Here is a 55,497-nt window from a genome sequence, read left to right on the forward strand (position 1 = left end):
GCCACCGCCGCCGAACAGCGCCGAGAGCGCGATTCGCTGGGCATGCCCGGTGTCCTGGTACTCATCCAGCAGCACCACCCGGTACCGGTTCCGCAGCTCCTCACCCACCTGTGGGAAGGCCACCGCCAGCCGCGCGGCCGACGCCATTTGCATGCCGAAGTCCATCGCCTTCGCGGCGTGCATCCGCTCGTGCAGCGCGTCGAGCAGCGGCACCAGCTCGGCGCGCTCGGTCTGGGTGGCCAGCAGCCGCAGCAGCCACTGGCTGGGCCCCCGGTCGCGCTGGTAGGGGCCGGCCGGCAGCGCGTGGATCAGCCGTTCCAGCTCAACGTGGGTGTCGCGGAGCTGGTCGGTGTCGACGAGGTGCTCGGCCAGCTGTCCCCACAACCGCAGCACCATCGAGGTGACCGCGGCCGGTGTCTTGTCGGTGCGCAGCTCCCCGCGGTACCCGCTGACGACGTCGAAGGCCAGCTGCCACAGCTCGGTCTCGCCAAGCAGCCGGGTGTCCGGCTCGACCGGCAGCAGCAGGCCGTGGTCGCGCAGCAGCGAGCCGGCGAAGGCGTGGTAGGTGCTGACCGTCGGGCTGCCTTCCGGGTCGAGGGTCGCGCCGAGGCCGATGCCGGCCAGCCGGGCCAGCCGGGAGCGGACCCGGCGCAGCAGCTGGCCGGAGGCCTTGCGGGTGAACGTCAACCCGAGCACCTGGCCGGGTGCGGCGTAGCCGTTGGCGACCAGCCACACCACCCGCGCCGCCATCGTCTCGGTCTTACCGGCGCCGGCCCCCGCGATGACGACCAGCGGCCCCGGCGGCGCGGCGATGACGGCGGCCTGCTCGTCGGTGGGCGGGAAAAGGCCCAGCGCACAAGCCAATTCGGCCGGGGTGTAGCGCGGGCTCACGACGCCGCCCCGTCGACGTGGGCGGGGCAGCACCGCCGGATCGGGCAGTGCGTGCAGCCGTCGTTGCGCCGGGCGATGAACTGCGGCCCAGCCGTCGCGTCGGCGGCCCGCCGGACCAGGTCGCGCCATTCGTCGCGGGCCGCCGCGGTCAGCGGATCCTGCTCGCGCACAGTGGCGCCGCCGGCCCCCGTCTTGCCGACGTAGACCAGCCGCGCGCCGCCCGGCTCTTCGCCCGCGTCGATCATGCCCTCGGCCACCGCCAGCTGATACATCGCCAGCTGCGCGTGTTGTTGGGCGTCGTCCTTGCTGACGGGCGACTTGCCGGTCTTGATGTCGACGATCACCAGCCGGCCGGCCGCGTCGCGCTCCAGCCGGTCGACCTGCCCGCGCAGCCGGATCTCGCCGCCGTCAGCGCGCGGCTGCGTCAGGGTCCCGTCGAGGCCCACCTCGACGCCGACCTCGGTCAGCTCGCCGCGGGTCTGCGCCCGCCACGCGACGAACGCTTCGACCATGGCGCGGTGGCGGGCCAGCTCGTTGGCCGAATGCCACCGCGCCTCGAATGGCAGGTGTTGCCACGCGCGGTCCAGCTCGGCGAGCAGTTCCGATTCCGTTTTGGCCGGTTCGGCGATCAGCGCGTGCAGCACCGAGCCGATGGTGGAGCGCAGGTCCCGCGCGTCGGTTCCGCCGTGCCGCTCGGCCAGCCAACGCAGCGGGCAGTCGCTGAGCGTCTGCAGGGTCGACGGCGTCAGCGTGACAGGGTCGGCGGCGGCGCGTAACGGTTCGGTGGTGCTGACCGGGATAAGGCCGTGCCAGCCGGCCGGGTCGGCGCCGGGCACGCCGGCTTTGGCCAGCCGAGCCAATTGCGTTGCCGCGCAACGGCGCGCGGCATCGTCCACGGCTCCGTCGGGCGCGCACACGACGCCACGCAGCCGGCCGACCAGCGCCGCCGCGGACAACACTCGGGGCGCCGAGACCGGTTGTGCCGCAACGGGATCCCCGTCGGACCACTGCGCGATTTCGGAGAAGAACGCCGAGGGCAGCGCGGCGTCCCCGTCCGTCCCGTCCGTGTCGCTGTCCACCGCCGTCACCAGCAGCCGGCGGCGCGCCCGGCCCATGGCCGCCACCAGCAGCCTGCGCTCCTCGGCCAGCAGCGGAGCGCGCACCGAGGCGTCCCCGGTGACGCCGTCGAGCGCGTCGAGCAGCCGTTGCGTGTTCAGCACGCCGCCGCGCGGAACGGTGTTGGGCCACAACCCTTCCTGCAGGCCGGCGATGATCACGAAATCCCATTCGTGTCCCAGCGCGGCGTGGGCGCTGAGCACCCTGACCTGCTCCGCCTGCGACACCGGCTCGGGGTTGGCGCCGGGCAGCTGCAGCGCGGCGACGTGCTCGACGAGCCCGCGCAGCGACGCGCCGGGCGTGCGGGACACGTACTGGTCGGTGACGTCGAACAAGGCGGTGACGGCCTCGAGGTCCCTGGTGGCCTGGGCGCCGGCGGGGCCGCCGCGCTCGCTGGCCGACAGCCAGCGGCGCTGCAGGCCGGACCGATGCCAGGCGGCCCAGAGGGTGTAGCGCGGGTCTTGGCCCTCGCCGTGGCAGCGCGCGGCCGCGTCCAGGACGGCCCGCACCCGACCCAGCGCGCGGGCGTGCGGCCCGGGCAGGGGCGCGTCGGCCTGCAGGGCCGCGACGAGAAGGTCGCCGAGGTCGTCAGGCGCACGATCGGCGTTGGCGCGCCGCAGGGTTCGGCGCAGTTGCCGCAGCGACACCGGGTCGACGCGGCCGATGGGTCCGGCCAGCAACGCCAACGCCTGCTCACCGTTGAGCCCGTCCGCGGTGGCCGCCAGCGCCGTGAGCAGCGCACGCGCCGCCGGCTCGTCCGACAGCGGTCCGCTTGACGCGGGGGCGGCCACGGGGACGCCGGCGGCGGCCAGGGCGCGCGGCAACCGCGCCCCGGCGCGGGGCACCGACCGCACGATGACGGCCATCTGCGACCACGGAATCCCGTCGATCAGGTGGGCACGCCGCAACGCGTCGGCGATCAGGGCCGCCTCCGCATGCGCCGACGCGGCCAGTCGGGCGGTGACGGATCCCTCGTCGGGCCCGACGCCCTCGATGCACCTGCCCGCGCCGCCGCCGGGCAACCGGCGCGCGATGCCGCTGACGGCGCGTGCGACGGCGGGCGCGCAGCGATGGGATGCCGCGAGCGTCACCGACGGTGAATCGTCGGTCAACAGCCCCGACGCCTCGCCGCCCCGGAAGCCGAACACCGCCTGGTTGGGATCACCGGCGACCAACGTCACCTCGGTGCCGGCGGCCAGCACCCGAACCAGGCGGGCGGCCTGCGGGTCGAGCTGCTGGGCGTCGTCGATCAGCAGGACGCGCACCCGGGCACGTTCGGCCGCCAGCAATTCCGGGTCGACGGCAAACGCCTCCAACGCGGCCCCGACCAACTCGGCGGCGCCGAGCGCCGGCGAGGTCGCCTGCGGCGCCGCCGTCCCGACCGCCGCGCGCAGTAGCATCACCTGCTCGTACTGCCGCGCGAATTGGCCCGCGGCGGCCCATTCGCCACGCCCGCGCAGACGTCCCAGCCGCTCCAATTCCTGCGGGTCGACGCCCCGTTCGGCGCAGCGCGCCAACAGGTTTCGCAGCTCGGTGGCGAAGCCGGCGGTGGCCAGCGCGGGCCGCAGGTGGGACGGCCACGCGCTCGCCGCCCGGGGCCCGTCTTCGAGGTCGCCGGCCAGCAGTTCGCGGATGATGGCGTCCTGTTCGGCGCTGGTGAGCAGCCGCGGCGGCGGATCGCCGGCGCGCTCGGCGGCCCGGCGCAACACCGCGTACGCGTAGCTGTGCACGGTGCGGACCAGCGGCTCGCGCACCGCGGCACGGCCCGCGGCATTACTTGATCGCAGCAGCGCCGTCGTCAACGCGCTGCGCGCCCGCGGCCCCATCCGCCCGGAACCGGTAAGCAGCAGAACCGATTCCGGATCGACACCCGCGCCGATCTGGGCGATCGCGGCGTCGACCAACAGGCTGCTCTTGCCGGTGCCGGGCCCGCCCAGGACACGCACCCGTCCGCGCAGGCCGGGCGCCAGCACAGCGCGGGCCTCGTCGTCCCAGGTGTATGACATGGCTGCATGCAATCACGAGGGTCTGACAGCTTCCGGGATACTGGACCCGAGAAACCGAAACGCGAGGAGGGGATGGATGAGCAACGGTCCCGATGACGTGGTGCCCGAGGCGGACGCGGCCGAACAGCGCCTGCCCCTCGACCCGGAGGAGGAGGCCGGCCTGGACACGGCCTACCTCGACGCCGCCGCAGATCGCGATGCCAACGAGGCGGACGTCATCGAGCAGGCGTACATCGTCCCGGTCGACGACGACTGGGACGACTCCGCCGGGTGACCGCCGACCTGCACGTCCACCGTTACGGCCCGGGTGGTCCGGTGCGGATGCTTGCCCTGCACGGGCTGACCGGTTACGGCGGGCGCTGGCAACATCTGGCCGGCTATCTGCCCGAAATCGCAATCGCCGCACCGGATTTGCTCGGCCACGGTCGATCGTCCTGGGCGGCGCCGTGGACCATCGACGCCAACGTCTCGGCGCTTGCAGCGTTGCTCGACGACGCAGCCGCCTCTAAAGGAGGGGCGCCGGTGCTGGTGGTCGGGCACTCGTTCGGCGGGGCACTGGCGCTGCAATTGGCCGCGGCTCACCCGGACCGGGTGGCGGCGCTGCTGCTGCTCGACCCGGCGGTCGGGCTGGACGGTGGCTGGATGCGCGACATCGCGGAGGCGATGTTCTCCTCCCCCGACTACCGCGGCGCCAGGGAGGCCCGCATGGAGAAGTCCGTCGGGTCCTGGTCGGACGTGGACCCCGCCTGGCTCGACACCGAGATCGACGAGCACCTGATCGAGCTGCCCAACGGGCGTTACGGCTGGCGCGTCAGCATGCCGGCCATGATGTCGTACTGGAGCGAGCTGGCCCGGGAGGCCGCGCTGCCGCGGGTCGGAACGGCGACGACGCTCGTGCGGGCCAAGCAGACGTCGCCACCGTACGTCAGCGACGAGTTGATCGAAGGACTGCACGGGCGTCTCGGCCCCGATTTTCGGTTGCTGGATTTCGACTGCGATCACATGGTGTCGCATTCCCGGCCCACCGAGGTCGCGGCGTTGATCCGCGAGCTGCTGAAAGACCACTGACCGTGGCGCCGGTGACCGACGAGCAGGTCGAGCGGGTGCGTGCGCTGGTCGCGGCGATCCCCTCCGGGCGGGTCGCCACCTACGGCGACATCGCCTCTGTCGCAGGGCTTTCCAGCCCCCGTATCGTCGGGTGGGTGATGCGGACCGACTCCTCGGACCTGCCCTGGCACCGGGTGATCACCGCGTCCGGGCGCCCCGCGCGGCACCTGACCACCCGACAGCTGGAGCTGCTGCGCGCCGAAGGTGTGCTGGCCGTCGACGGCAAGATCGCGCTGGCCGAGGTCCGCTACGAGTTCCCGCGCGGGAGTTAGCGGCGACTGGGCCGTCCAGTGTGCATTCACGGCTTTGAGTGTGAGTCCACGGTGCAGATTTCGCGGATCTACCGCCGCCCACATGCACTCAAAGCCGTGGGTTCACACTCAAGCGTGTGACTAAGGCTAGAGCACCAGCCGGACCAGGGCCGCCGTGCGGGCCAGGCCCGGGAACGCCTCGGCCGTCGACCGCGGGTGCAGCGCATGCACCGCCAAGCGAAACATCAAGGCCCGCAACAACATCTGCGGCCACTCGGGCAGCGCGTTCCAGCGTTCGATGAGCCCGTCGTCGGCCTCGCCCCAGGACAGCGCGTCGACAACGACGACACCCGCCGCCCACGAGGCGGGCCGCCAGTAAGGGGTGATGTCGGTGATGCCCGGCGCCGCGGTTCCGATGAAAAGCACTGTGCCGTAAAGGTCTCCGTGGACCAGCTGGTTGGGACTCTTGGTCGGCTTGCGCAGCGTGGCGAGCTGGTTGATGAGCTCGACCGACTTCTCGGCGTCCGACGACGGCGGTGCCGTGCGCGCGCCCGGCGGCACCGACGCGAGCGGCCGTTCTTCCCACGCGGCCCGGTCGGCGGCGATGAAGACGTCGACGTCGCCCCACGGCGCGGTCGGGCCCTGGGTCAGGAAGCGGGGGCGTTCCAGCTTGCCGGTCGCCTCGTGCAGGCGCACCGCCGCCGAGACGACCTCGTCATGCCGCGGCTCGGGCGTCCCCGCAACGAAGGTGTCGGCCCGCCACCCGGACACCACGTAGCGCCCGTCGGTGGAGCGAACCGGCCGGGCCAGCCGGACGCCGTCGACGAACAATGTCTCGCGCACCCGGGCCGACCAGGCCGCGCGGGCGTGGTCGGCGACGATCGACAGCACGACCTCGCCGCACCGCCAGCCGCCTTCCCAGCTTGCCCCCAGCGGGATTGGCTTCACGCCCGTCAAACCAAACGCCGCCAGCACATGCTCCGGCGGTGGCTCGACTGTCACACCGGTAGCGTAATGGAGCCGATCGGCGGTATCGGGTCAGTACATCACCATGTCGGGCTGCATCTGTTGGGCCCACGCCACGATGCCGCCCTGTAAATGCACCGCGTCCGAGAATCCGGCTTTCTTCACCGCGGCCAGCGCCTCGGCCGAGCGCACGCCGGTCTTGCAGTACAGCACGGCCTTGCGGTCGTGAGGCAGCTGCGCCAGGCCCTCACCGGAGCTGATCAGCGACTTCGGGATCAGCTGGGCGCCGTCGATGTGGTTGATGTCCCACTCCACCGGCTCGCGAACGTCGATCAGGGCCAACTTGGTGCCGGAGTCCAGCAACGCGCGCAACTCTTGCGGGGTGATGGCCGATCCGCCGGCGGTGACGTCCGCGGGCGCCCCGCCGCAGAACTCCTCGTAATCGGCGAGCCCGGTGATCCCGGGCGCCGTCGGGTCCTTGCGGATGCGGATCGTGCGGTAGCTCATCTCCAGCGCGTCGTAGATCATCAGCCGGCCCAGCAGCGACTCGCCGATCCCGGTGATCAGCTTGATCGCCTCGGTGCCCATCACCGACGCGATGGACGCGCAGATGATGCCCAGCACCCCGCCCTCGGCGCAGGACGGGACCAGCCCGGGCGGCGGCGGCTCCGGATAGAGGTCGCGGTAGTTCAGGCCCCTGCCGTCGGGGGCGTCCTCCCAGAACACCGACACCTGGCCCTCAAAGCGATAGATCGACCCCCACACGTGTGGCTTGCCGGCCAGCACCGCCGCGTCGTTGACCAGATACCGGGTGGCGAAGTTGTCGGCGCCGTCCAGGATCAGGTCGTACTGGCGGAACAGGTCGACCGCGTTGCGCGGCTCCAGCCGGAACTCGTGCAACCGCACGTCGACCAACGGGTTGATGGCGGCGATCGATTCGCGCGCCGACTGGGCCTTCGACCGCCCGACGTCGGCGACGCCGTGGATGATCTGGCGCTGCAGGTTGGACTCGTCCACGACGTCGAAGTCGACGATGCCGATGGTGCCCACGCCCGCCGCGGCCAGGTAGAGCAACGCGGGAGCGCCGAGCCCGCCGGCGCCGATCACCAGCACCCGGGCGTTCTTCAGCCGCTTCTGACCGTCGACGCCCAGGTCGGGAATGATCAAGTGGCGGCTGTAGCGGGCCACCTCGTCGCGGCTCAACTGGGCTGCGGGCTCGACCAGCGGCGGCAGTGACGTCTCGGATGTCGACACCGGACAACTCCTCGGTAGCTTCTCTTTTCCATCACAGCAGTTGGGCCAAGCAACGGCAAACAAGCACGGTCGCTTCCCGGCCGGACTCCCGCGAACGCCGCGCTGGCGTGACGCTCGAGGCCGAGGGTCACGCTGGCGTGACGCTCGAGGCCCGAGTCAGGCGATCGGATACGGCCAGGGGTTGAACCGGCAGGTCTTCCCGTCGGCCTTGACGAAATCGGGGTCGAACTTGGCGGCGTCGTCGTTCGACGTGGAGAACGTCTGCTGCATCATCACCGGCGCCAGGCCGCCCTGCTGCTCGCAGGGCTCGTGACGCACGTACCCGATGGCGTGACCGACCTCGTGGTTGATCACGTACTGCCGATACGAGCCGACGTCGCCCTCGAAGGGCACGGCGCCGCGCACCCAGCGGGCCTCATTGATGAAGACCCGCGCCTGCCGGTCGGGTCCGTAAACCGGGTTGTAGCAGGACGTCTCCAGCCGGAATTCGTAGCCGCACCCGCCGCGCACCGTGACCGGGGACACCAGCGAGATCCGGAAGTCGGGCTTGCCGTTATCTATCCGGACGAAGGCGAACTGCGGGTTGTGCGTCCAGCCCTTGGGATTGCCGAGCGTCTGGTCGACCATCTCGGCGAAGGCCTCGTCGCCGCCGAACATCGTTGGGTCGATGCCGTTTTCGACCTCGACGGTGTACTTGAACACCTTGGCGGTGCCCTGGCCCACCTGGGGCATCGTGCCGGGCACGACATGCCAGGTCTTGTCCCCCGCCTCGGTGAACGGCCCGCCGTCCGGCAACGTCCCGGCGGGCAGGTTGGCGTCGAAGGCGGCGAGCCCGCGGGGTGGCGCGTCGATGATCGACGTGCCCACCGCGCCGATGTCCGGTGTGCCCTGGATTGATTGCGCGGCCGTCGGTTTCGGCGCGCTGGTTCCGGTGACGGTCTGATAGATCACCAACCCGGTGAGCACCGTCAAAACGGGCAACGCGTACGCCCGCCAGCCGTAGGTGGAGACGAACCGTCCCAGCCACGTTTGCTTACGCCATTGGCGCGGCCGCTCGCGGTCGGCGCGGGTCCGTCCGACCCCCGGACCGATCGGGTCACGAAGCGCGCGAAGTGGTTCTCGCCACTCGTCGCGCACCATGGGAACCCGACCGGTGCCGCGCACGGGCCGCTGGGACGTCATTGCCCCAGGATTGCACAGCTGGCACGGTGGCCGCCCTTGGCGCGCCCGAATGCGGCGCGCGACACCGCGTCTGCCAGCGGCGACGGCGGCGATGACGATCGCGAACGCAGCATGGGTAGTAATGTCTTTGCGACGAGCCGCGAGCGGCGGCGACAACCAGATGAGGACTCGATGAGCGATCTCGCCAAGCCGGCGGCACGACGCGCCGTCAAACCGACCGACCGTAGTCGGCCGGGCGATGGCGTCGTGGCCGCCAACCGGCGGGGCAACCGCTTGCCGCGCGACGAGCGGCGGGGCCAACTGCTGATCGTCGCCAGCGACGTCTTCGTCAACCGCGGCTATCACGCGGCCGGCATGGACGAAATCGCGGATCGGGCCGGTGTCAGCAAACCGGTTCTGTACCAACACTTTTCGAGCAAACTCGAGCTGTACCTGGCGGTGCTGCACCGGCACGTCGACAACCTGGTCTCCGGTGTGCAGCAGGCCTTGAGCACCACCACGGACAACCGGCGACGGTTGCACGCGGCCGTGCAGGCGTTCTTCGACTTCATCGAGCACGACAGCCAGGGCTACCGGCTGATCTTCGAGAACGACTACGTCACCGAGCCCGAGGTCGCCGCGCAGGTGCGGGTCGCCACCGAATCCTGCACCGACGCCGTGTTCGATCTGATCAGCGCCGATTCGGGCCTCGACCCCCACCGCGCCCGGATGATCGCGGTGGGGCTGGTCGGCATCAGCGTCGACTGCGCCCGGTACTGGCTGGACTCCGACCGCCCGATCTCCAAGGCCGACGCCGTCGACGGCACCGTGCAGTTCGCCTGGGGCGGGCTGTCACACGTGCCGCTTACTCGCCCTTAGCGCCCTTTCCCGCGTGCTTGCCGGCCGTCTCGGCCCCGATCCCGAACCCGACCCGGCGGGCGTCCGCGACACCGATTTCGACGTAGGCGATCTTGGAGCTCTGAATCAGGAAGCGTCGGCCCCGCTCGTCGTTCAGGCTGAGCAGGCCCGAGCTGTCGCGCAGCGCGCCCGCCACGAGCTCTTCGACTTCGGCTTGCGTCTGCGTACTGGACAGGACCAGCTCCCGCGGACTGTCCGTGATACCGATCTTGACCTCCACGGTGGCCCCTTCCGTTCGTATCAATGGCGTTGAAGTCGTCAGACGTGTCAGCAGCAGGCTAGTGGACGCGCCTTCACCGCATGTCTCCCCGGCCCCCCGGTTCGCGGTAAGCGAACCGCGGCCCGACCGAAGATAACGATTCGCTCCCAGCTCGGCCAACATGGCGTTCGTCGACCAGTCGCCCATAGTCACATCGGTAACATCGGCACCATCAGAAACATGCTCACCGATCGTCTCGGCCCGGTTTACGACTACCCCGACGACGACTACGACGGAGCCGACACCGAGGACCTGGGCGGCTACGGCGACCTCGCCTGGCCGGCCGACACCCGCTGGCGCCCCGCCGCCGCGATCCTGGGTGCGGTGGTGGCCCTGGGCGCCGTCGCGACCGCCGTCATCATCAACAGCGGCGACAGCGCGTCGACGAAGGCGACCGTCGGGGCGCCGCAGCCCCGGACTTTGACCTCCGCGCCGCCCGCACCCAGAACTCCGGTCGCCCAGCCCAGCCCGTCGCCGACCACATTGCCGCCCGAGACGGTGACCACCCTGGCCCCACCGCCGAGCGCGTCCACCACCACGCTGCCGACGCCGACGCCGACCGCGGCGCCGCCCCCGACGGACGCACCGCCGCCGGTCGTGCTGAACCCGCGCACCGTGATCTACAGCGTCACCGGCACGAAACAGCTGCTTGACCTGGTCAACGTGGTGTACACCGACGCCCGCGGCTACCCGCAAACGGAGTTCAACGTGTCGCTTCCTTGGTCGAAGGTGGTCGTTTTGAACCCGGGTGTGACGACGGAGTCGGTGGTCGCGACCAGCTTCATGGGCCGGCTCAATTGCGCGATCGTCAACGCCGCCGGTCAGCCGGTGGTGTCGTCGGCCAACAACGGCGTGATGGCGACCTGCACCCGCTAGATCAGCTCAGGCCGAGTTCGCGCATCCGCCGGTCGTGCGTCTGCTGCAGGCGGTCGAAGAACGCGCTGAGCTGACCCAGGCCGCCGGGGCCGGACACCACCAGGTCGACGAGCTCGTCGTGCTCGGCCAGCACGTACTGGGCCTGGGTGATCGCCTCTCCGAAGAGCCGGCGGGACCACAGCGCCAGCCGGCTGCGTTGCTTGCCGCTGGACGTCACCGCGGCCCGCACCTCGGCGACGACGAACTGCGAGTGCCCGGTTTCCGACAGCGCCGCCCGCACCACGTCGGCGATCTCGTCGGGCAGCCCGTCGGCGATCTCCAGGTACAGGTCGGCGGCCAGCGCGTCGCCTACGTAGGTCTTCACCAGCGCTTCCAGCCAGGTGCTGGGCATGGTCAATCGGTGGTAGTTCTCCAGCGCCGAGACGTACTTCGCCATCGCCGACACCACGTCGACCCCGCGGCGTTCCAACGCGTCGCGCAGCAGCTCGTAGTGCTGCATCTCGGCGGCGGCCATGCTCGCCATCGAGATCCGTCCCCGCAGGTCGGGGGCCATCCGCGCCTCGTCGGTGAGCCGGTAGAAGGCGGCGACCTCGCCGTAGGCCAGCACCGCGAACAACTCGTTGACGCCAGGGTGATCCGCCGACAGCCGGGAGGCGGGCGAATCGTCCACCTGATCGGCTTCCAGGTCGGCTCCGGAGGGCCCGGAAAGGGGCGGGGTCATGGCAACACTCTAGTCGGCGGGTTTAGCACCAAATGGGCGCCAGCTTTCGACCAGCTATCATGGACGCAGGTATTGGCTGAATTTTTATCGCCGCCAGTATCTGCGAAATGTGCGTGCACAGCTGGCCCAGGATCTTCGGGCCGCGACTCGGCGACGTATTCGTAGTCGGAACTCGTGCGCGCGTGACCGCGACAGAGAACACCGACACAACAGGCGAATAACGTCACCGAAAGGCTTTCACCCGCGTATGACCGCACCCACCAGCACAACTGAACTCACCTTTGCCAAACTCGGCGTCCGCGACGAAATCGTCCGCGCACTGTCGGAAAAGTGCATCGAGAGCCCGTTTGCCATCCAAGAACTGACCCTGCCGCTGGCCCTCGCCGGCGACGACGTGATCGGCCAGGCCCGCACCGGCATGGGCAAGACCCTCGCGTTCGGCGTGCCGCTGCTGCAGCGCATCACCGCCGGCGTCGGCGTCCGGCCGCTCAACGGCACGCCCCGCGCGCTGGTCGTGGTGCCCACCCGCGAGCTCTGCCTGCAGGTGACCGAGGACCTCGCGGCCGCCGCGAAATACCTGACCGCAGACGACGACCGCCGGCTCTCCGTGGTGTCGATCTACGGGGGACGGGCCTACGAGCCGCAAATCGAGGCGCTGCAGACCGGCGCCGACGTTGTGGTCGGCACCCCCGGCCGGCTGCTCGACTTGGCCCAGCAGGGCCACCTGCAGCTGGGCGGGCTGTCCATGCTGGTGCTCGACGAGGCCGACGAGATGCTCGACCTGGGCTTCCTGCCCGACATCGAGCGCATCCTGCGGCAAATCCCCGAAGACCGGCAATCGATGCTCTTCTCGGCGACCATGCCGGGCCCGATCATCACGCTGGCCCGCACGTTCATGAACCAGCCGACCCACATCCGCGCGGAGGCGCCGCACTCGGCGGCCACGCACGACACCACCGAGCAGTTCGTCTACCGGGCCCACGCGCTGGACAAGGTGGAGCTGGTCAGCCGTGTGCTGCAGGCCGAGAGCCGCGGCGCGACGATGATCTTCACCCGCACCAAGCGCACCGCGCAGAAGGTCGCCGACGAACTGGCCGAGCGAGGGTTCAAGGTCGGCGCCGTGCACGGCGACCTGGGCCAGATCGCGCGGGAGAAGGCGCTCAAGGCGTTCCGCACCGGCGACATCGACGTGCTCGTCGCCACCGACGTGGCCGCCCGCGGCATCGACATCGACGACGTCACCCACGTCATCAACTACCAGATCCCCGAGGACGAACAGGCCTACGTGCACCGGATCGGCCGCACCGGGCGCGCCGGCAAGACCGGGGTCGCCGTCACCCTGGTGGACTGGGACGAGCTGCCCCGCTGGACGATGATCGACAAAGCCCTGGGTCTGGAGACCCCGGACCCCGCCGAGACCTACTCCAGCTCGCCGCACCTCTACGACGAGCTGGGCATCCCAACCGAGGCGGGCGGCACGGTCGGCTCGCCCCGCAAGTCACCGGTCAAGCGCCGCGAGACCGAACGCGACGGCCGCCAGGGGTCGGAAAAGGCGGAGAAGTCCGGCCGCTCGCGCTCCGGCGCGCGGCGACGGCGCACCCGCGGCGGTCAGCCCGTCACGGCACACCCCGCCGCCACCAACGGCGAAGCCCCGGCGGAGACGACGTCCGGCGCGCCCACCGGCACCTCCGGGAGCAGCCGGCGCCGCCGCCGGCGCCGCAAGCCCGCCGACACCCCAAGCACCGCAGCCGCCGCAGCCAACTGAGGCCCGCGCCGCCGCATGGTCAAACCGGAGCGCCGCACGAGGGGCGACATGTTGGCCGCGGCGGCGATCGTGATCGTCGTCGCCCTCGTGGCGGCGCTGATCTGGTGGACCAGCGACGCACGGGCGACCGTCAGCCGCCCCGCCGCCACCCCGGCGCCGGCCCCGACGCCCGCCCGCGAAGTCCCGGCCACCCTGAAGCAGCTGTGGACCGCGCGAAGCCCCGGCACCACCGCGCCCGTCGTGGTCAGCGGGACGATCGCCACCGCGGACGGCCGCGAGGTCGACGGGCGCGACCCGGGCACGGGCCAGTCCCGCTGGAGCTACGCGCGCGACACGGACCTGTGCGGGCTGTCCTGGGTCTACCACTACGCCGTCGCCGTTTATAAGGACGACCGCGGGTGCGGGCAGGTCAGCACGCTCGACGGCGCCACGGGCCGGCGCGGCGCCGCGCGCAGCGGCTACGCCGACCCGAGCGTGCGCCTTTCCTCCGACGGCACCACGGTGTTGTCGACCGGCGACACCCGGCTCGAGCTGTGGCGCTCCGACATGGTCCGAATGCTGGCCTACGGCGAGACCGACGCCCGGGTGAAGCCGTCGGCGCGCGGGCTGCACTCGGGGTGCCGGCTGATCTCGGCGGCGGCCAGCTCGTCGGCAGTGTCGGTGCTAGAGAGCTGCGCCCAGCAGGCCGACCTGCGGCTGGTCCTGCTGCGCCCCGGCAAGGAAGACGACGAACCCCAGCAACATGTCGTGGCAGAACCCGGGATCGGGGCGAATTCGGGCGCCCGGGTGCTGACCGTCTGGGAGAACAACACCGCGGTGTACCTGCCGTCCCCGCAACCCAGGGTCGAGGTCGTCGACGACACCGGCACGACCGTGGCGAGCACGCTGCTGGCCAAGCCGCCGACGAAATCGGCGGCGGTGTCGCAGACGGGCAACCTGGTCACCTGGTGGACCGGCGATTCGTTGATGGTGTTCGAGGCGAGCAACCTGACCCTGCGCTACACGATCGCCGCGGGCGAGACGACCGCGCCGCTGGGCCCGGGCGTCATGATGGCCGGCCGGCTGCTGGTGCCGGTCACCGGGGCGATCGGCGTCTACGACCCGCTCAGCGGCGCGAACGAGCGCTACATCCCGGTGAATCGCGCGCCCAGCGCCGCCGCGGTCGTCCCGGCCGCTTCGGGATCGCGGGTGTTCGAGCAGCGCGGCGACACCGTGGTGGCGCTGGGCTGAGCCCGGCCGTCGCGTGTGAATCCTGGGCGGCGACACGCCGAGCGGCCGCGCCGTCAGCTCACACGGAAAGCCGTCAGCTCACACGGAAAGCCGTCAAATCTCGACGGCGAACGTCGGCAGCGGCTTGCCGGTCTTCCAGTGCTTGAGCAACGCCTTCGCCAACTCGGCGTAGGCCACCGCGCCCTTGTTCTTGCGCCCCGCCATCACCGACGACCCCGAGGCGCTCGCCTCGGCGAACCGCACCGTGCGCGGGATCGGCGGGGCGAGCACCGGCATTTCGTAGCGGTCGGCGACGTCGAGCAACACGTCGCGGGTGTGGGTGGTGCGGGAGTCGTACAGCGTCGGCAAAGCGCCCAGCAGCCGCAGGTCCGGGTTGGTGATCTGCTGGACGTCGGCGACCGTGCGCAGGAATTGACCGACGCCGCGGTGCGCCAGCGTCTCGCACTGCAGCGGCACGATGACCTCGTCGGCCGCCGTCAGCCCGTTGAGGGTGAGCACGCCCAGCGACGGCGGGCAGTCGATGACGACCACGTCGAACTGGTCGGCGAGCTTGGCCAGCGCGCGTTTGAGCGCGTATTCGCGGCCGGCCCGCATCAGCAGCATCGCCTCGGCGCCCGCGAGGTCAATGTTGGCCGGCAGCAGCGTCATTCCCTCCATCGTGGTGACCAGCGCGGCGCTCGGTTCGACCTCACCGAGCAGGACCTCGTGCACCGACACCGGCAGCTTGTCGGGGTCCTGGCCGAGCGAGAAGGTCAGGCAACCCTGCGGATCCAGGTCCACGAGCAGCACCCGCCGGCCCTCGTCCGCCATCGCCGCCCCAATCGAGGCGACCGTGGTCGTCTTGGCGACCCCGCCCTTCTGGTTGGCCACCGCCAATACCCGGGTCTTACTCATGAGCGCGGCTCCTCCTCATCGCTTCGTCCCCCGCAAGCGGGAGGTACCCCCACTGCATCGTCACCGCGCGGTCACGAGCGCCCGCCCCTCCTTGTTGCCACGGTCACAGTGCCCATCCTGGCATGTTCGGTCGCCATGCGCTCTAAGCAACAACTCCAGAGGGCCACTGGCATTTCCGTCCGGCAGAATCGGTCGGCATGGGCATCTACAACCACCGGCTGGTGCTGCTCCGCCACGGCGAGACCCCCTGGTCCAAATCCGGCCAGCACACGGGTCGCACCGACCTCGAGCTCACCGATCACGGCCGGGTCCAGGCCGAGCTCGCCGGCCGCGTTCTCAGCGAACTGAACCTCACCGACCCGCTGGTGGTCAGCAGCCCGCGCATCCGCGCGCTGACCACCGCCAAGTTGGCGGGCCTCACCGTCGATGAGGTGTCCCCCATGCTCGCCGAATGGGACTACGGCGACTACGAGGGGTTGACGACCAAGCAGATCCGGGAACTCGACCCCGATTGGCTGGTGTGGACGCACGGATGCCCGGGCGGCGAGAGCGTGGCGCAGGTCAGCGACCGCGCGGACAAGGCCGTCGAATTTGCGTTGGGGCACATGGGGACGCGTGACGTGGTGTTCGTCGGCCACAGCCACTTCTCCCGCTCGGTGATCACGCGCTGGGTGGAGTTGCCGCTCGTCGAGGGCAGCCGGTTCTGGATGCTCGCCGGGTCGATCGCCGTGTGCGGGTTCGAGCACGGAGTGCGACAGCTCATGGCGCTCGGGCTGACCGGCCAGCCGCAGGCGATCGCACCCGGGTGAGCGCCGAACCGCCGTTCGCGCTGTGCGGGCCCCGGGGGACGCTGGTCGCCGAGGGGGTGCGCGCCAGCTACAGCGACGTGACCGCTGCCCAGCAGGCGCTGCGCTCCGGATCCGCCCCAATAGTGTTGGGCGCGTTGCCTTTCGACGTGAGCCGGCCCGCGGCCCTGCTGGCGCCGGGCGCCGTGCGTTCCACCGACGAGCCGCCCGACTGGCCGGCGGGCCCGTTGCCGCCGGTGCGCGTCGCCGCCGCGGTGCCGCCGCCGGCCGACTACCGCGCGCGGATCATTCGCGCCCGCGAGGAGCTGACGGCAGAGGCCAACCCGCTGCACAAGGTGGTGCTGGCCCGCGCCCTGCAACTGGTCGCCGACGCGCCGCTGGATGCCCGCGTGATCCTGCGCCGCCTGGTCACCGCCGACCCGGCCGCCTATGGCTACCTCGTGGACCTGAGTGCCGCCGGCGACGACTACGCGGGCGTGGCGCTGGTGGGCGCCAGCCCCGAACTTCTGGTCGCGCGCACCGGCGATCGCGTGGTGTGCCAGCCGTTCGCCGGTTCGGCCCCGCGGGCCGCCGACCCGGAAGCCGACGCGGCCAACGGAGCCGCGCTGGCCCGTTCCGCCAAGGACCGGCACGAACATCGTCTGGTGATCGACACCATGCGGGCGGCGCTGGAACCGCTGTGCGACGAGCTGATCATCGCCGAAGACCCCCAGTTGAGCCGCACCGCGGCGGTCTGGCACCTGTGCACCCCGATCAGTGGCCGCCTGCGCGACAAGTCAACCACCGCAATCGATCTGGCGCTGGCGCTGCACCCGACCCCGGCGGTCGGCGGCGTTCCGACGAAGGCCGCGACCGAGCTCATCGCCGAGCTGGAGGGTGACCGCGGCTTCTACGCCGGCGCCGTGGGCTGGTGCGACGCCGGCGGCGACGGCTCCTGGGTGGTGTCGCTGCGCTGCGCGCAGCTGTCGGCCGACCGCCGCACCGCGCTCGCGCGCGCCGGTGGGGGAATCGTCGCCGAATCCGACCCCGACGCCGAAGTCGCCGAAACCACAACGAAATTCGCCACCATTTTGAACGCGCTGGGAGCCGGGCAATGACGGAAAACATCCGCCGTGCCATCCCGGCGGACGCCGGCGATATTACCGACATGATTCACGCGCTCGCCGAATTCGAACGTGCCCCGGAGCAATGTACCGTCACCGAAACGCAAATTTCGACAGCGCTTTTCGGCAATTCACCCATCGTGCACGGGCACGTGGCCGAGGTCGACGGCGAGGTCGCGGCGATGGCGTTGTGGTTCATGAACTTCTCCACCTGGGACGGGGTGGCGGGCATCTACCTCGAAGACCTGTTCGTGCGGCCCGGTTTTCGCCGCCGCGGTCTGGCCCGCAAGCTCCTGTCGGCGCTGGCCCGCGAGTGCCTCGACAACGGGTACACCCGGTTGTCGTGGGCGGTGCTGAACTGGAACGTCGACGCGATCGCGCTGTACGACGGCGTCGGCGCCGCGCCGCAGCGCGAGTGGACCACCTACCGGCTGTCCGGCCCGCCGTTGGCCGAGCTGGCGGGGCGGCCCTGATCGCGGCCGGCGGCCCAGCGCACGGCCGCCGGCGTGAAGAGCAAGACCAACACGCTCAGCGCCACGACGCCCAGCGGAACGCCGAACGCCGGCCGGTGCGAGCCGACCGCCAGGTACCACGCCACCGGTAGCAACAACAGTTGCGTGAAAACGCCCACCCCGCGGCCCCAGCGCTTGCCGAGCACCAGCGCGCGCCCCGCGGCAAGCACCACGGCGCCGACGAGGAGAAACCACACCGCCGTGCCCAGCCCGTTGACCACGCGTTGGTCGGCCCCCGCGATTCCCCGAACCACCAGCACCGCCGCCATGAGCAGCGCCGCCACACCCTCTACCGCGACGATCACCCCCGCCGCGCGGACGGTGGACGGGACGCGCGGGTTCACAGCGCCAGCGTAGTCACGGGCCATTACCGCACAGCGCGGCCATAACGGCCCCGCCTAAGCTCGTGGATCATGCGCGCCGTGCTGATCGTGAATCCCACAGCCACGTCCACCACCGCAGCCGGTCGCGACCTTCTCGCGCACGCGCTCAAGAGCCGCCTGCACCTGACCGTCGAACACACCAGTCACCGGGGTCACGGCACCGAACTCGCGCACAAGGCGGTCGAGGACGGGGTCGACCTGGTCGTCGTGCACGGCGGCGACGGCACGGTGAGCGGCGTGGTGAACGGCCTGCTGGGCCGCCCCGGCACGGCGCCCTCGGGGCACGTGCCCGCCCTCGCGGTGGTGCCCGGCGGGTCGGCGAACGTGCTGGCCCGCTCGCTGGGCATTTCGCCCGACCCGGTCGCCGCGACCAACCAGCTCATCCAGCTGCTCGACGACTACCGCCGTCATCAGACCTGGCGTCGCATCAGCCTGATCGACTGCGGCGAGCAGTGGGCCGTGATCAACGCCGGGATGGGCGTCGACGCGGAGGTGGTGGCCGCGGTGGAAAGGCAGCGCGACAAGGGTGTCAAGGTCACCCCGTTGCGCTATTGGCGCGTGGCGATCCCCGTCACCTTGGCTTTTCGCCGTCGCGAGCCGATCCTGACGGTGGAGCTGGCCGGCCGCGAGCCCGTCAGCGGCGTGCACTTCGCGTGGGTGTCCAACACCAGCCCGTGGACCTACAGCAACAGCCGCCCGCTGGTCACCAACCCCGGCTGCAGCTTCGAGTCGGGCCTCGGGGTGTTCGCGCTCACCGAGATGAAGGTGTTCCCCACGCTGCGGCTGGTCAGCCAGCTGCTGGGCAACGGCCCGAAGGGCGAACCGAAACAGCTCATCCGCGACGACAACGCCAGCTGCCTGCGGGTGACCTCGACCGGCGGCCCGGTGGCGAGCCAGTTCGACGGGGATTACCTCGGCCTGCGCCAGACCATGACTTTCAGGACGGTCCCGGATGCGCTGCCGGTGGTCGCGCCGCCCGGAAAAAACCACCTCTGAGCTGCGGAGACCTGCCAACCGGACGAAAATCACAGGGGAAATCGCGCGGCAGTGTAGTACAACGGACTAAGGGCTCGAATAAGAAGTCTGTGAAGTGAGATAGCCCACGAGCTACGCACGACTATTGACATCTGTAGAGCCTGTGAAACGATCGAAAGGTTGCATGCAGAAATTCATGTAGGGGCGCGGACCCTTTTCTTGTGCACGCTTTAACAGCCGAAGAAAAAGACCGTGCGCCTTGCTGCGCACTCAGTGAGGAGTAACAACTTATGGATTGGCGCCACAAGGCGGTCTGTCGCGACGAGGACCCGGAGCTGTTCTTCCCGGTAGGGAACAGCGGCCCGGCGCTCGCACAGATCGCTGACGCGAAACTGGTCTGCAATCGGTGCCAGGTGACCACGGAATGCTTGTCGTGGGCCCTGAACACCGGCCAGGACTCGGGCGTCTGGGGGGGCATGAGCGAAGATGAGCGGCGCGCACTCAAGCGTCGCAACGCCCGGACGAAGGCACGCAGCGGAGTCTGACGCAGTCTGCATACGGTGCGGCCCCGACGATTGTCGGGGCCGCACCGTTGTGTAGGCGTCCGTCTATATCAACAGTCTTGTTCGCCGCCCGATCGGCACCCGCAGCACCACATCGGTGCCGCGGGCCGGGGCGTGCCGCATCCCTAGCGTGCCGTCCAGCTCCGCCGACACCAGGGTCCGCACGATCTGCAGGCCCAGGCTGTCGGAGTTGTCCAGGCTGAACCCGTCGGGCAGTCCCCGGCCGTCGTCGTGCACGACAACGTCGAGCCAGCGCGCCGAGCGCTCGGCGCGAATGGTGACGGACCCTTCCTGGGCGGCCGGGTCGAAGGCGTGCTCGATCGCGTTCTGGACGAGCTCTGTGATCACCATGATCAGGGCCGTCGCGCGGTCGGAGTCCAGCACGCCCAGGTCGCCGACCCGGTTGATGCGGATCGGCCGGTCCACCGACGCCACGTCGTTCATGATCGGCAGGATCCGGTCGATGACCTCGTCCAGGTTCACCTGCTCGTCCACCGACATCGACAGCGCGTCGTGCACCAGGGCGATCGACGACACCCGGCGCACCGACTCGATGAGCGCCTCCCGCCCCTCGGCGTTGGCGGTCCGCCGGGCCTGCAGGCGCAGCAGCGCGGCCACCGTCTGCAGGTTGTTCTTCACCCGGTGGTGGATCTCGCGGATGGTGGCGTCCTTGGAGATCAGGGCCCGGTCGCGGCGCTTGACCTCGGTGATGTCGCGGATCAGCACCGCGGCACCGGCGCTGGCGCCGTGCACCACCAGCGGCAGCGTCCGCAGCAACACCGTGGCTCCCCCGGCGTCGATCTCCATCCGCATGCTCCGCCCGCCGGCGAGCAGGTCGAGCACGTGCTCGGCCAGCTCCTGCGCCTCGAACGGGTCGGAGATCAGCGGCCGCGTCACCTTGACCAGGTTGCGGCCCTCCAACTCGGCCGTCAGCCCCATCCGGTGGTACGCCGACAGCGCGTTGGGGCTGGCATAGGCGACGACGCCGTCGACGTCGAGGCGGATGAAGCCGTCGCCGGCCCGGGGGGTCGAGCGCGACATGACCACGTCGCCGACGTCGGGGAAGGTGCCCTCGGCGAGCATGTGCATGAGGTCCGTGGCGCACTCCTGGTAGGCGGTCTCCAGCTGGCCGGACGCGCGGACGGCGGCTTCCGCGGTTTGGTGCCGGGTCAGCACCGCGACCACGTTGCCGCCGTAGCGCACGGGGGACGCCTCGACGTGCGGGCCGGGCAGCTCCGACGAATGTTGTTGGCCCGCAGGGTGTTCCTGCACGACGACGGCGCCGGTGTCGAAAGCCTCGGCGACGAGCGACAGCCGGTCGGCGGGGACGACGCTGCCCACGGCGTCGGTGAGCAGCACCGTGGGCGCGGTGTTCGGGCGGCACTGCGCCACGCATACCAGCACGCCGTCGTCGCGGCGAACCCACATCAGGTAGTCGGCGAACGACAGGTCGGCCAGCAGCTGCCACTCCCCCACCACCGCGTGCAGGTGGTCCACCGCGTTGCCCGGCAGCATCGTGTGTTCGGCGAGCAGATCACCGAGCGTGGACATCCATCACCCCCGCGTCGATTCCCGGCGGCAGATACGAACGGCCCAACGGCTAGCTGATGACGGCGATAAGGTCGCCCGCCTGAATGACGTCGCCCACCGACACGCTCACCTTGCTGACGGTGCCGTCGACTTCGGCCAAAACCGGGATCTCCATCTTCATCGACTCCAGCAGCACCACCGTGTCGCCCTTGCCGATCTGGTCACCCTCGCTGACAACGACCTCGAGCACGCTGGCCACGATCTCGGCGCGAACATCCTCCGCCATCTTCACCCCACTCATCCTGGCCGTTGGTGCATGCCGACTGCTGGTCTGTCGAGCTCATGTATATCGAACCACAGGACCGGCCGGGACCGCGGCACGCGGGGCGTGAGACAATGTGAGGCAAGCTAACGGGTGCGCGGCGCCCGACCAATCACGGAGGTTCGAAGAGATGGCCAAGCGTGGCCGGAAGAAGCGCGACCGCAAGTACAGCAAGGCCAACCACGGCAAGCGGCCCAACTCCTGACGGAGTAGCTACTCCACGCCGCGGATGATGGTGGTCCGGCGGATTTCCAGCCGGAGGCGTTCCTTGAGGCCCTCGGGGGCCTTCTCGCCCGTGCACTTGGTCGCGATCAGCGCCTTGAGCCGCTCCTCGATGCCGTAATGCTGGAAGCATCCGGGGCACGCCTCGAGGTGCTGGCGCAGCCGCTCCTTCGCCTCGGGCGTGCACTCGCCGTCGAGCAGAGTCCATACCTCGGCGATCACTTCGGCGCAGCCCAGGCCGTGGGAATGGCTGTCATCGGCGCGGGGCTCGGCAGGGCCGGCAGACTCGCTCATGACGGCACCTCCTCGTGCGCATGTTGGCCGCGGTTGAATCCGCGCTCCTTGGCCACGTCGGCCAAGAGACCGCGCAGCTGACGTCTGCCGCGGTGCAGCCGAGACATTACCGTCCCGATCGGCGTGTCCATGATCTCGGCGATTTCCTTGTACGGGAAACCCTCGACGTCGGCGTAGTAGACCGCCATCCGGAACTCCTCCGGCAACGCCTGCAGCGCCTCTTTGATCTCGTTGTCGGGCAGCGCCTCGAGCGCCTCGACCTCCGCCGAACGCAGGCCGGTCGAGGAGTGCTCGGCGTTGGACGCCAACTGCCAGTCGGTGATCTCCTCGGTCGGGTACTCGGCGGGCTGGCGCTGCCGCTTGCGGTAGCTGTTGATGTAGGTGTTGGTCAGGATCCGGTACAGCCAGGCCTTGAGGTTGGTGCCGGCCCGGAACGAGCGGAATCCCGCGTAGGCCTTCACCATCGTTTCCTGCAGCAGGTCCTCGGCGTCGGCGGGGTTGCGCGTCATGCGCAGCGCACCACCGTAGAGCTGGTCCAGCAGCGGAATCGCGTCGCGCTCGAATCGCGCCGTGAGTTCCTCGTCCGTCTCCTGCGGCGGTGCCGGTTCGGCAGCCCCCGGAGTCGCCTCGCCGTCGGTATCGGCCATCTTCAGTAACACGGTCCCTTCTGCAGCGATGTCGCCGGCCGGCACCCAGAAAGCCGCCGAGCTCGCAAGCGACCGGGTCAACTGCTCGTCCCGCTGGGCAGCGCCCATTAGGCACGTCGCGGTTGGCACCAGACTGCTCCTCCCAATCTAAAGGCTGCCCCTGACAGTGTCCGTTCAGGTCTGTCTGGCGGCTGCATCTGCATCAGAAACCGACTGTTTTAACAGCATGGGGCAGCCGGCTATTTCCCGGGCGGAATCGGGGGCGGTTCGGGCGTGGCGTTAATGTGACGCCATGTCCCTGAACGGCAAGACCATGTTCATCTCCGGTGCCAGTCGTGGAATCGGCCTGGCGATCGCCAAACGCGCCGCGCAGGACGGCGCCAATATCGCGCTGATCGCCAAGACCGCCGAGCCGCACCCCAAACTGCCGGGCACGGTATATACGGCCGCCAAGGAGCTCGAGGACGCGGGCGGGCAGGCCCTGCCGATCGTCGGGGACGTCCGCGACCCGGATTCGGTCGAGGCGGCGGTGGCCAAGACCGTCGAGCAGTTCGGCGGCATCGACATCTGTGTGAACAACGCGTCGGCGATCAACCTGGGCTCGATCACTGAGGTGCCGATGAAGCGGTTCGACCTGATGAACGGCATCCAGGTGCGCGGCACGTACGCCGTCTCGCAGGCCTGCCTGGCGCACATGAAAGGCCGGGAGAACCCGCACATCCTGACGCTGTCGCCGCCGGTGCTGCTCGGCAAGGAGTGGTTGAAGCCGACCGCCTACATGATGGCCAAGTTCGGCATGACGCTGTGCGCGCTGGGCATCGCCGAGGAGATGCGCGAGGCGGGCATCGCGTCGAACACGCTGTGGCCGCGCACGCTGGTCGCGACGGCCGCGGTGCAGAACCTGCTCGGCGGCGACGAGGCGATGGGCCGGGCGCGCAAGCCCGAAGTGTATTCCGACGCGGCCTACGTGATCCTCAACAAGCCCGCCCGCGAGTACACCGGCCACATGCTGCTGTGCGAGGACGTGCTGGTGGAATCCGGCGTCAAGGATCTGTCGGTCTACGACTGCATTCCCGGCTCCAAGCTCGGCGTCGACTTCTGGGTCGACGGCGTCAACCCGCCGGGGTACACGGGGCCCTAGTCGTGATCGCAAGCGCGGCGGAGCCGGGCGCAGCGGGTCACGACCATCAGAAGACCGTGGCCGCCGCCGCCACACCGGGCATCGCGGCGCTCGTCAAAGCCGGTGTGCCGCACGAGGTCGTCAAGTTCGATCACGATCCGCGGGAATCGTCGTTCGGCGTGGAGGCGGTCCAGGCGCTGGGCCGCGCCGGCGTGGTGCCGGAGCAGATTTACAAGACGCTGATCATCTCCGTGCCCGACGGGCTGGCCGTCGCGATGGTGCCCGCGGCGTCCAGATTGTCGCTCAAGGCCGCCGCCGCGGCGCTGGGGGTGGCCAGGGCCGAGATGGCCGAACCCGGTGCCGCCCAACGGGCTACGGGATACATCGTCGGCGCGGTGTCGCCGTTCGGGCAGCGCAAGCGCCTGCCCACGGTCGTCGACGCCGGCGCGCTCGCCTTCGACCGGGTGTACTGCAGCGCCGGCCGTCGCGGCTGGGACGTCGCGGTGGCGCCTTCCGACCTGATCCGGCTGACTGACGCGGTCACCGCGGACATCCAGGCCTAGGCGCGTTCCGGCTCCGCGAACGTAACCGCACCGCGAAAATCCGCGCCAAATTTCGCAGCCAGGTTACGCTCGCGCACCAAAGGTGTTCGGGCGCTAGGCGCGTGCCCCCGGTTCGTCGAGGAACTTCTCGATGACGGGCGCGAGTTCGACCGCGTTGTGCACGACGTCGATGTGCCCGCCGGAATGCAGGTGCAGCCGCGAGTGCGGCAGCAACGCGTTCATGATGCGGGCGTTGACCACCGGGATGATCGGGTCGTCGGTGCCGGCCACGATCAGCGTCTCCTGCCGCAGCGCGGGCAGGGCGAACAGGCTGGTCCACACCGAGCCGGCGAGCAGCTGGTGCAGGTAGCCGACCTTGGATCCGGCGTGCAGCTGCCGCACAAACAGCCGCGCCACGTCTTCACCGTGAGCGCGGACGGTACCGCCGTAGAGCTCACTGGCGATGGCGGCGGCATAGTCGGGATCCGAGAACCTGCGCGGCGTGGCCATTTTCGCCAGCACCGACGGGCGGGCCGGCACCATCAAGACGCCGGTGCCGGTCGCCACCAGCACCATCCGCCGGCAGCGGCGCGGGTTCTGGAACGCGAACTGCTGGGCGAGCGCGCCGCCCCAGGACAGCCCCAAAACGTCCACCACGCCGACGCCCAGCTTCGTCAGCACGCGGCCCAACACCCAGGCCAGGTAGGGAAAGCCGTACGGGAGCAGGGACGTCGGCGATCCCCCGGTCCCGGGCACGTCGAACCTGATGACCGTGCACTCCAACCGCTCCACCAGCGGATCGAGCACCTCGAGGCTGGCCCCGATGCCGTTGCACAGCACCAGCGGTACGCCCGTCCCTTGCCGCACGTTGACCCGGATCCGCTGGCCGCCCGCGGTGACGTAGCGCTGTTCGCCGATCGTGCTGGGCGTTATCACGCGGAGGCGCCTTTGCGGTGCGCTGCGCTTCACTCACTTCTCCATCACGTAGCCGCCGGGGGCCGGCCCGAGCGGCGGGAGGCCTTCTGCCCCAAGGGTTGTCGGTGCGTCGACCTGCGGGCCGCTGCGCTCGGCGAGCCAGCCGGCGTAGTCCGGCCACCAGGAGTCGCTGGCCTTCTGCGACGACTCCAGCCACTGCTTCGGGTCTTCGGCATCGACGGGACCGGTCCGGAAGGACGCCTTGGGGTTGCCGGGCGGGTTGACCAACGCGGCGATGTGGCCGCTGGTCGACAGCACAAAGCGGTTGTCCTTGCTGCCCAGCAGCCGCGCGCTGCGATAGGTGGCCTGCCACGGGCAGATGTGGTCGGCGATGCCCCCGACGACGTACGCGTCGGCGGTGACGTTCCCCAGGTCGACCGGGCTGCCCAGCATGGTGAGCGCGCCCGGGGTGACCAGGGCGTTGCGCTGCGCCATCAGGATCATGTCGCGGTGCAACGCGGCGGTCATCCGGGTGGTGTCGGCGTTCCAGAACAAGACGTCGAAAGCCGCCGGCTTGCGGCCCTGCACATAGTTGTTCACCCAGTAGCGCCAGACCAGGTCGGTGGGCCGCAGCCAGGCGAACATCTCCGCCATGTCGCGCCCGTCCAGGTAGCCCTTCCGGCGCGAGACCCGGATCGCCGCCTGGGCCGCGCGGTCGCTCATCATGGCGGCCGCGAAACCGGCCCGAGTCTCGTCGAGCACGGTGACCGACAGGTTGAGGCCCGCGATCCGGTCGCCCTCTCCGATGTCGGCGAGGTGGGCCGCCGTCATCGCCGCCAGGATGCCACCCGAGCAGGTGGCCAGCAGGTGGGTGCTGTCGGTCCCGGCGATCTTCTGCACCGCATCCATCGCCTCGACGATCGCGGCGCCGTACGCGTCGAAGCCCCAATCCCGGTGCCGCTTTTGCGGATTGCGCCACGAAATCGCGAAGACCTGTTGCCCTTGCTGGACGAAGTACTCGATCATGCTGCGCCCGGGGGCGATGTCCATGATGTAGAACTTGTTGATCACCGGCGGCACCATCAGCAACGGGATCTCGTTGACCTTCGGCGTTTGCGGCGCGTATTGGATCAGCTCGAACATCGACGTCCGCAGGACGACCGCCCCCTTCGTGACGGCCACCGTCTCGCCCACCACGAACGCGTCGGGCTCGACCATCGCGGGCACCCTGGGCTTCGAAAGCATGTCCCGCGCAAAGGCTTTCAGGCCGCGCACGGCGCTAAGCCCGCCGGTGTCGATCATCGCCTTCCAGCCCAGCGGGCTGATCAGCGGGTTGTTGCTCGGGGCCAGGCCCTCGACGAGGTTGTCGATGACGAACCGCATTCTCTCGTTGTCCCGCCAGTCCAGCTGGGCGTCGGCGAGCAGCCCCTCGGCGGCCTCGCTCGCCGCGAGGTAGGCCTGCATGATCCGGTGCAGGACCGGGTTGTCCTGCCAGGCGGGGTCGCTGAAGCGCTTGTCGGCCCGGACCGGGACGCGCTCCGAATTGCCCGCCGCGACGGCGCCGAGCTCACGCGTCAGCGCGCCGACCCGGCCGGCAACGGCGCCGGGTTGCTTGGCGAGGTTGACACCGAAGCGGGTCCAGGTGTCGTCGGGCATCATCCGGCTGACGAACGGCTTGGTGGCGCTGGTCAGCAGCAGGTCGAGCGGGGCGGCGAGCTCGTCGGGTTTGGTCGTTTGGGTAGTCATGGCTATCGCGTGCTTTCGGTTGTCGGGGCGGTGATTTCGCGTTTGAGGAGCTTGCCGGTCGGCCCCTTGGGCAGCGCGTCGACGAGCCACACCAGGCGCGGGTACTTGTACGCGGCCACCCGGGCTTTGACGTAGTCGCGCAACTCTTCCGGCGTCGCGACCGCGCCCTCTTTGAGCGCGACCGCGGCGCCGACGTCCTCGCCGAGGGAATCGTGCGGGACGCCGATGACGGCGGCCTCGGCCACCGCGGGGTGCTCATAGAGCACCTCCTCGATCTCGCGGGGATAGACGTTGTACCCGCCGCGGATGATCATGTCCTTGGTGCGGTCGACGATGTAGAAGTAGCCGTCTTCGTCGACGCGCCCGACGTCGCCGGTGTTGAGCCAGCCGTCGGCGGTGACCGCTGCCCTGGTCGCGTCCGGAAGGTTCCAGTAGCCCTTCATCACGTTGTGGCCGCGGATCTGGATCTCGCCCGTCTCCCCCCGCGGGACCTCGACGCCGTCTGGCCCGACCACCCGCATCTCGACACCCTCGATCGGGGTGCCGATCGAGCCCGCCTTGCGGGGCCGGTCCGGATGGTTGAACGCGGCCGCCGGGGAACTCTCGGAAAGCCCGTACCCCTCGAGAACCGTGCATCCGAAAGCCTTTTCGAAGTCGGTGAGGACCTGCAGAGGCAGCGCCGCGCCGCCCGAGACGCAGGTCCGCAGGCTCCGCGTCGCCCGGGCCGCGGCCTCGTCCGCCACGCTGAGCAACGCCGAATACATGGTCGGCACCCCTTCGAACACCGTGACGGCGTCCCGCTCGATCACCTCGAGGGCCTTGGCCGGGTGGAAGCGCGGAATGAGCGTCAGCGTCGCACCGCTGAGGACAGAACCGTTGAGGGCGCACGTCAACCCGAAGACGTGGAACAGCGGCAGGCAGCCCATCACGACGTCGTCGGGCCCGAGCTTGACCAGCGTCCGGATACTGACCTCGGCGTTGCGGCCGAGGTTGCCGTGGGTCAGCGTGGCGCCCTTGGGTTTACCCGTGGTCCCGGACGTGTGCAGGATGACGGCGACGTCGTCGTCGTCACGCTGCACCGGGGAGGTTTGGGCGGGCAGGTCGGCGATGAGGTCCGCCAGCGCGGCGTCGTCGACGATCCAGCAGTGCGCCCCGGCCTCGGCCGCCCCGGCGGTCGCCTCCTCGGCGAAGGCGGGCGTGGCGAACATGGCCTTGGCGGCGGTGTTGGACAGGTAGTAGGAGACCTCGCGGGCCTTGAGCAACGGGTTCATGGGGACCGCGACGGCGCCCCGATACATGATGCCGTAGAACGCGATGGCGAACGCCGGTGTATTGGGCAGCATCACGCCTACCCGGTCGCCCGGCCCGACCCCCGCGCGCTCGAGCAGCGTCGCGACCCGGGCCGCGGCGGCGTCGAATTCGGCGTAGCTGAACCGCAAGTCGTCGCAGCGCAGCGCCACCCGTTGCGGGTGACGATCTTTCGATGCGACGAGGTTGGCGCTCAACGAGGTCATAGGGTGCCTCCGGGACGTGGTTTCCTGCGTGCATCAAGCGTTATCCGGGCGGCCCGGGGGGACAATGTTTGCGGAAACAACGACCGTGCCGGTTGGCTGTGACCGGTCACATTCGCCGGCGCCCGGGCATAAGGTTTGCGGTATGGGCGTGGCATCGAAAAGCCGCGGCGTCCGGCCGGGCGCAGCGGTGGACCCGCACGTCGTGGAACTGGGCAGGCTCATGCTGGCCCGCGCCCCGGCGTTGGGGACGGCGATGGCCGACCTGCTGTGCCGCGAGATTGCGGCCTACCGCGACGGCAGCGTCGTCACGAAGGAGCAAGTGGCCGAAAGCTGCGTCGCGAACGTGACGTTCATCTTCGACTCGCTCACCGGCGGCGCCGACGTCGACGTCTCGCCCGCGGAGCGCACCGGCACCGAGCGCGCGCTCGCCGGTGTGCCGTTGCCGGCGGTGATGACCGCCTACCGCATCGGTTTTCGCTCCGTGTGGGAGGAGACGCTGTCCGTCGCCCGTGCCGCGGCGATACCTACCGACGCCATCTTGGATGCCACCGCCCGGATCTTCTTCGCGCAGGACACCTTCACCCAGGCGATGGCCACCGCCTACCGCCAGCAGCTCACCACGCAGATTCTCGAGCGCGAGGAAGAACGGTCGGCGTTGGTGGAAGCGCTGCTGGCTCACCGGATCACCGACAGCCAAAGCCTTTGGGAGGCAGCGGATTTGCTGCGATTACCCACGTCGGGGCCCTACGCCGTGGTGGCGGCCGAGCTGCCCGCGATCGGGAAGCTGGGATTGCCGGCGATCGAAAACAAGCTGTCGGCCCGCGACATCCGGTCGGCGTGGCGGCTGCTGCCCGACCTGCAGGTGGGCATCGTCCACCTTCGGGGCCCCGAACCGACCGACGGGCTGAACGCCCTCGTCGAGGTGCTCGGCCAGGCCGCAACCGCGCGAGTGGGCATCAGCCCGGCGTTTCAGGAGCTTGCCGACACCAGCGACGCGCTGCGACTGGCCAGGGTCGCGGTCACCGGCAAGCCCTCCGGCCAATCGCTGGTCTCCCTTTTCGACGACACCCCGCTCGCCGTCGCGGCGGTCAGCGCGCCCGAAGCGATGGCCAGGATCAAATCGATGGTGCTGTCGCGCGTCGACGAACTGCCCGACGAGGAACGCACCATCCTGATCGACACGTTCCGGGCCTGGGTCGAGGCGGGCGGCTCGGCCAACGACACCGCGACGAAGATCTTCTGCCACCCCAACACGGTGCGGCACCGGTTGCGCCGCATCGAGGAGCTGACGAGCCGATCCCTCTCGCGGCCAAGGGATCTCGCCGAGCTGTGCCTGGCCTTCGAGGTCGAGCGGCGACTGCCCTAGCCGGTCAACGCCTTCGCCCGGCTGCGGGTTTGGAACGCCGTGATGACGTCCATGATGCCGATGACTATCAGCCACCACCCGGCCACCAGCGTCAGGACCGCCATCGAATCGATCGGCGAGATGATCAGCACGCCGCCGCCGATCACGAGGATCACACCGGAGAGTGCCTGCCAGCCGCGTCCGGGCATGTGGTCGAAGGACAGCGCAGCGACGAGCAGGGTCATCCCGCGGAACACCCAGCCAATGCCGATCCACAGCGCCAAAAGCCAGATCGCCTCGAATTTGTCGCGGAAGCAGAAGAATCCCAGCACCAGCGATACGACGCCGGTGAGGAATGCCAGCACTCGCATTGCCGCGCCGGCGTGTGTGCCAAATGCAGCAAACATGTATCCGATTCCGGACACCACCAGGTAGATGCCGAACAGGACACCCGCCACCAGCAGTGTCTTGCCAGGCCAGACCAGCACGATGACGCCCAGCGCCACGGCGGAGAGGCCGATGAGCAGGAGCAGCTGCCACGCACTGCGAGCAAGCTGCTGTAACGGACCTTCAAACACGGTCTGATCGGTATTCGTCATGACAATATGATTCGCCCCCGTCGGCGTAAAGAAAATGTCTTTGGCAACACAATTCGGTATCGCACAATGGCGCGGCCAACACCGCGCAGCGCTCTGTGATAACGGATCGTCCGCGGCGCCCCATTGTCCCCGGAAGACAACAACGCGTCGCAAGTTCGTCGCTCGGCGACATCCGTGCGGCGCCGCGGCGCCGTTAAGTTCTGCCGCGAATCAGACCGCAACATCTTCGATTCCGCTCAGCGGGGAAACGCAGGCACATCATGTTCGAATCAATGCTGGTGATCGCGAGCTACGTGACGGCGGTCTTCGCCCCCGTGCTGATTCCGGTGACCGTCCACGCCGTCCACTTCTTCCGCGACCTGCGACCGACCTACCGGCCGATCCGTGCGGTCTCGGCGGTTCGCCTCCCGCGGCTCGCGGTGCCTCGTCGCGTCGCCGCTCCCGCCATGGGCTGACCCTCAGGGCTGGCGCAGCACCGCGCTTCCGTACCAGTGGCAGGCGAGCAACGCGACCTCCACGTCGAGCCGGTCGGCGCCGATCTCCCGCCCGCGCCTCGCGACGGCACGTCCGACCCGGTACTTGACCGAGTTGAAGTGCATGTTCAACTCCTCGGCGGCCAGCTTGTAGCTGGAACCGCAACCCAGAAAGACACGCAACGTCTCCCGCAGTCGCGCGTCGTTGTCGTTGTCGCTCGCGAGATCGCCGAGCACCGTGGCGACCCAGCCCCGCATCCGTTCGACGTCGCCGCCCAGTCCCGCCACGACCGACAGCCCCGGATCGGTGGCGGCGACCACCGTCGGAGCCGAAGCGTTCGGCCGCCGCCCGGCCGCCGCGACGCCGCGGGCCTCCATCGCGTCCCGGTGGGTGCGGCGAAAACCTTCGACGCCGGCTCCGGCCGACCCGAGCGCCACGTTCGGCGAGTCCGGACGGGTGAGCACAAACCGGCGGATCTTCGTGACCACGTCGGCGGCGTCGATCGGCGCGGCACGGTAGGGCAGCCACCCCCATGCGCAGCTTTGGTCGGCGGCCACGAACAGCGGCCCGGCGTCGACGGCGGCGGCTTCGCCCAGCTCGCGCAGGAATCGTTGCAGCCTGGCCAGTTCGTCACCCGCGCCGTCCCGCTCCGGGTACCACATGACGAGGCCCAGGTGGTACCAGCGCAGCGGGTAGCGGATCGCCGTGGTGGCCGCGTCGGCGTCGACGGCCTTGGTGGCGGCCAACACCTCGCGCACCCGCAGGCCGCGCAGGCTGTTCTGGTTCTCCAGCCACCGCTCGCGTTCGTCTTCGTAGACGGCGACGACCTGTTGGGACATCCAGTCGATGTAGGAGAACATCGCGGCACTCATCGCCTCGATGACCGCCACCCGCAACCCGTCCGGGATATCGACCTCGCGCAGCTCGGCGAAGATCAGCTCGTTCATCCGGCGCTGGCCGAGCCGGTAGGCGCGCACCAGCGCGTTGACGGGCACCCCGTGCTGCGCCAATCGGCGGGCATACTCCAGCGCCGCGGTCGGCGCCTCGACGCGCTCGACCGCGATGTCGTAACGCAACGCGCGCAACATCGTGTCGACGTTTCCCTCGATGCTGGCACCGAGCAGCTCCATGATCCGTGCCTCGCGCGGCAGGTCCGGAATCTGGTTTTCCAGGGCGCGATGGATCTCCGCCGTCGCGTCGGCCAACCGCCCGTGCAATCGGCCGGCGACCTCGGCGACGCAACCCCTCACTCCGACGACGTCGGCGTCCGGGGCGTCGACGTGCGATTTCTTCACCTCAATGACGTTAGACGCGACGTTGTCTTCTGGCGATAACTCCGGCGAGCGGTTTTGTCGATCGGCGACTGTGTCCCGCCGCACACGGAACCTAGCGTTGCGGCCACGCTTACTCCCGACGCCGAAGGAGCGAAGGAAATGGGATTCACCAAGCCGGCTCTCCCAGCGGTCGACCCGGATAGCTTCCTCGGGAAGCCACTGATGGAACGAATGCGGATCCTCGTCCTCGATTGGGCCGAAAACGGCTTCGGCTCACCGAGGATGGTGCACACCATCTACCTCCTGAAGTTGGTCGTGTTCTTCGCGATCGGCGGCATCACGGTCGCGACGGCGACCTCGGGGCTGCCCGCCTTCTGGCACGTCACCCAGTGGTGGAACCAACCGATCGTCTACCAGAAGGTGATCCTGTGGACGGTGCTGCTGGAAGCCATTGGCGTGGCCGGTTCATGGGGACCGCTGGCCGGCAAGGTCAAGCCGATGACCGGCGGCATTCTGTTCTGGGCCCGGCCCGGCACCATCCGGCTGCGCCCGTGGAAGTGGGTGCCGTTCACCGCCGGTGACCGGCGGACCTGGTTCGACATCGCGGTGTACCTGGCGCTGCTGGGCAGCCTGGCCGTCGCGCTCCTGTCGCCCGGTGTGCACAGCGATTCGCTGTCAAAGGCGTTGCCCCACAACACTTCCGGGCTGGTGAACCCTGCGCTGCTGGTCGCGCCGATCGCGCTGCTGGTGCTGATCGGGCTGCGCGACAAAACCATCTTCCTCGGCGCCCGCGGCGAACAGTACTTGCCGGCGCTGTTGTTCTTCGCCGCATTGCCGTTCGTCAACATGATCATCGCGTGCAAGATGCTCATCGTGGTGGTGTGGACCGGCGCCGGGTTCTCGAAATTCGGCAAGCACTTCTCCAACGTCATCCCGCCGATGGTTTCCAACACGATATTCGCCCCCAAATGGGTGCGGCGGGCGCACTATCGCGACTTCGGGCGCGACATGCGGCCGTCGCGGCTCGCGGACTTCATGGCGCACGTGAACGGCACCACCGTCGAGATCGCCGCCCCACTGGTGCTGTTCTTCTCGACGAACAAGTGGCTGACGCTGGCGGCGGCAATGCTGATGGTGGGGTTCCACCTGTTCATCATCTCGACGTTCCCGCTGGCGGTGCCGCTGGAATGGAACGTCGTGTTCGCGTACACCACGATCTTCCTGTTCCTCGGCTTTCCGAACTGGAACGGGTACGCCCCGTGGGACATGACGCCACCGTGGCTGGCCCTCGTGATTGCCGCCGCCCTGCTCGTCTACCCGGTGCTAGGCAACATCCGGCCGGACAAGGTGTCCTTCCTGCCGTCGCTGCGTCAGTACGCGGGCAACTGGGCGTCGGCGGTGTGGACCTTCACACCGGGCGCCGAACAGAAACTGAACCGGGTCACCCGCACCGCGTCCAACCAGATCGACCAGTTCGTCGGGGCCGGCTACGAGCCGAAGTGGGCGGAGATCACCCTGCAGAAGGTGGCCGCGTGGCGCTGCATGCACAGCCAGGGGCGCGGCCTGTACTCGCTGCTGTTGACCCACCTGCCCGATGTTGACACCCGCGCCGTGCGCGACGGTGAGTTCATCTGCAACTCTCTGATCGGCTTTAACTTTGGCGACGGTCACCTGCACAATGAAGACTTGATCAGTGCCGTGCAGAGTCAAGCCGCGTTCGAACCGGGCGAATGTGTCATCGCCTGGGTCGAGTCGGAGGCCTTCGGCAGCGGTGTGCAGCACTACAAGCTGATCGACGCGGCGCTCGGAGTAGTGGAGCGCGGCACGTGGAAGGTGGCCGACGCGGTCGCCGAGCAGCCCTGGCTGCCCAACGGCCCGATCCCGACCGAGGTCGAATGGTCGCTGCGCGACGCGGCCGTTGGGTCGCTGCTCGGCTCGGCCGCGGTTAAGGAAAGTGCGCTGGCATGACTACCGCAGCGGTGGTGGGGGGCGGGCCCAACGGGCTCGCCGCCGCCATCTGCCTGGCCGCCGAGGGCGTGCAGGTCACCCTGCTCGAGGCCGCCGACGAGGTGGGTGGCGGTGCCCGCAGCAGCGAGGCGATTTTGCCGGGCCTGCTGCACGACCACTGCTCGGCGATTCACCCGATGGCCGTCGGCTCGCCGTTCCTGAGCCGTTTCGAGTTGGAGCGGTACGGCCTGACATGGCGCTGGCCCGCAATCGATTGCGTGCATCCCCTCGACGGCGGCGGCGCCGGCGTCCTGCACCGGTCGGTGGGGCGGACCGCGGCCGGTCTCGGACGCGACGGATCGCGCTGGCGGCTCGCGTTCGGCTATTCGGCGGCCCGGTTCGACGCGCTGAGCGAGGACATCATGCGGCCCCTGCTGCGGCCGCCGCACCACCCGTTGATGCTGGCCCGGTTCGGCGCGCCCACCGTGCTTCCGGGTTCGACGTTCGCCCGCTTCTTCCGCACCGACGAGGGGCGGGCGTTGTTCGGAGGCGTTGCCGCCCATGCCTTCAGGCCGCTGCACTACCCGATGACGTCGGCCATCGGGATGGGCATCCTGGCCGCCGGTCACCGGTACGGCTGGGCGGTCGCCGAAGGTGGGTCGCAGGCGATCACCAACGCGATGGTGGCGCTGCTGACCGACCTGGGCGGCAAGATCGAGACCGGCGTCCGGGTCCAGGCGGCGTCGGAGCTGCCACCGGCGGACGTCACGATGTTCGATCTGGCACCGGAGGCGGTGGCGGGTATTTTGGGCGACCGGCTGCCGCGTCGAGTTTCGCGCGCCTTCACCAGGTTTCGCCGCGGGCCGGGCGCGTTCAAGGTCGACTTCGCCGTCGAGGGCGGCGTGCCATGGACAAACCCCGATGCCCGCCGGGCGGGCACCGTTCACCTGGCCGGCACGTACGCCGAACTGGCGGCGACCGAGCGGGACATCCATGCCGGGCGCATGCCCGAGCGGCCGTTCGTGTTGGTGGGCCAGCAGTACCTGGCGGATCCGCAACGCTCGGTGGGCAATACGCATCCCGTGTGGAGCTACGCCCACGTGCCCAACGGCTATGCCGGCGACGCGACCGAGGCGATCATCGCCCAGATCGAGCGCTTCGCACCCGGCTTCCGGGAGCGCATCGTCGGCCAGGCGGTGCGCTCGACGACGCAGATGGCGTCCTACAACGCAAACTATGCCGGCGGCGACATCATGACCGGGGCCAAGGACATTCGCCAGTTGACGTTTGGCCCACGAATCACGCTGTCCCCGTATGCCGTTGGCATTCCCGGCATGTACATCTGCTCGGCCGCCACCCCACCGGGGCCCGGAGCGCACGGAATGTGCGGCGCCAACGCCGCCGCGCAGGCCCTCGGCTACCTGCGCGCCGTCGCCTGATCGCCGCCCCGCCGGACGACCTGTCCCCGGGCGACAAACGCGGCGCCATTCTTCGTCGATCCGCGACGATGGAATCGACGGGCCGAGACCTTAACGTCGTCACGACGTTTCATTCCTCTCCCAACGAAGGGACCTCGCCATGGCATCGCCCGGCAAATCGGATTTCGAGCTGTTCAAGCTTCCCGACGAGCACCACGAGCTGCGCGTCGCGTTGAGGGACATCTGCGAGGCCGAGATCGCGCCGTATGCGGCCGACGTCGACGAGCACGCGCGTTTCCCGGAGGAGGCGCTCAAAGTCCTGAACGACACCGGCTTTCCGGCGGTCCACGTCCCGGAGGCGTACGGCGGGCCGGGCGCCGACTCGGTCGCCACCTGCATCGTGATCGAAGAGGTTGCCCGCGTGTGCGTCTCGTCGTCGCTGATCCCCGGGGTCAACAAGCTCGGCACCATCGGGCTGATCCTGAACGGATCGGAGGAACTGAAGCAGCAGGTGCTGTCGACGCTGGCATCGGGCGACGCGATGGCGTCGTACGCGCTTTCCGAGCGGGAGGCCGGCAGCGACCCGGCGTCGATGCGCACCCGTGCGCGCGCCGCCGGCGACGACTGGGTGCTCACCGGCACCAAGTGCTGGATTACCAACGGCGGCAAGTCAACCTGGTACACCGTCATGGCGGTAACAGACCCGGACAAGGGCGCGAACGGGATCTCGGCGTTCGTCGTGCACAAGGACGATCCCGGCTTCGCCGTCGGCCCCTGCGAACGAAAGATGGGCATCAAGGGCTCACCGACCACCGAACTCTATTTCGAGGACTGCCGCATCCCGGGCGACCGGATCATCGGCGAGCCCGGCACCGGCCTGAAGACCGCGTTCGCCAGCCTCGACCACACGCGGCCGACGATCGGCGCGCAGGCCGTCGGCATCGCCCAGGGCGCCCTCGATGCCGCCATCGCGTACACGAAGGAGCGCAAGCAGTTTCGCCGCGCGGTCAGCGACTTCCAGGGCGTGCAGTTCATGCTCGCGGACATGGCCATGCGGGTGGAGGCCGCGCGGCTGCTGGTCTACACGGCCGCCGCGCGGGCGGAACGTGGCGAAAAGGGTTTGGGATTCATCTCATCGGCCGCCAAGTGCTTCGCCTCCGACGTCGCAATGGAAGTCACCACCAACGCCGTGCAACTGTTCGGCGGCGCGGGCTACACCCGCGATTTCCCGGTCGAACGGATGATGCGCGACGCCAAGATCACCCAGATCTACGAGGGCACCAACCAGATTCAGCGCGTCGTCATGGCGCGCGCGTTGCTGGCGTGACGCTTGATTGGGCGGACCCTTGCGCTACTGTAGTCGCTTGACTACAGTAGCGCAATACGGTGCCACCTGAGGCATCACAGGAGGATTCGATGGGTACGTTTGTCAATGCGGCCGCCAAGATGGTCGCCGCGAGCGTGCTGGCTTTCGCGGGTTTGATGACGGTCGGCGCCGGCGTCGGCCACGCTGACACCATCCAGACCGAGGGCAGCTATCCGACCCGGGAGGCCTGCCAGGACGCCGGCCCGGGCGTGAAGGCCTCGACGCCGGGGAACTGGAACAACTTCTGGTGCGTCCCGGACCATACGGCCGCCGGCCAGTGGCGCTTGGTGTTGAGCAACTGACGTCACGCGGCAATTCTCAGGGATCGCCCGGGCGGCTCGTCGTGCTGACCGGGCCGCCCGGAGCCGGGAAGACGACCGTCGCCGCGCTCCTCGTCCAGCGCCACCCCCTCGCCGTGCACTTGCACGCCGACGACTTTTGGCACTTCATCCGCAGCGGTGCCATCCCGCCCTACCTTCCGGAGGCACACGGGCAAAACACCGTTGTCATCACGGCGCTTGCGCGCGCGGCAGCCGGGTATGCCGCCGGGGGTTACCGGGTAATCGTGGACGGCATCGTCGGCCCGTGGTTCATCGAACGCTTTTGCGCCGCCTTGGATCCCGCGCCCGAGCAAATCCACTACGTGATCCTGCGCCCGGACGAGGCGACCACCTTGCAGCGCGCGCTGAACCGCGGTCCTGATGCGCTAACCGCCACCGAACCGATCCGGACCATGTATCGCCAATTCACCGACCTCGAACGCTACGAGCGCCACGTCATCGATACGACGGCCCTCGACCCGACGGCGACCGCCGATCGTATCGAGCAGGCTTTGGACACAGGACAATTCGTCGTCGGCACTACGAATACCGGTAGAAGCCCTCGCCGCTCTTGAGGCCGAGCTTGCCGGCATCGACGTAGGACTGCAGCAACTCGCGCACGTGCTTCGGTAGGTGCGGAAACTCTTCGGCGTAATGGTTTTCGATGTCGAGCACCACGTCGAGCCCCACCAGGTCCATCATCTGGAACGGCCCGGCGGGCACGCCCCAGTTGACCCGAAACATCCCGTCGACGTCCTCTGGCCGGGCCACGCCCTCGGCGACCACAGCCAGCGACTCGCGCTTGATGGCCGCCCAGATCCGGTTGAAGATGAAGCCGGTGGACTCCTTGCGCGCCTCGAAGGGGAAGACGCCGAATTCCGGCAGCACGGCCAGCAGCGTGTCGAGGAGCCCGCGATCGGTCTGACCGTCGGACATCAGGTCGACCGCGTTGATCTCCGGTGGCATGTAGAAGTGCACGTTGCATAACCGGGTTTTGTCGCGGACCCCGGCCGCCATCAGGCGCGAGGGGTACGACGAGGAATTCGTGCCGAAGATGGTGTCGGGAGGCGCCGCTTGATCAATCTGGTCCCAAGTCGCGATCTTGATCTCGAGCTTCTCCGGGACGGATTCGATGACGAGCCAGGCGTCGGCCAATGCCTCCTCGAGCGATCCCGCGCCGGCCGCGCTGCCCACTTCGCCGAAGCCCCGATCGGCCACTACCTTCGGCACCGTCTCGGTCACGTATTGCACGGCGGCGGCGCGCTGTTCGGCGCGCGGCGCGAAGATCCGAACGGTGCCGCCGCGGGTGGCGAACATGAGCGCGATGCGCCGGCCCAATGTTCCGGCTCCGATCACCGCGACCGGGCGGTGCTGGATGTCCTCGAACGTGTACGTGTACGAACCACTCACACGAACACACTAAGCCGCGCCCGCACGCGAAGCTCCGTCGCCGAAACACAAACGATGCGCCGAGGATTGTCGCGCGAAGACAGCCGATTACTACAGCACGATCCCGGCGGCGTTGCCCAGGATGATCTGCTGGCCCCCGGGCGGCAGGTAGCCGCCGGTCGGCCCGTAGACGCCGTAGATCGGGTCGGTGGGGCCGGCCCCGGCGTAGATGTCGTTGATCCAGCCCGTGGCCAGGGTGTACACGGCCGCGGTGTTCCCGGGCGGGGAGAACCGGGTCACCAGCTGGGCGACGAAGTCGACGAGGGGATGGCCGCCGATCATCGAATCGACGTGCGAGCCGTTGACGAGTTCGACCCCGACGAACTGCCCCGGATACAGGCTGATCAGTTGGTTGGTGGTGGCGCCGAACGCGTTCCACGGCTGGGGCGGCGCGGCCACCACGTAGTCGGGAATGTGCAACGCCTGCAGGTTGGCCACCGACGTGGCGAAGGCCGAGGAATCCATCGCGACGCCGTCGAACATGATCACGCCGAGGAGGTGATTGTTGGCGGTGTTGGTCCCGAGGTCGGCGATGTAGTCGCCGGCGGCGATGGTGGCGAGGCCCCCGCCGGCGGAGTGTCCGGTGAGGATGAAGTCCGCCGGCAGCGTGCCCTGGTAACCGGCGTGGTTGGCGCTGATGTTCAGCGCCGTCTCGCTGCCGAGGAACAGCGAGGCGACGCCCTGCTGCAGCTGCGGGCCGCCCAGCCAGGCGCCGAACGGCAACGGCAGCGACGGCACGGTGGGCACCACCACGATGCTGTCGGTTTGCTGGGCCAGCTGCATGGCCAGCGGGTCGTAGAACCACCCGATCGCCCCGAAGCCGTGCTGCAGGTAGATGACGCCGTTGGCGTGCACGGAGCCGTCGGCCTGGGTCGGGAAGTACCAGTGCGCGGGGGCGGGCAGGCTGAGCTGACCAAGCGGAATTCCGAAGATCGAGGCTTCACCAAGCGGAATCTGCAGGAAGGAGAACCCGGTCTTGACCCCGGTCACCCCGTTGGTGGTCGGCGCGGTGGTCACCGCCCCGCCGGTGGGCGTCGTGGCGAGCAGCGACTCGGTTTGACCGGTGCCGGTCGCGCTGGCGAACAGCGGGTGCCCGAGCAGCCGTTCGATGGGCGACAGGACTCCCAGGCTCTCCACCTGTTGCTCCAGCGACTGCAGCGGCGGCACGTTCGCGGCCTCGGATGCCGCATACGCGGCGCCGGCCGCGCTCAACGCCCGCACGAACTGGGTCTGCAATGCCATCGTCCGCGCGGTCAGCGTCTGAAACTCTTTGGCGCAGCTGCCGAAAACGTTCGCGACGGTCGCCGACACCTCGTCGCCGGCCGCGGCGACGATCCCCGTCGTCGGCGGCGCCGCCCCGGCGGCGGCCCCCTTGACCGCCTCCACGATCCCGGTCAGGTCCTGCGACGCGTCGACGAGGGCCGCGGGCGCTGCGATCACGTACGACATCGGTGGCTCCCATCTCCTGCACCGCCAGGCTCAAGATGGTAGCCAGGTCGCGGCCTACAGGAGCTTCATTTGCTCCGACTGCTCTTCGACCGGATCCAGCAGCTGCGGCCCGTTGTTGCGCACGCTGTTGACCAGCGTCGACACCTCGCGCATGCGGATGTCCCGCACGTCGGGTGGTCGGGTGAGCAGCTCCTCGTCGATGGGGGCGTCCGGGTCCAGCCAGCGGTCCCAGTCGCGTTCGGGCAGCGCCAGCGGCATGCGGTCGTGGATCTCGGCGAGTTCGCCCGGCGCGTCGGTGGTGATGATCGTGCAGCTCAACAGCGGCGAACCGTCTTTGGCCGGTTTCCAAACCGACCACAACCCCGCCATGAACAGCGGCTCGCCGTCTTCGCGGTACATGAAGAACGGCGTCTTGGCCGACTTCTTGCCGGTGCCGTCGGAATTGACGCGCCACTCGTAGTAGCCGTCCATCGGGATCAGGCAACGCTTCGACTTGGCGCTCGAGCGAAAGGCGGGCGAGCTGGTCACCTTGTCGGCGCGGGCGTTGATCAGCAGCGGGCCCTTGCCCTCCGGCGCCCCGTCGGGGCCGGCCTTGACCCACGGCGGGATCAGGCCCCAGCGCATCAGCCGGACCCGCCGCGTGGGGTCGTCGTCGGGCTCGGTGTGCCGGGTGACGACTGTCGCGATGGTCGCGGTCGGGGCCACGTTGTAGTTGGGCTCGCCCGCGCGTTCAGACGCCCCGGTCGCCTCGTCGATCGCCTTGATCTTCTCGGCCAGCTTGGCCGGATCGGTCGTCACGGCAAAACGTCCGCACATAACCTCCATAGTGCTCCGCACCCGATCCCTGAGTGCCCGGTACGGCAGGATGAAGCACGTGAGCTCATGGACGGCCCCCCAGACGACCGCACCGGTGCACGCGACCGTCACGGTTCCGGGCTCGAAGTCGCAGACCAACCGGGCGCTGGTGCTGGCGGGGCTGGCGGCCGCGCAGGGGCAGGGCGCCTCGACCATCACGGGTGCGCTGCGCAGCCGCGACACCGATCTGATGATCGGGGCGCTGCGCACCTTGGGCCTGCGCGTCGACGGGCCCGGCTCCGAGCTGACGGTGAGCGGCGCGATCGCCCCGGCGCCCGGCGCGACGGTGGATTGCGGCCTGGCGGGCACGGTCCTGCGCTTCGTTCCGCCGCTGGCGGCGCTGGCCGATTCGGTCGTCGAGTTCGACGGCGACGAGCAGGCCCGGGCCCGGCCCATCGCGCCGCTGCTGGACGCCCTGCGCGGCCTGGGCGTGAAGATCGACGGGAACGGTCTGCCCTTCCGGGTCCACGGCGGCGGGTCCGTCGCGGGCGGCACCGTGGCCATCGACGCCTCGGCGTCCTCGCAGTTCGTTTCGGGCCTGCTGTTGTCCGCGGCTTCGTTCACCGACGGCCTGACCGTCCAGCACACCGGGGCGGCGGTGCCGTCCGCCCCGCACATCGCGATGACGATCGTGATGCTGCGCCAGGCCGGGGTCGACGTCGACGACTCCGTCGCCAACCGATGGCGGGTAGCGGCCGGCGCGGTCGCGGCCCGGCACTGGGAAGTGGAACCCGACCTGACCAACGCCGTCCCGTTCCTGGCGGCGGCCGTGGTGAGCGGCGGAACGGTGCGCATCACCGGCTGGCCGTCGACCAGCGTGCAACCCGCCGGCGACATCCTGAGTGTCCTGGAAAAGATCAATGCCGTGGTGACGCAAACAGATTCGTTTCTCGAGGTGAGCGGGTCGGCCGATTACGCCGGCTTTGACGTCGACCTGCGCGCGGTCGGGGAGCTGACGCCGTCGGTGGCGGCGCTGGCCGCCCTGGCCACACCGGGATCGGTGTCACGCCTGTCCGGCATCGCCCATCTGCGCGGCCACGAGACCGACCGGCTGGCCGCGCTGAGCGCCGAGATCAACCGCCTTGGCGGCGACTGCGCCGAGACGCCCGACGGTCTGGTGATCACCGCGAAACCGCTGCACGCCGGGACCTGGCGCGCCTACGCCGACCACCGGATGGCGATGGCCGGCGCGATCGTCGGGCTGCGCGTCACCGGGGTGGAGGTGGACGACATCGGCTCGACCGGCAAGACACTGCCGGAGTTCCCACAGCTGTGGGCGCGCATGTTGGAGGGTTCCGGCGGTTGAAGCCCGGCGACTACGACGAGTCCGACGTCAAGGTCCGCTCCGGCAGGGGCTCGCGACCGCGAACGAAGACCCGTCCGGAGCACGCCGACGCCGAGGCCGCGATGGTGGTCAGCGTCGACCGCGGACGCTGGGGGTGCGTGCTGGGCGGCCGGCCCGATCGCCGGGTCACGGCCATGCGGGCGCGCGAGCTGGGCCGCACCCCGATCGTCGTCGGCGACGACGTCGACCTGGTCGGCGACCTGTCCGGGCGCACGGACACCCTGGCCCGCATCGTGCGCCGCGGCGAGCGGCGAACGGTGTTGCGGCGCACCGCCGATGACACCGATCCCACCGAACGCGTGGTGGTCGCCAACGCCGACCAGCTGCTGATCGTCGTCGCGCTCGCCGACCCGCCGCCGCGCACCGGGCTGGTCGACCGGGCGCTGATCGCCGCCTACGCCGGCGGCCTGACGCCGATCCTGTGTCTGACCAAGACCGACCTCGCCCCGCCGGGGCCGTTCGCCGAGCAGTTCGTGGACCTGGACCTGACGGTGGTCGCCGCCGGAGTCGACGACCCGCTGCTGGCGGTGGCCGGCCTGATCGCCGGGAAGATCACCGTGCTACTCGGGCATTCCGGCGTTGGCAAGTCGACGCTGGTGAATCGCCTTGTGCCGGAAGCGGACCGGGCCGTCGGCGAGGTCACCGAGATCGGCCGGGGCCGGCACACGTCCACCCAGTCGGTCGCCCTGCCGCTGGAAGGCTCCGGCTGGGTGATCGACACGCCGGGGATCCGCTCCTTCGGCCTGGCCCACATCCGGCCCGACGACGTGCTGGACGCGTTCTCGGACCTGGCCGAGGCGATCGACGACTGCCCGCGGGGCTGCGGACACATGGGGCCGCCGGCCGACCCGGAATGCGCACTCGACACCCTGTCCGGGCCGGCGGTGCGCCGCGTGGCCGCGGCCCGCCGGCTGCTCGCGGTGCTCAGGGAGACCTGACGGCCTATCGAGCGCGCGTGTCTGTGCGGCGACACGCCGCGAAAGCCGTACGTTTGCGGACCCTCGCTGCTCGCGATGCTCAACCAGACTTAGCCAGCCGCATGCCGAGCTCGCCCGGCGGCACCAGATGCCCCTCGGCGCAGCGGATTTCGACGCTCACCTCGGCGCCGCAGCCTACGTGCGTGAGTCGCAGCCGGTGACGGCCCGGCAGGTGCCGGCGGCCCCACTCGAACATCGCCCAGACCACCGGCATGAAATCGACGCCAGCCTGGGTCAGCACGTACTCTTCTCGGGCCCGCTGCCCCGGCTCGCGGTAGGGCCGCCGCTCCAGCAGGCCCAGCTCGACTAGCTCGGCAAGCCGCGCCGACGTGGCCGCCTTCGTGATGCCGACCCGGCGGGCGAAGTCGTCGAACCGGGTGGTGCCGTAATACGCCTCGCGCATGATCAGCATCGCGGACTTGGTGCCGACCACCGCCATGGTCTTCTCGATCGCGCACTCACCGACCGGCGACCACTTCTCGCGGTCCGCCAGAGCGCCTTGAAGGAATGTCATGTAGATCACCTCCCAGTCTGGGTTGATTTTAGTGTACCCAGATGTTTACCTGGGTACAGCTAGCAATACCTAGCTACTAGGCCTCAAGGAGGAGCCATGGTTCAAGGTCGCGACGCCGTCATCGTCGGTGCGGTACGCACCCCGATCGGCAAGGGCAAGGCCAGCGGCGCGCTGCACGACGTGCTGCCCGCCGACCTGCTGGCGCACAGCCTGCGCGAACTGGTAGCCCGCACGGGCGTCGACCCGGAGCGCATCGACGACGTCATCGCCGGTGCCGTCACCCAGGCGGGCGACCAGGCCGTCAACATCGCGCGCAACGCGCTGCTGGGCGCGGGATTCCCGGAGTCGGTTCCCGGCGTCACCATCGACCGGCAGTGCGGCAGCAGCCAGCAGGCGATCAGTTTCGCCGCGCAGGGCGTGCTGGCCGGCGCCTACGACCTCGTCGTCGCGGGTGGCGTCGAGTCGATGAGCCGCGTCCCGATGGGTAGCTCGGTGCTGCCCGGCAGCGACCCGTTCGGTCACGACATGGCGCAGCGCTACCCCGACGAGCTTGTCCCGCAGGGCATCAGCGCCGAGCTGATCGCCGCGAAGTGGGGCTTCTCGCGCACCCAGCTCGACGAGTTCTCCGCCGGCAGCCACGACAAGGCCGCCCGCGCCACCAAGGACGGGCTGTTCGACAACGAGCTGATCCCGATCGCGGGGCTGGCCACCGACGAGATCATCCGGCCTGGCACCACGGTCGAGACGCTGGCCGCCCTGCAGCCCGCGTTCTACAGCGACGCGATGAACGAGCGCTTCCCGCAGATCAAGTGGGAGATCACGCCCGGTAACTCGTCGCCGCTGTCCGACGGCAGCGCCGCGGTGTTGATCACCACCAGCGAGGTCGCCAAACAACTCGGACTCCGTCCGCTGGCGCGCATCCACACCACCACCGTGGTGGGCTCCGACCCGCTGTACATGCTGACCGGGGTCATCCCGGCTACGGAGAAGGTGCTGCGCCGCGCCGGGCTGACGCTGGCCGACATCGACCTGTTCGAGGTGAACGAGGCCTTCGCGCCCGTCGTCCTCGCCTGGGCGCACGACACCGGGGCCGACCTGGCCAAGACGAACGTCAACGGCGGCGCCATCGCGATCGGCCACCCGCTCGGGGCCAGCGGCGCGCGCATCATGACCACCCTGGTCAACGCTCTGGAACAGCGCGGCGGACGCTATGGGCTGCAGACGATGTGCGAGGGCGGCGGCATGGCCAACGCCACCATCATCGAGCGGTTGGGCTAACCGCGGCCATGACAAGGATCCTGGTGACCACCGCCAATGGTGATACCGGCCGTCCGATGGTCGATTGCCTGCTCGACCTCGGACTGCCGGTCACGGCGATGGTCCGACGGGACGACGACCGCGCCCAACGCCTCCGCGACGCCGGTGCCGAAGTTGTGGTCGGAGACCAGCTCAATCTCGGTGACGTGCGCGCAGCACTCGACGGCGTGCAGCGCGCCTACTTCAATTTCCCGGTCGGTGAGGGACTCGTTGAAGCGGCGGTGATGTTCGCCCAGGCGGCCAGAGAGCAAAACCTCGAGCTGATCGTCAACATGAGCCACATTCAGTCGCGACCGCGGGCCCGGAGCAAGGCCACGCAGAATCACTGGCTTTCCGAGCAGGTATTCGACTGGTCGGGGATTCCGACGACCAATCTGCGGGTCACGTTCTTCATGGAATGGCTGACTTACATCGCCGCGTTGATCCGCGCCGGCCGCTATGTCATGCCCTTTGACGCCGACAGTCGCTTTGCTCCAATCGCCGCACGAGACATCGCGTTGACCGCCGCGACCATCTTGAGCGATCCGCACGGGCACGGCAGCCGGACGTACACCCTGACCGGCCCGGTCGAGTACAGCCACCAGGAACTGGCTGCCGAGGTCGGCCGCGTCCTCGGTCGAGAACTCCCGTTCGAAAGCGTAACCGCGACAACATTTCTGGACCTTATCGGGATTCCCGACGACACCGCCAAGCTGAGGCACTTCGAGGCTGTGGCGATCGACCAGCGCGAAGGGCGCCTGGCCGGCATCAGTGATGCGGCCCTCAAGATCATCGGCCGCCCGCTCACCACGGTCGAGGACTTCGTCAACGACCACCGCTCGGCGTTCGAACAAAACCACGACAGGGAGGCCGAACATGTCTGAGCGCACCGAAATCAAGTTCGACGGCATACGGGTCCGCTACGACAGCGCCAAGGGTTTCGACGAGCTGGTCGCTGCGCTGCTGGCCGACATCGGCGACAAACCGGTACCGATCAACGAGATCGCCCAGGCGCATGACGACTGGGAATCGTATCGGCAGGACGTCGAACAATACGTCGGGCCAAGCGGATTCATGCTGTTCGGCTTGTTCGACCACGGCGCATGGACCATCAAGGCCGGCATCGACCGCAAGGTGCTGCGGGTCATCCTCGGCAACCCGCTGATCGCGATCACGATGCTGCGCCACGACGTGACCGCGGGCTTGTTCGCCCCGGTCGAACTGCTGCTGACCGACGAAGGCGAAGGCAGCAGCCTGACCTACGTCAAGCCGTCGTCGCTGATGGTTGTCGAGGAAAATCCCGAATTGCTCAGCGCCGCAGAGGCGCTGGACGCGAAGCTGGACGCCCTGGCCAGCAAGGTGGCCAACGGCGCGTAGCGCGCCAGATGGCATGGGCCGCGTTCAACGAGTGAACATCTCGCGGACGTAGGGCAGCGTCGTCGACAAGTAGTACTGGTGGCCGGTCTCGAGGTCACGTTCCCATTGGCGATAAACCGCTTCGGGAAACTCGGCGATCCAGAAGCTGTCCGGTACCGCGTCCGGCTCGTCCGATACGGGACCGAGCGTGACGTCAGCGGTGATAACGCCTTCGCCTTCTTCGCGAGACATCCGCGCGAGAATGCGGCCGTTACCGTCGACGATTTGAGCCTCGCCCAGGTAGCGAGACGGGTAGCTCTCGCCCGAAGCAGGCCAGGACTGCCCAACGAACCGTCCCGCGTGCGCGGCGTGAACCACCGGCACCCCAAGCATTCTGGCGAATCGGCTCGGCGCGGCCTTCATGATTTCGAGGCCGAAATCGGCTGCAGGACCATCCGACTGCCCGCTGTCCTTTCCGCCCCACCATCCCGAACCGCCCACCACGATGTCGACCTTTCCCTTCAACCGCGCGGCCGTCCTGGATCGGATGAGCTCCCAACAAAGCGCCGCGCCGATATTGCCTTGCGGCGTGTTCAGAACGCCGTCGTCGTCCCCTCCGATGTAGTAGCAGTTCTCCCAGAACGTCGGGTCATCCTTGTCGTGTCGGTGGCTACTTCCGTCGGGTAGCGCCAGAACAAAGGTGTTATAGACGTGGCCGTCGCGCCACGCCAGGAACGACCCGCCGACAATGGCGTTGCCTTCGCGCGCCAAGTCAGAGAGCAACTGGGCCGGCGACCCGTCGATCGCCCGAGTCGTCGACGCCATGTGCGGGAAGAACGCATTGCCGGAGGCGAATAGCTCCGGCAGGATGACCAAGTTTGCGCCGCGCTCGAAAGCGACCCGGACGAGGCGTTGCGCCATAGCCAGGTTGGCGTCGACATCCCCCAATTCGGCGAGCATCTGAATCGCCGCGACACGAATCGTCGGCGACGGGGCGGCCGCAATGTCGTTCGACATCGCCCGGATGATACCCGCACGGCGAGCCTCCGACCAGGAAAAAGACCCGCCGGACGCGCGCATCGCAGGAACTGCGGGTGCGGACGCGACGTAGAGTACGTGTGGAGCAAGGGAGCACCGCGATGGCTGAAAATGAGCCCACCTCGGGTGGCGGGTCCGGCAACTACAGCAACAGCGCTATTACGGGAGTGGGCTCCGGAGGACCGCTTCCCCATTCCCGCGAGGAGCAAATACTCGCTGCCAAAATATCGCGGGCCATGTTGTCGGGTCCGCGCCACATCACCAGGGATGCCACCGTTGCCGACATGGACGAACAAGGCAACCGCGTGGTGCTTCGCCAGGGAACCAACGACTGGGTGTGCTTCCCGGGTGATGAGAACAAAATCGGCGATGTTCCCATGTGCGCCGATCCCAACGGTCTGCAGTGGATGGACGACCTCAAGGCCCGCAAGCCGGCACCGACCAATACCGCTCCCGGGATCATCTACATGCTCTGCGGCGCAATGCAGCACAGCAACACCGATCCTTTCGACAAGACCAGTCCCGCCATTCCCATTGGCCCGCACTGGATGATCATCTGGCCCTACAACGCGGCGCGCGACGGTCTGCCCAACACCGTGCGCGATGCGGGGGCCTGGGTGATGTTCGATGGAACGCCCTACGCCTATCTGCACATCTGCGGTACGCCCTGGGCCGGAAACGAGTACACCCCCGACCAGGTCCCCGTGTGGACGATGCGGTACAGCCCACCGGCCGAGCCGCCGGCGAATAACCCTCGCCCGTAAGGGTTTCCGTCCAGTGGCGTCCCGAGCGGTGTGTCAGATTTGAAGCGACGAGCTCCCTAGCCCGGCGATGCCGCCGTGTGCGAAGGCAGCCCAGTAACCGCGCGTCCTGCGAGCCACATCGGCGTCGATGGGATCGGGTTCGGGGCCAAGCATTGGCGCGTCGGCCCAGCACTCTGGAGAGCCGAAAAGCAGCGGCAGCTCGATGCAATGGCATGAGCGAAACGGCGCGCCTGGCGGTGACCAGTCCACGCGGAAAGTCGCTGCGGCACCGCCATGTGAAATCCAAGATCTGGCGAGTTCGAGCGCCGGCCGGCCGAATATCCGCCGGGTCACCACGTCGCCGAGCAGTCGAGCGGCGGCCCGACCCGGTGGGCCAAGGCGCTGGAGTCGTTGCCCTCGCGAGTCCATGGCGACGAACGCGTCCGCATCATTGCGGGCGTAGCCGACGAGCATCTCAATTCGGGCTGCCGCGTCGGCAAGTTTGCGACTTTCGTCGCGGGCGGAAGGTAGCGGGTCCATGCCATCGATCGGTGCGAACGGGAACCCGCCGACCAGTCCGAATCGCTGTGCCGTTGTCACAGCGGCGGTTTGAGCGTTGAGAAGCTGCTCGACGCTGGCCTCGCCCGGGGCCACACCGCCAAGCGCGCCGGTCACCGCTTCTCGCATTGCCGCCGTCATCGCCTCCCTGCCGCTTCGCACACCGAGCGGGGCACTTTGCAGGATGGCGCGGTGGAACAGACCCGTCGCTTCCTCACTGAGGATCAGTGACAACACCGAATCTCCGCCCGCCGACTGGCCGAAGATCGTCACTTGCGATGGGTCGCCGCCGAACGCCGCGATGTGCTGCTGGGTCCAACGCAACGCCATGATCTGATCCCGCAGCCCCAAGTTCTCTTCCCCGCCCGCGTTGGGGTTGAGGTATCCGAAGATGCCGAGCCGGTAGCTGACGGTGACGACGACGACGCGACCCTCCCCGGCCAGCGCATCGGGGTCGTACTTGGGCGCCTCCCCGCTGCCCGACATGTACGCCCCACCGTGGAACCACACCATCACCGGGAGTCCCTGAGCGCCGGAAGGCGCTGTGACGCTGAGTATCTGACATTGCTCGCTGACGGCGAGGCCCTCGACCACCGGGCCATTCACGAAATCCAAACGTGACGGCAACTGCGGACACACCGGACCGCGCCTCGTCGCATCGCGCACATCGGTATGCCGTGGAGCGGGAACCGGCGCGGAGAATCGTTCGGCGGTCGCGTAGGGAATGCCGTGCGCCCTGATCAGAACGCCGTCATCGTCGACAAGTAGCGGACCGCAATCCGCGTCAAGGCGTCGTTGCGCCACCAGGTCACCGTACCGATCCGGGAAAAGCCGCATCCGAACCCCCGACGCAATGTCCGTCATGGACCACTGCTCGCCGCGGCGTGGAATTTCCAGGGCCTTTGGTCAGTCTCTTCGACAACTGACCACAGAAGGTCTGACAGCGTGACGGCACATGGTTGCACGATCGGCCTGGCAAAATCACTCATGGAGGCGCGTCGTGCGGCCTCGTTTCGTTTGCGGGAGGAGTCATCCATGAGCGACGCCGATGCGGCATCAATCCGAGCGGCGCGCAGTGACTGGGTCAGCGAGCACCTCAAGGCGTACCTGACCTCCGGCGGCACGCGAGGCCACATCATGGATGTGAGTGCGGTCGGGGGACGCGAACTGACCACGCACTGCTTGATCAAGGTCGTCGGTCGCAAATCGGGTAAGAGCTATATCAGACCGTTGATCTACGGCAACGTCGGCGGGGAGATCGTGATCGTCGCATCCAAGGGAGGCGCCGACACGCACCCGGAGTGGTACCTGAATGTCTTACAGAGCAACACGATTGGCGTTCAGATCGCCACCCAGGCATTCGAGGCCACGTGGCGGGAGCCCGAAGGCGAGGAACGCCATGAGGTGTGGGCGTACATGGCGCACCTGTATCCGCCCTACCTCGCCTACCAGAAATCAACCAGTCGTCAGATCCCGCTGGTGATGTTGACACCCGTCCGTGCGATCGACGTCTTCTCCGCGGAGCACTCAGGCTAGCGGGCGGTCGAGTCGGGCGGATGCCATTAAACGTCGTCCGCGGAGCCCTAGTGCTGCGTCGAGCGCCCGGAGCGCGACCTCGCCGCCGTGCGCGGCCGCCTCGACGGCCGCGAGCCGGAGCGGCCCTTGGCTCCAGATCGCGACGCGACGCGCCGGGTCGACCCGCCGTCGGAGCGATGGGTCAGATAATGCACCCCCAAAAGTGTGCCGCCGACGGGCAATAACAGCGGCCACTCCACCAGACCGACCGCACCGACCGCGGCCACCGTCAGTGCCGCCGCGGGAATGGACCGGCTTCCGGTGCTCAGGCCGCTTTGGACACCGCCGACCACACCCTGGACACCGCCGACCACTCCATTGACAGCCGCACCGCCGATCGCGCCGGCCGCCGCAACGCTGGCGTCGACCGTGCGACTGGCCGCATGCAGCGTTCCTCTCAAGACGTCCATCATTGCTCCTCCATCTGTCTCCAATTCAGCGGCCCTTCAACGGGATTCGGTGCTCGTATGGCGAGCACGATCTGCGGCTGCACCCCTAGCGAGCGTTCCGGATTCGCTACGCTCCCGACGCCGACTTGGCCAGTTCTTCCCTGGCGCGGCGCTCTACCAGCAGTGGAACGAAATCGCGCAAGGTGCAGTGGCTAAACCGCCCATAGGTTTGCTCGACTACCTGCGCGACATGTGTGTGCGATAGTTGCGCGTACTTTTGGGCAAGACGACGCTGAACCGCCTCGATCTGTGCCCGCTCTTCTTGAGGCACACCCGCGACCCCATACACCGAAAGATTTTAACCTGGTAGTCGCCACAAATAAACGCCGCGTTCACTCTCGGTTGCCGACGGCGAATTGGCGCGGGAGAGCGGATGCGGCTCACAGGCCGGAGAAACACCGCGCGTGCGGAAGGGCAAGGGCGCCAGGCGTTTCCGCGGGGTCATTTTGCGAAGTTTTGTCGCCAGAAAGGCGGCGGGTTGCAAATGGGTGGGGGAAGATCGCTCGATGGATAGGCGCCAGGTCGCTCAGGCTTCCGAGTTCGTCCGAGCCTTGCGCGTCCAGCTAGGCGAGATGACCAGCCAGCTATCTCGGATAGAACGGCTCAATCTGACGGCGAACAACAGCCGAGCGTGCGCACTGCGGGTCGAAGCGGCCAATCTGCGCCGCGACATCAAAGAAGCACAGTCTCTCGTCGATCGACTCGAACGTCGCTACCTCGAGCGACATGTCGGAAATAGAGTTCCGCGGGCTGCGCCGAGGCCCGTCAGGGGTTAAGGGCCAAGCCGGACCGCTGGCGCCCCTTACGGGGTGCCCTGCCAATGTTTGGCAAGCGGGGTGCCGGAATACTTTTCGAGCATTAGACGGGAGAAGGACAGCAACGCACTGCGCGGGCGGTGGTTCACCACGACCTGCCGCGTCTGTCCCGCCGCGTTGAAAGTGACCCAGACAATTACGTTGGTGCGCACGCCGCGGATCTCGCATGTGTAGTCCTCGACGAAGCCATAGTCGCCAGCGGGCCCGGCGAAGTTGAACTCCTGCTTGTCGTACACCTCGCGGGCGGTCACCACGATCGAGCGAACGTCTTCCGCGCCGTGGGCGGTGCCGTCCATTGCTGCGGCTTCCAGGGTGACGTCCTCGGCGAGGTTGTCCAGCCACACCGGGTAATAGGGCTTGCCCAGGTAGGTCATGGTGCGTCTCCCTCGGGACCCGGTCAGCCGGCCGGACGCTGCGCTCGATCAGTCAAACTTGCTCGAGTACTGCGGGCAGTAAACCCCCGTCGCCGCACCCATGATCTTGGCCAGCGAGGTGTCCTGCAACTGCGGGAGCCCCTGTTTCGCATCGGCGAAGGTCTGCTCGAACGTGAACCCGTGAGCCCAGTCGGTGCAAACGGCATGGCCGATTTGGACCATCGTCTGGTCCGAGCCGCTCGCCCAGGTGATTCCCTTGTCCTTCAGGGTCTGCAGGTAAGCGTCATCCGACGAATCGGCGTTCGCGATCGCGGCGGTGAAGACCGCGATACCTCCCAGAAAGGCGGCGAGCGGGGCGGTCAAGCGTGCGGTCTTCTTCATTTGCTGGCTCCTCAGTCTGGGCGGCAGCAGTTAGATTATCCGGAACCTACCCGCTAGCAAATCGAAACGGATCAAAGCCACCCGGTGCGCGCGGCGGCGACGGGTTCGGCGGGGGCTGGGGCCAGTTCGCCGTCGCGCACGCCGTCCAGCATTCGCTTGACCGCGGCCACGATCTCCGGGGCCGTCGCCGCGAGGCCGGCCAGATCGGCCTCGCTGACCTCACCCACGTCGACGCCGGCCCGCTCCAGCACGGCGGCCGGATCGGCCAGTTGGCCGGCCAGCCAGGACACCGGGTCGGCGGTGAGTTCGGGGACGAAGTTCCGGCGGCCCGGTTCCCAACCGTCGAAACGCGGATGGTGATGGGCCCGGTCGAGCGTGCCCGGCGGGCTCTCGGTGGACCCGAACAGGTCCACCCGCCACACCGGCCGGCTGAAGGCGATCGGAACGCCGGCGTAGATCGATCCCTGCGGCTCGCCCCGGTCGACGAGGCGCAGTTCGAGCCTGACTCCCCGTTCCGGCGTCTCCTGACCGGTGAGCGGGCGCGGGTCGACGAAGTACATGTCCCCGACGACGACACCGAGGGTTTCGAATCCGAACGCTGCGAACATCACGTGCCTCCTAGTCCCGCATCGAGCCTAGGACGCGCGCCGTCAGGCGGCCAGGTCGTCCCTGCGGCCCTGCTTCGCTTCCTTCTTGGCGCGCCGCCAATCCCGCACGGTGGCGATCGCGGTCTTCAGGCCGCGCCGGCGTCCGGTCGCCGGGTCGGTGCCGGCGAAACCGGGCTCCAATTCGGCGAACATCCGCTCGCTGCGCGTCTCCGGCGCGTTGTCGGCGTCGTCGCGCAGGTACTTGTTCGGCAGCGACAGCTTGGCCAGCGTGCGCCACGTCTTGGCGTACTGCACCAGGAAAGAGCCCGTGGTGTAAGGCAAGTCGTACTTGTCGCACAGCGCGCGCACCCGGACAGAAATCTCGTGCAGCCGGTTGCTCGGCAGATCGGGATACAGGTGGTGCTCGATCTGGTGGCACAGGTTGCCGCTCATGAACCGCAGCGCGGGGCCGGCCTCGAAGTTGGCGCTACCCAGCATCTGGCGCAGGTACCACTGGCCCTTGGTCTCGCCGATCATGTCGGTCTTGGTGAATTTCTCTGCGCCGTCGGGGAAGTGGCCGCAGAAGATCACGGCGTTCGCCCAGACGTTGCGGATGATGTTGGCGACCGCGTTGGCCGTCAGCGTGGACCGATAGGTCGCGCCGGGCGACAGCGCGGTCAGCGCCGGGAACGCGACGTAATCCTTGACGACCTGACGGCCGGCCTTGGCGAGAAACTCGTCGATGCGTTGCCGGGCGTCGTCGTTGTCCATCCGCTTCTTGACGATCTTGCCCAATTCCACGTGCTGCAGGCCGACGCCCCACTCGAAGAGCAGCGCCAGCATGGTGTTGTAGAACAGGTTCAAGACGTTGAAGCGCTTCCAGCGCTGATCCCGGGTGACGCGCAGCAAGCCGTAGCCGACGTCGTCGTCCATCCCGAGGATGTTGGTGTACTTGTGGTGCACGAAGTTGTGCGTGTAGCGCCAGTGCTTGGACGACCCGCTCATGTCCCACTCCCACGTCGAGGAGTGGATCTCCGGGTCGTTCATCCAGTCCCACTGGCCGTGCATGACGTTGTGGCCGATCTCCATGTTCTCGACGATCTTGGCCACGCCCAAGGTCACGGTGCCGGCCCACCACGCCGAGCGGCGCGAACTGGCGGCCAGCAGCACGCGGCCGGCCACCTCCAGCGCACGCTGCGCGGCGATGGTGCGACGGATGTAGCGGGCGTCGCGCGCCCCTCGAGAGTCTTCGATGTCCTGGCGGATGGCATCCAGCTCAACGGCCAGGCTTTCGATGTCAGCGTCCGTCAGATGGGCGAATACGTCGACGTCTGTGATTGCCACTCGTCGTCATCTCCCTACGGTCGTGTCGTCGGTGCAATACCTACGCTATCGTAACCTACGAATCCGTAGGTTACCTGTGAGTAATCTTTAAATGTCGAGCACGCAATCGCCGGACGCGGCCGACACACAGGTCTGAATCCGGGTTCCGGGCTCGTGTTCGGCGCCGGTTCGCAGATCGCGGACGTGCCCGTCCACCAGGCTTACCACGCAGGACTGGCAGATACCCATCCGGCAGCCGAAGGGCATCTGCACACCCGCCCCCTCGCCGGCATCCATCAACGGCGTCGCTCCGTCGGCCGCGACGGCGCGCCCGCTGCGCGCGAACGTCACCGTGCCGCCGGCTCCGGCAGGCGCGGCCTTGGACACGGCGAACCGCTCCAGGTGCAGCCGGTCGCCGATGCCCGCCGCCGACCACACCTTCTGCGCTTGGTTGAGCATGCCCTCCGGCCCGCAGGCCCAGGTCTGCCGCTCACGCCAGTCCGCGACCTGTTGATCCAGGGCGGCCAGGTCGAGCCGGCCCTGCTTGCGGGTCTCTCGCACCTGCAAGCGGTAGCCCGGCTGGTTGGCGGCCAGCGCGCCCAGCTCGGCGCGGAACATCACGTCGGATTCGGTGGGCGCCGAATGCAAATGCGTGACGTCACCAATCTGGTTGCGGCGCACCAACGTTCGCAGCATCGACATCACCGGCGTTATCCCGGAACCGGCGGTCAGGAACAGGATCGACGACGGCGCCGGGTCCGGCAGGACGAAGTTGCCCTGGGGCGCGGCCAGCCGCACGATGGTCCCGGGCTCGACGCCGGCCACCAGGTGGGTGGACAGGAAACCCTCGGGCATCGCCTTGACGGTGATGGTCACCGTGCGGGGCGAGCCGCTGGTCTCGGCCGGGCTCGAGGTCAGCGAATACGACCGCCACCGCCAGCGCCCGTCGACGAGCAGCCCGATCCCGATGTACTGGCCGGGCTGATAGTCGAAGCTGAAGCCCCAGCCCGGTTTGATCACCAGGGTCGCGGAATCCTCGGTCTCGCGGCGGACCTCGAGGA

The 55,497-nt window shown here is 68.8% G+C and carries 59 protein-coding genes (1 of these 59 only partly in view); 28 read left to right on the forward strand and 31 right to left on the reverse strand.

The genetic code is table 11. The annotated features are described in order from the left end of the window. On the reverse strand, window positions 1-891 hold an 891-nt coding region (locus N415_RS12585), incomplete at its 3' end, for an ATP-dependent helicase (RefSeq protein ID WP_152531351.1). Further along, window positions 888-4,013, reverse strand: a complete 3,126-nt coding sequence (locus tag N415_RS12590; protein WP_068181797.1) for an ATP-dependent DNA helicase — start codon at window positions 4,011-4,013, stop codon at window positions 888-890. The genes N415_RS12585 and N415_RS12590, both read right to left, overlap by 4 nt. Window positions 4,014-4,089: 76 nt before the next feature. Here N415_RS12590 and N415_RS12595 point away from each other — a divergent pair, with 76 nt between their 5' ends. From N415_RS12595 to N415_RS12605, 3 genes are read left to right on the forward strand one after another with little or no spacing between them, the layout of a single operon-like run. Continuing rightward, window positions 4,090-4,287, forward strand: coding sequence for a hypothetical protein (locus N415_RS12595; protein ID WP_068181800.1), 198 nt, complete (start codon window positions 4,090-4,092; stop codon window positions 4,285-4,287). Further along, on the forward strand, window positions 4,284-5,081 hold the full coding sequence (locus N415_RS12600; RefSeq protein ID WP_068181803.1) for an alpha/beta hydrolase: 798 nt from the start codon (window positions 4,284-4,286) through the stop codon (window positions 5,079-5,081). The genes N415_RS12595 and N415_RS12600 overlap by 4 nt, the downstream gene beginning before the upstream one ends. A 2-nt stretch (window positions 5,082-5,083) precedes the next feature. Then, the gene (locus N415_RS12605; RefSeq protein ID WP_068181806.1) at window positions 5,084-5,392 is read left to right on the forward strand and encodes an MGMT family protein; all 309 of its coding nucleotides are present in this window, start codon (window positions 5,084-5,086) and stop codon (window positions 5,390-5,392) included. Window positions 5,393-5,518: 126 nt separating this feature from the next. Here the strand turns inward: N415_RS12605 and N415_RS12610 are convergent, their stop codons facing one another. The 3 genes from N415_RS12610 to N415_RS12620 all read right to left on the reverse strand — a co-directional run bounded on the left by N415_RS12610 (window position 5,519) and on the right by N415_RS12620 (window position 8,773). Continuing rightward, a complete protein-coding gene (locus tag N415_RS12610; RefSeq protein ID WP_068112877.1) occupies window positions 5,519-6,373 on the reverse strand; it encodes a TIGR02569 family protein in 855 nt (284 codons plus the stop codon). Window positions 6,374-6,409: 36 nt separating this feature from the next. After that, a complete protein-coding gene (gene moeZ, locus N415_RS12615) occupies window positions 6,410-7,591 on the reverse strand; it encodes an adenylyltransferase/sulfurtransferase MoeZ (protein ID WP_068181810.1) in 1,182 nt (393 codons plus the stop codon). A 156-nt stretch (window positions 7,592-7,747) separates the two neighbouring features. Further along, a complete protein-coding gene (locus N415_RS12620) occupies window positions 7,748-8,773 on the reverse strand; it encodes a DUF3152 domain-containing protein (protein ID WP_068181813.1) in 1,026 nt (341 codons plus the stop codon). A gap of 171 nt (window positions 8,774-8,944) precedes the next feature. Here N415_RS12620 and N415_RS12625 point away from each other — a divergent pair, with 171 nt between their 5' ends. Next, window positions 8,945-9,631, forward strand: coding sequence for a TetR/AcrR family transcriptional regulator (locus N415_RS12625; protein ID WP_068181989.1), 687 nt, complete (start codon window positions 8,945-8,947; stop codon window positions 9,629-9,631). Here N415_RS12625 and N415_RS12630 read toward each other — a convergent pair. Then, on the reverse strand, window positions 9,618-9,890 hold the full coding sequence (locus N415_RS12630) for a DUF3107 domain-containing protein (RefSeq protein WP_068112228.1): 273 nt from the start codon (window positions 9,888-9,890) through the stop codon (window positions 9,618-9,620). The two genes, N415_RS12625 and N415_RS12630, sit on opposite strands and share 14 nt — an antisense overlap. 219 nt (window positions 9,891-10,109) lie before the next feature. Between N415_RS12630 and N415_RS12635 the strand changes: the two genes are divergently transcribed. Further along, the gene (locus tag N415_RS12635; protein ID WP_152531352.1) at window positions 10,110-10,805 is read left to right on the forward strand and encodes an MmpS family transport accessory protein; all 696 of its coding nucleotides are present in this window, start codon (window positions 10,110-10,112) and stop codon (window positions 10,803-10,805) included. A gap of 1 nt (window position 10,806) precedes the next feature. Here N415_RS12635 and N415_RS12640 read toward each other — a convergent pair whose 3' ends face one another. Further along, on the reverse strand, window positions 10,807-11,526 hold the full coding sequence (locus N415_RS12640; RefSeq protein ID WP_068181818.1) for a ferritin-like fold-containing protein: 720 nt from the start codon (window positions 11,524-11,526) through the stop codon (window positions 10,807-10,809). A 247-nt stretch (window positions 11,527-11,773) separates the two neighbouring features. On the opposite strand from N415_RS12640, the gene N415_RS12645 reads away from it, so the two are divergent. Together N415_RS12645 and N415_RS12650 are read left to right on the forward strand one after the other, a co-directional pair. Continuing rightward, the gene (locus N415_RS12645) at window positions 11,774-13,291 is read left to right on the forward strand and encodes a DEAD/DEAH box helicase (RefSeq protein ID WP_068181820.1); all 1,518 of its coding nucleotides are present in this window, start codon (window positions 11,774-11,776) and stop codon (window positions 13,289-13,291) included. 15 nt (window positions 13,292-13,306) lie between these two features. Continuing rightward, a complete protein-coding gene (locus tag N415_RS12650; RefSeq protein ID WP_068181824.1) occupies window positions 13,307-14,521 on the forward strand; it encodes a lipase chaperone in 1,215 nt (404 codons plus the stop codon). Window positions 14,522-14,614: 93 nt separating this feature from the next. Here the strand turns inward: N415_RS12650 and N415_RS12655 are convergent, their stop codons facing one another. Then, window positions 14,615-15,415: a ParA family protein gene (locus N415_RS12655; RefSeq protein WP_068181828.1), complete on the reverse strand. Its 801-nt coding sequence runs from the start codon at window positions 15,413-15,415 to the stop codon at window positions 14,615-14,617. Window positions 15,416-15,612: 197 nt separating this feature from the next. Between N415_RS12655 and N415_RS12660 the strand changes: the two genes are divergently transcribed. Genes N415_RS12660 through N415_RS12670 form a run of 3 tightly spaced genes read left to right on the forward strand, consistent with a single transcriptional unit; the run spans window position 15,613 to window position 17,797 of the window. Then, the gene (locus N415_RS12660; protein WP_068181830.1) at window positions 15,613-16,224 is read left to right on the forward strand and encodes an acid phosphatase; all 612 of its coding nucleotides are present in this window, start codon (window positions 15,613-15,615) and stop codon (window positions 16,222-16,224) included. Then, window positions 16,221-17,318, forward strand: coding sequence for an isochorismate synthase (locus tag N415_RS12665; RefSeq protein WP_068181833.1), 1,098 nt, complete (start codon window positions 16,221-16,223; stop codon window positions 17,316-17,318). The genes N415_RS12660 and N415_RS12665 overlap by 4 nt, the downstream gene beginning before the upstream one ends. Continuing rightward, window positions 17,315-17,797 carry a GNAT family N-acetyltransferase gene (locus N415_RS12670; RefSeq protein WP_068181837.1) on the forward strand — a complete coding sequence of 161 codons (483 nt, stop codon included), beginning with the start codon at window positions 17,315-17,317 and terminating at the stop codon, window positions 17,795-17,797. The genes N415_RS12665 and N415_RS12670 overlap by 4 nt, the downstream gene beginning before the upstream one ends. On the opposite strand, the gene N415_RS12675 is transcribed toward N415_RS12670, so the two are convergent. Continuing rightward, the gene (locus N415_RS12675) at window positions 17,749-18,180 is read right to left on the reverse strand and encodes a hypothetical protein (protein WP_239645525.1); all 432 of its coding nucleotides are present in this window, start codon (window positions 18,178-18,180) and stop codon (window positions 17,749-17,751) included. The two genes, N415_RS12670 and N415_RS12675, sit on opposite strands and share 49 nt — an antisense overlap. 69 nt (window positions 18,181-18,249) lie before the next feature. Between N415_RS12675 and N415_RS12680 the strand changes: the two genes are divergently transcribed. Both N415_RS12680 and whiB1 read left to right on the forward strand, forming a co-directional pair. Next, entirely contained in the window at window positions 18,250-19,215 is a 966-nt protein-coding gene (locus tag N415_RS12680) for a diacylglycerol kinase family protein (protein WP_068181843.1), read from the forward strand. A gap of 269 nt (window positions 19,216-19,484) precedes the next feature. After that, complete coding sequence (gene whiB1, locus N415_RS12685) at window positions 19,485-19,739, forward strand: transcriptional regulator WhiB1 (RefSeq protein WP_066932419.1); 255 nt, start codon at window positions 19,485-19,487, stop codon at window positions 19,737-19,739. Window positions 19,740-19,802: 63 nt separating this feature from the next. On the opposite strand, the gene N415_RS12690 is transcribed toward whiB1, so the two are convergent. The 4 genes from N415_RS12690 to N415_RS12705 form a co-directional block, all read right to left on the reverse strand. Beyond that, window positions 19,803-21,308 carry a sensor histidine kinase gene (locus N415_RS12690; RefSeq protein WP_068181846.1) on the reverse strand — a complete coding sequence of 502 codons (1,506 nt, stop codon included), beginning with the start codon at window positions 21,306-21,308 and terminating at the stop codon, window positions 19,803-19,805. Between the two features lie 49 nt (window positions 21,309-21,357). Beyond that, window positions 21,358-21,573, reverse strand: a complete 216-nt coding sequence (locus N415_RS12695) for a biotin/lipoyl-binding carrier protein (protein WP_067159260.1) — start codon at window positions 21,571-21,573, stop codon at window positions 21,358-21,360. Between the two features lie 249 nt (window positions 21,574-21,822). Further along, window positions 21,823-22,125: a mycothiol system anti-sigma-R factor gene (rsrA, locus tag N415_RS12700; RefSeq protein WP_068112269.1), complete on the reverse strand. Its 303-nt coding sequence runs from the start codon at window positions 22,123-22,125 to the stop codon at window positions 21,823-21,825. Next, complete coding sequence (locus tag N415_RS12705; protein WP_161630304.1) at window positions 22,122-22,772, reverse strand: sigma-70 family RNA polymerase sigma factor; 651 nt, start codon at window positions 22,770-22,772, stop codon at window positions 22,122-22,124. The genes rsrA and N415_RS12705 overlap by 4 nt, the downstream gene beginning before the upstream one ends. A gap of 292 nt (window positions 22,773-23,064) precedes the next feature. On the opposite strand from N415_RS12705, the gene N415_RS12710 reads away from it, so the two are divergent. Together N415_RS12710 and N415_RS12715 are read left to right on the forward strand one after the other, a co-directional pair. Beyond that, window positions 23,065-23,913: an NAD(P)-dependent oxidoreductase gene (locus N415_RS12710; RefSeq protein ID WP_068181853.1), complete on the forward strand. Its 849-nt coding sequence runs from the start codon at window positions 23,065-23,067 to the stop codon at window positions 23,911-23,913. 56 nt (window positions 23,914-23,969) lie between these two features. Next, window positions 23,970-24,455 (forward strand): aminoacyl-tRNA deacylase, encoded by a 486-nt coding sequence (locus tag N415_RS12715; RefSeq protein WP_068181992.1) that lies wholly within the window; start codon window positions 23,970-23,972, stop codon window positions 24,453-24,455. Between the two features lie 93 nt (window positions 24,456-24,548). Here N415_RS12715 and N415_RS12720 read toward each other — a convergent pair whose 3' ends face one another. The 3 genes from N415_RS12720 to N415_RS12730 are packed head-to-tail and all read right to left on the reverse strand — an operon-like array spanning window position 24,549 to window position 28,609. Then, the gene (locus N415_RS12720; protein ID WP_068181857.1) at window positions 24,549-25,370 is read right to left on the reverse strand and encodes an alpha/beta fold hydrolase; all 822 of its coding nucleotides are present in this window, start codon (window positions 25,368-25,370) and stop codon (window positions 24,549-24,551) included. Window positions 25,371-25,403: 33 nt separating this feature from the next. Beyond that, entirely contained in the window at window positions 25,404-27,095 is a 1,692-nt protein-coding gene (locus tag N415_RS12725) for an alpha/beta fold hydrolase (protein ID WP_152531353.1), read from the reverse strand. Window positions 27,096-27,097: 2 nt separating this feature from the next. Then, complete coding sequence (locus N415_RS12730; protein WP_068181860.1) at window positions 27,098-28,609, reverse strand: long-chain fatty acid--CoA ligase; 1,512 nt, start codon at window positions 28,607-28,609, stop codon at window positions 27,098-27,100. A gap of 142 nt (window positions 28,610-28,751) precedes the next feature. On the opposite strand from N415_RS12730, the gene N415_RS12735 reads away from it, so the two are divergent. Then, the gene (locus N415_RS12735) at window positions 28,752-29,975 is read left to right on the forward strand and encodes a helix-turn-helix domain-containing protein (protein WP_081665218.1); all 1,224 of its coding nucleotides are present in this window, start codon (window positions 28,752-28,754) and stop codon (window positions 29,973-29,975) included. Here the strand turns inward: N415_RS12735 and N415_RS12740 are convergent. After that, complete coding sequence (locus N415_RS12740) at window positions 29,972-30,553, reverse strand: DUF308 domain-containing protein (protein ID WP_068181862.1); 582 nt, start codon at window positions 30,551-30,553, stop codon at window positions 29,972-29,974. The two genes, N415_RS12735 and N415_RS12740, sit on opposite strands and share 4 nt — an antisense overlap. A gap of 260 nt (window positions 30,554-30,813) precedes the next feature. On the opposite strand from N415_RS12740, the gene N415_RS12745 reads away from it, so the two are divergent. Further along, entirely contained in the window at window positions 30,814-31,008 is a 195-nt protein-coding gene (locus N415_RS12745; RefSeq protein ID WP_068181865.1) for a hypothetical protein, read from the forward strand. Between the two features lie 3 nt (window positions 31,009-31,011). Here N415_RS12745 and N415_RS12750 read toward each other — a convergent pair whose 3' ends face one another. Next, window positions 31,012-32,322 carry a helix-turn-helix domain-containing protein gene (locus tag N415_RS12750; protein WP_081665219.1) on the reverse strand — a complete coding sequence of 437 codons (1,311 nt, stop codon included), beginning with the start codon at window positions 32,320-32,322 and terminating at the stop codon, window positions 31,012-31,014. 138 nt (window positions 32,323-32,460) lie between these two features. Between N415_RS12750 and N415_RS12755 the strand changes: the two genes are divergently transcribed. The 5 genes from N415_RS12755 to N415_RS12775 all read left to right on the forward strand — a co-directional run bounded on the left by N415_RS12755 (window position 32,461) and on the right by N415_RS12775 (window position 37,927). Beyond that, window positions 32,461-34,269, forward strand: a complete 1,809-nt coding sequence (locus N415_RS12755; RefSeq protein ID WP_068181868.1) for a DUF3556 domain-containing protein — start codon at window positions 32,461-32,463, stop codon at window positions 34,267-34,269. Continuing rightward, window positions 34,266-35,687, forward strand: coding sequence for an NAD(P)/FAD-dependent oxidoreductase (locus tag N415_RS12760; RefSeq protein ID WP_068181870.1), 1,422 nt, complete (start codon window positions 34,266-34,268; stop codon window positions 35,685-35,687). Before N415_RS12755 ends, N415_RS12760 begins: the two co-directional genes overlap by 4 nt. A gap of 139 nt (window positions 35,688-35,826) precedes the next feature. After that, the gene (locus tag N415_RS12765) at window positions 35,827-36,993 is read left to right on the forward strand and encodes an acyl-CoA dehydrogenase (protein ID WP_068181873.1); all 1,167 of its coding nucleotides are present in this window, start codon (window positions 35,827-35,829) and stop codon (window positions 36,991-36,993) included. Between the two features lie 89 nt (window positions 36,994-37,082). After that, on the forward strand, window positions 37,083-37,334 hold the full coding sequence (locus tag N415_RS12770; RefSeq protein WP_068181876.1) for a hypothetical protein: 252 nt from the start codon (window positions 37,083-37,085) through the stop codon (window positions 37,332-37,334). Then, on the forward strand, window positions 37,310-37,927 hold the full coding sequence (locus tag N415_RS12775; protein ID WP_239645526.1) for an AAA family ATPase: 618 nt from the start codon (window positions 37,310-37,312) through the stop codon (window positions 37,925-37,927). The genes N415_RS12770 and N415_RS12775 overlap by 25 nt, the downstream gene beginning before the upstream one ends. On the opposite strand, the gene N415_RS12780 is transcribed toward N415_RS12775, so the two are convergent. The 3 genes from N415_RS12780 to N415_RS12790 all read right to left on the reverse strand — a co-directional run bounded on the left by N415_RS12780 (window position 37,893) and on the right by N415_RS12790 (window position 41,066). Continuing rightward, window positions 37,893-38,762, reverse strand: a complete 870-nt coding sequence (locus N415_RS12780) for a 3-hydroxyacyl-CoA dehydrogenase family protein (RefSeq protein ID WP_068181879.1) — start codon at window positions 38,760-38,762, stop codon at window positions 37,893-37,895. The two genes, N415_RS12775 and N415_RS12780, sit on opposite strands and share 35 nt — an antisense overlap. A gap of 90 nt (window positions 38,763-38,852) precedes the next feature. After that, the gene (locus tag N415_RS12785; RefSeq protein ID WP_068181882.1) at window positions 38,853-40,250 is read right to left on the reverse strand and encodes a PE domain-containing protein; all 1,398 of its coding nucleotides are present in this window, start codon (window positions 40,248-40,250) and stop codon (window positions 38,853-38,855) included. Between the two features lie 54 nt (window positions 40,251-40,304). Further along, entirely contained in the window at window positions 40,305-41,066 is a 762-nt protein-coding gene (locus N415_RS12790; protein WP_068181885.1) for an SOS response-associated peptidase, read from the reverse strand. A 49-nt stretch (window positions 41,067-41,115) separates the two neighbouring features. On the opposite strand from N415_RS12790, the gene aroA reads away from it, so the two are divergent. Further along, complete coding sequence (gene aroA / locus N415_RS12795) at window positions 41,116-42,411, forward strand: 3-phosphoshikimate 1-carboxyvinyltransferase (protein WP_068181887.1); 1,296 nt, start codon at window positions 41,116-41,118, stop codon at window positions 42,409-42,411. After that, a complete protein-coding gene (gene rsgA / locus N415_RS12800; protein ID WP_068181890.1) occupies window positions 42,408-43,388 on the forward strand; it encodes a ribosome small subunit-dependent GTPase A in 981 nt (326 codons plus the stop codon). The genes aroA and rsgA overlap by 4 nt, the downstream gene beginning before the upstream one ends. A gap of 79 nt (window positions 43,389-43,467) precedes the next feature. Here the strand turns inward: rsgA and N415_RS12805 are convergent, their stop codons facing one another. Beyond that, a complete protein-coding gene (locus tag N415_RS12805) occupies window positions 43,468-43,941 on the reverse strand; it encodes a helix-turn-helix domain-containing protein (protein ID WP_068182008.1) in 474 nt (157 codons plus the stop codon). A 96-nt stretch (window positions 43,942-44,037) separates the two neighbouring features. Between N415_RS12805 and N415_RS12810 the strand changes: the two genes are divergently transcribed. From N415_RS12810 to N415_RS12820, 3 genes are read left to right on the forward strand one after another with little or no spacing between them, the layout of a single operon-like run. Then, window positions 44,038-45,219, forward strand: a complete 1,182-nt coding sequence (locus N415_RS12810; protein ID WP_068181893.1) for a thiolase family protein — start codon at window positions 44,038-44,040, stop codon at window positions 45,217-45,219. 23 nt (window positions 45,220-45,242) lie between these two features. After that, on the forward strand, window positions 45,243-46,121 hold the full coding sequence (locus N415_RS12815) for an NAD(P)H-binding protein (RefSeq protein WP_204366821.1): 879 nt from the start codon (window positions 45,243-45,245) through the stop codon (window positions 46,119-46,121). Further along, window positions 46,114-46,614 (forward strand): DUF302 domain-containing protein, encoded by a 501-nt coding sequence (locus N415_RS12820; protein WP_068181898.1) that lies wholly within the window; start codon window positions 46,114-46,116, stop codon window positions 46,612-46,614. Before N415_RS12815 ends, N415_RS12820 begins: the two co-directional genes overlap by 8 nt. A 24-nt stretch (window positions 46,615-46,638) precedes the next feature. On the opposite strand, the gene N415_RS12825 is transcribed toward N415_RS12820, so the two are convergent. After that, window positions 46,639-47,673, reverse strand: a complete 1,035-nt coding sequence (locus N415_RS12825) for a carbon-nitrogen hydrolase family protein (RefSeq protein WP_152531355.1) — start codon at window positions 47,671-47,673, stop codon at window positions 46,639-46,641. Between the two features lie 59 nt (window positions 47,674-47,732). Between N415_RS12825 and N415_RS12830 the strand changes: the two genes are divergently transcribed. Continuing rightward, on the forward strand, window positions 47,733-48,395 hold the full coding sequence (locus N415_RS12830) for a hypothetical protein (RefSeq protein ID WP_152531356.1): 663 nt from the start codon (window positions 47,733-47,735) through the stop codon (window positions 48,393-48,395). A gap of 33 nt (window positions 48,396-48,428) precedes the next feature. On the opposite strand, the gene N415_RS12835 is transcribed toward N415_RS12830, so the two are convergent. Further along, window positions 48,429-49,796: a carboxylesterase family protein gene (locus N415_RS12835; protein WP_239645527.1), complete on the reverse strand. Its 1,368-nt coding sequence runs from the start codon at window positions 49,794-49,796 to the stop codon at window positions 48,429-48,431. Between the two features lie 171 nt (window positions 49,797-49,967). On the opposite strand from N415_RS12835, the gene N415_RS12840 reads away from it, so the two are divergent. Then, window positions 49,968-50,468, forward strand: coding sequence for a nitroreductase/quinone reductase family protein (locus N415_RS12840; RefSeq protein WP_068181906.1), 501 nt, complete (start codon window positions 49,968-49,970; stop codon window positions 50,466-50,468). Between the two features lie 47 nt (window positions 50,469-50,515). On the opposite strand, the gene N415_RS12845 is transcribed toward N415_RS12840, so the two are convergent. From N415_RS12845 to N415_RS12870, 7 genes are all read right to left on the reverse strand, one after another. Continuing rightward, window positions 50,516-50,917: a hypothetical protein gene (locus N415_RS12845; RefSeq protein WP_068182014.1), complete on the reverse strand. Its 402-nt coding sequence runs from the start codon at window positions 50,915-50,917 to the stop codon at window positions 50,516-50,518. Window positions 50,918-51,023: 106 nt separating this feature from the next. Next, entirely contained in the window at window positions 51,024-51,245 is a 222-nt protein-coding gene (locus N415_RS30630) for a hypothetical protein (RefSeq protein ID WP_239645528.1), read from the reverse strand. Between the two features lie 513 nt (window positions 51,246-51,758). Continuing rightward, a complete protein-coding gene (locus N415_RS12850; RefSeq protein WP_068181909.1) occupies window positions 51,759-52,145 on the reverse strand; it encodes a hypothetical protein in 387 nt (128 codons plus the stop codon). Window positions 52,146-52,193: 48 nt separating this feature from the next. Continuing rightward, a complete protein-coding gene (locus N415_RS12855) occupies window positions 52,194-52,526 on the reverse strand; it encodes a DUF732 domain-containing protein (RefSeq protein WP_068181912.1) in 333 nt (110 codons plus the stop codon). Window positions 52,527-52,597: 71 nt separating this feature from the next. Continuing rightward, window positions 52,598-53,134, reverse strand: coding sequence for a hypothetical protein (locus N415_RS12860; protein WP_068181916.1), 537 nt, complete (start codon window positions 53,132-53,134; stop codon window positions 52,598-52,600). 42 nt (window positions 53,135-53,176) lie between these two features. Then, a complete protein-coding gene (locus N415_RS12865; protein ID WP_068181919.1) occupies window positions 53,177-54,457 on the reverse strand; it encodes a fatty acid desaturase in 1,281 nt (426 codons plus the stop codon). Between the two features lie 87 nt (window positions 54,458-54,544). Beyond that, window positions 54,545-55,497 carry the 3' portion of a ferredoxin reductase gene (locus N415_RS12870; RefSeq protein ID WP_068182017.1) on the reverse strand. It continues 193 nt past the right edge of the window, so only the last 953 of its 1,146 coding nucleotides appear in the window; its start codon lies off the right edge, out of view — the gene reads right to left on this strand; the stop codon is at window positions 54,545-54,547.

It is taken from the genome of Mycobacterium sp. UM_CSW (assembly GCF_000455205.1).
Classification (GTDB): domain Bacteria; phylum Actinomycetota; class Actinomycetes; order Mycobacteriales; family Mycobacteriaceae; genus Mycobacterium.

Coding starts and splice junctions, on each gene's coding strand:
- N415_RS12845 (WP_068182014.1), bottom strand. CDS start 50,917: ATGGACGTCTTGAGAGGAACGCTGCATGCGGCCAGTCGCACGGTCGAC.
- N415_RS12830 (WP_152531356.1), top strand. CDS start 47,733: ATGGCTGAAAATGAGCCCACCTCGGGTGGCGGGTCCGGCAACTACAGC.
- N415_RS12695 (WP_067159260.1), bottom strand. CDS start 21,573: ATGGCGGAGGATGTTCGCGCCGAGATCGTGGCCAGCGTGCTCGAGGTC.
- N415_RS12725 (WP_152531353.1), bottom strand. CDS start 27,095: ATGACTACCCAAACGACCAAACCCGACGAGCTCGCCGCCCCGCTCGAC.
- N415_RS12825 (WP_152531355.1), bottom strand. CDS start 47,673: ATGCGCGCGTCCGGCGGGTCTTTTTCCTGGTCGGAGGCTCGCCGTGCG.
- N415_RS12820 (WP_068181898.1), top strand. CDS start 46,114: ATGTCTGAGCGCACCGAAATCAAGTTCGACGGCATACGGGTCCGCTAC.
- N415_RS12765 (WP_068181873.1), top strand. CDS start 35,827: ATGGCATCGCCCGGCAAATCGGATTTCGAGCTGTTCAAGCTTCCCGAC.
- N415_RS12655 (WP_068181828.1), bottom strand. CDS start 15,415: ATGAGTAAGACCCGGGTATTGGCGGTGGCCAACCAGAAGGGCGGGGTC.
- N415_RS12650 (WP_068181824.1), top strand. CDS start 13,307: ATGGTCAAACCGGAGCGCCGCACGAGGGGCGACATGTTGGCCGCGGCG.
- N415_RS12705 (WP_161630304.1), bottom strand. CDS start 22,772: ATGGCCGATACCGACGGCGAGGCGACTCCGGGGGCTGCCGAACCGGCA.
- N415_RS12740 (WP_068181862.1), bottom strand. CDS start 30,553: ATGACGAATACCGATCAGACCGTGTTTGAAGGTCCGTTACAGCAGCTT.
- N415_RS12590 (WP_068181797.1), bottom strand. CDS start 4,013: ATGTCATACACCTGGGACGACGAGGCCCGCGCTGTGCTGGCGCCCGGC.
- N415_RS12680 (WP_068181843.1), top strand. CDS start 18,250: ATGCGCGCCGTGCTGATCGTGAATCCCACAGCCACGTCCACCACCGCA.
- N415_RS12710 (WP_068181853.1), top strand. CDS start 23,065: ATGTCCCTGAACGGCAAGACCATGTTCATCTCCGGTGCCAGTCGTGGA.
- N415_RS12785 (WP_068181882.1), bottom strand. CDS start 40,250: ATGTCGTACGTGATCGCAGCGCCCGCGGCCCTCGTCGACGCGTCGCAG.
- whiB1 (WP_066932419.1), top strand. CDS start 19,485: ATGGATTGGCGCCACAAGGCGGTCTGTCGCGACGAGGACCCGGAGCTG.
- N415_RS12635 (WP_152531352.1), top strand. CDS start 10,110: ATGCTCACCGATCGTCTCGGCCCGGTTTACGACTACCCCGACGACGAC.
- N415_RS12755 (WP_068181868.1), top strand. CDS start 32,461: ATGGGATTCACCAAGCCGGCTCTCCCAGCGGTCGACCCGGATAGCTTC.
- N415_RS12770 (WP_068181876.1), top strand. CDS start 37,083: ATGGGTACGTTTGTCAATGCGGCCGCCAAGATGGTCGCCGCGAGCGTG.
- N415_RS12745 (WP_068181865.1), top strand. CDS start 30,814: ATGTTCGAATCAATGCTGGTGATCGCGAGCTACGTGACGGCGGTCTTC.
- N415_RS12790 (WP_068181885.1), bottom strand. CDS start 41,066: ATGTGCGGACGTTTTGCCGTGACGACCGATCCGGCCAAGCTGGCCGAG.
- N415_RS12620 (WP_068181813.1), bottom strand. CDS start 8,773: ATGACGTCCCAGCGGCCCGTGCGCGGCACCGGTCGGGTTCCCATGGTG.
- N415_RS12855 (WP_068181912.1), bottom strand. CDS start 52,526: ATGAAGAAGACCGCACGCTTGACCGCCCCGCTCGCCGCCTTTCTGGGA.
- N415_RS12805 (WP_068182008.1), bottom strand. CDS start 43,941: ATGACATTCCTTCAAGGCGCTCTGGCGGACCGCGAGAAGTGGTCGCCG.
- N415_RS12625 (WP_068181989.1), top strand. CDS start 8,945: ATGAGCGATCTCGCCAAGCCGGCGGCACGACGCGCCGTCAAACCGACC.
- N415_RS12645 (WP_068181820.1), top strand. CDS start 11,774: ATGACCGCACCCACCAGCACAACTGAACTCACCTTTGCCAAACTCGGC.
- N415_RS12690 (WP_068181846.1), bottom strand. CDS start 21,308: ATGTCCACGCTCGGTGATCTGCTCGCCGAACACACGATGCTGCCGGGC.
- N415_RS12670 (WP_068181837.1), top strand. CDS start 17,315: ATGACGGAAAACATCCGCCGTGCCATCCCGGCGGACGCCGGCGATATT.
- N415_RS12850 (WP_068181909.1), bottom strand. CDS start 52,145: ATGACCTACCTGGGCAAGCCCTATTACCCGGTGTGGCTGGACAACCTC.
- N415_RS12840 (WP_068181906.1), top strand. CDS start 49,968: ATGAGCGACGCCGATGCGGCATCAATCCGAGCGGCGCGCAGTGACTGG.
- N415_RS12835 (WP_239645527.1), bottom strand. CDS start 49,796: ATGACGGACATTGCGTCGGGGGTTCGGATGCGGCTTTTCCCGGATCGG.
- N415_RS12640 (WP_068181818.1), bottom strand. CDS start 11,526: ATGACCCCGCCCCTTTCCGGGCCCTCCGGAGCCGACCTGGAAGCCGAT.
- N415_RS12760 (WP_068181870.1), top strand. CDS start 34,266: ATGACTACCGCAGCGGTGGTGGGGGGCGGGCCCAACGGGCTCGCCGCC.
- N415_RS12860 (WP_068181916.1), bottom strand. CDS start 53,134: ATGTTCGCAGCGTTCGGATTCGAAACCCTCGGTGTCGTCGTCGGGGAC.
- N415_RS12660 (WP_068181830.1), top strand. CDS start 15,613: ATGGGCATCTACAACCACCGGCTGGTGCTGCTCCGCCACGGCGAGACC.
- N415_RS12735 (WP_081665218.1), top strand. CDS start 28,752: ATGGGCGTGGCATCGAAAAGCCGCGGCGTCCGGCCGGGCGCAGCGGTG.
- N415_RS12810 (WP_068181893.1), top strand. CDS start 44,038: ATGGTTCAAGGTCGCGACGCCGTCATCGTCGGTGCGGTACGCACCCCG.
- N415_RS12730 (WP_068181860.1), bottom strand. CDS start 28,609: ATGACCTCGTTGAGCGCCAACCTCGTCGCATCGAAAGATCGTCACCCG.
- aroA (WP_068181887.1), top strand. CDS start 41,116: ATGAAGCACGTGAGCTCATGGACGGCCCCCCAGACGACCGCACCGGTG.
- N415_RS12595 (WP_068181800.1), top strand. CDS start 4,090: ATGAGCAACGGTCCCGATGACGTGGTGCCCGAGGCGGACGCGGCCGAA.
- rsrA (WP_068112269.1), bottom strand. CDS start 22,125: ATGAGCGAGTCTGCCGGCCCTGCCGAGCCCCGCGCCGATGACAGCCAT.